This is a genomic window from Ignavibacteriota bacterium (genome assembly GCA_019637995.1).
Classification (GTDB): domain Bacteria; phylum Bacteroidota; class Ignavibacteria; order Kapaibacteriales; family UBA2268; genus JANJTB01.
Window position 1 is genome coordinate 1,153,429 of the sequence record JAHBUQ010000001.1, and the last position, 57,671, is coordinate 1,211,099.

The 57,671-nt window shown below is 33.9% G+C and carries 42 protein-coding genes (2 of these 42 only partly in view); 23 read left to right on the plus strand and 19 right to left on the minus strand.

Features of this window, described 5'->3' with window-relative positions; all coding sequences use genetic code 11:
• Positions 1-1,354 carry the 3' portion of a choice-of-anchor D domain-containing protein gene (locus tag KF896_04515; GenBank protein MBX3042962.1) on the plus strand. It extends 833 nt beyond the left edge of the window, so only the last 1,354 of its 2,187 coding nucleotides appear in the window; its start codon lies beyond the left edge, outside the window; the stop codon is at positions 1,352-1,354.
• A gap of 58 nt (positions 1,355-1,412) precedes the next feature.
• Here KF896_04515 and KF896_04520 read toward each other — a convergent pair whose 3' ends face one another.
• Both KF896_04520 and KF896_04525 read right to left on the minus strand, forming a co-directional pair.
• On the minus strand, positions 1,413-2,135 hold the full coding sequence (locus KF896_04520; GenBank protein MBX3042963.1) for an inorganic pyrophosphatase: 723 nt from the start codon (positions 2,133-2,135) through the stop codon (positions 1,413-1,415).
• 223 nt (positions 2,136-2,358) lie between these two features.
• Positions 2,359-2,850, minus strand: a complete 492-nt coding sequence (locus KF896_04525) for a hypothetical protein (GenBank protein MBX3042964.1) — start codon at positions 2,848-2,850, stop codon at positions 2,359-2,361.
• Between the two features lie 268 nt (positions 2,851-3,118).
• On the opposite strand from KF896_04525, the gene pruA reads away from it, so the two are divergent.
• From pruA to KF896_04560, 7 genes are all read left to right on the plus strand, one after another.
• Complete coding sequence (gene pruA, locus KF896_04530; GenBank protein MBX3042965.1) at positions 3,119-4,663, plus strand: L-glutamate gamma-semialdehyde dehydrogenase; 1,545 nt, start codon at positions 3,119-3,121, stop codon at positions 4,661-4,663.
• Positions 4,664-4,955: 292 nt separating this feature from the next.
• A complete protein-coding gene (locus KF896_04535) occupies positions 4,956-5,261 on the plus strand; it encodes a hypothetical protein (GenBank protein MBX3042966.1) in 306 nt (101 codons plus the stop codon).
• 371 nt (positions 5,262-5,632) lie between these two features.
• Positions 5,633-6,079 (plus strand): LysM peptidoglycan-binding domain-containing protein, encoded by a 447-nt coding sequence (locus KF896_04540; GenBank protein ID MBX3042967.1) that lies wholly within the window; start codon positions 5,633-5,635, stop codon positions 6,077-6,079.
• An 84-nt stretch (positions 6,080-6,163) separates the two neighbouring features.
• Positions 6,164-7,174, plus strand: a complete 1,011-nt coding sequence (locus tag KF896_04545; GenBank protein MBX3042968.1) for a PhoH family protein — start codon at positions 6,164-6,166, stop codon at positions 7,172-7,174.
• Positions 7,175-7,180: 6 nt separating this feature from the next.
• Positions 7,181-7,945 (plus strand): diadenylate cyclase CdaA, encoded by a 765-nt coding sequence (cdaA, locus tag KF896_04550; protein MBX3042969.1) that lies wholly within the window; start codon positions 7,181-7,183, stop codon positions 7,943-7,945.
• Positions 7,938-8,603, plus strand: a complete 666-nt coding sequence (locus KF896_04555; GenBank protein MBX3042970.1) for a protein-L-isoaspartate(D-aspartate) O-methyltransferase — start codon at positions 7,938-7,940, stop codon at positions 8,601-8,603. Before cdaA ends, KF896_04555 begins: the two co-directional genes overlap by 8 nt.
• 19 nt (positions 8,604-8,622) lie before the next feature.
• Positions 8,623-9,552: a phosphatase PAP2 family protein gene (locus tag KF896_04560; protein MBX3042971.1), complete on the plus strand. Its 930-nt coding sequence runs from the start codon at positions 8,623-8,625 to the stop codon at positions 9,550-9,552.
• Positions 9,553-9,560: 8 nt separating this feature from the next.
• Here the strand turns inward: KF896_04560 and KF896_04565 are convergent, their stop codons facing one another.
• The 5 genes from KF896_04565 to KF896_04585 form a co-directional block, all read right to left on the minus strand.
• Entirely contained in the window at positions 9,561-10,082 is a 522-nt protein-coding gene (locus tag KF896_04565; GenBank protein ID MBX3042972.1) for an HNH endonuclease, read from the minus strand.
• Positions 10,083-10,443: 361 nt separating this feature from the next.
• Positions 10,444-10,773 carry a nucleotidyltransferase domain-containing protein gene (locus KF896_04570; protein MBX3042973.1) on the minus strand — a complete coding sequence of 110 codons (330 nt, stop codon included), beginning with the start codon at positions 10,771-10,773 and terminating at the stop codon, positions 10,444-10,446.
• An 83-nt stretch (positions 10,774-10,856) separates the two neighbouring features.
• Positions 10,857-15,989 carry a T9SS type A sorting domain-containing protein gene (locus KF896_04575; protein ID MBX3042974.1) on the minus strand — a complete coding sequence of 1,711 codons (5,133 nt, stop codon included), beginning with the start codon at positions 15,987-15,989 and terminating at the stop codon, positions 10,857-10,859.
• 87 nt (positions 15,990-16,076) lie between these two features.
• Complete coding sequence (locus KF896_04580) at positions 16,077-19,556, minus strand: T9SS type A sorting domain-containing protein (protein ID MBX3042975.1); 3,480 nt, start codon at positions 19,554-19,556, stop codon at positions 16,077-16,079.
• Positions 19,557-19,804: 248 nt separating this feature from the next.
• Entirely contained in the window at positions 19,805-21,256 is a 1,452-nt protein-coding gene (locus KF896_04585; GenBank protein ID MBX3042976.1) for a TolC family protein, read from the minus strand.
• A gap of 237 nt (positions 21,257-21,493) precedes the next feature.
• Here KF896_04585 and KF896_04590 point away from each other — a divergent pair, with 237 nt between their 5' ends.
• Together KF896_04590 and KF896_04595 are read left to right on the plus strand one after the other, a co-directional pair.
• Complete coding sequence (locus tag KF896_04590; GenBank protein MBX3042977.1) at positions 21,494-26,476, plus strand: choice-of-anchor D domain-containing protein; 4,983 nt, start codon at positions 21,494-21,496, stop codon at positions 26,474-26,476.
• Complete coding sequence (locus KF896_04595; protein MBX3042978.1) at positions 26,473-27,273, plus strand: RNA methyltransferase; 801 nt, start codon at positions 26,473-26,475, stop codon at positions 27,271-27,273. Before KF896_04590 ends, KF896_04595 begins: the two co-directional genes overlap by 4 nt.
• Here KF896_04595 and KF896_04600 read toward each other — a convergent pair.
• Genes KF896_04600 through KF896_04620 form a run of 5 tightly spaced genes read right to left on the minus strand, consistent with a single transcriptional unit; the run spans position 27,257 to position 33,705 of the window.
• On the minus strand, positions 27,257-30,106 hold the full coding sequence (locus KF896_04600) for an SMC family ATPase (protein ID MBX3042979.1): 2,850 nt from the start codon (positions 30,104-30,106) through the stop codon (positions 27,257-27,259). The genes KF896_04595 and KF896_04600 overlap by 17 nt on opposite strands.
• Complete coding sequence (locus tag KF896_04605) at positions 30,096-31,298, minus strand: metallophosphoesterase (protein ID MBX3042980.1); 1,203 nt, start codon at positions 31,296-31,298, stop codon at positions 30,096-30,098. Before KF896_04605 ends, KF896_04600 begins: the two co-directional genes overlap by 11 nt.
• Entirely contained in the window at positions 31,276-32,373 is a 1,098-nt protein-coding gene (gene holA, locus KF896_04610; GenBank protein ID MBX3042981.1) for a DNA polymerase III subunit delta, read from the minus strand. Before holA ends, KF896_04605 begins: the two co-directional genes overlap by 23 nt.
• Positions 32,366-32,797: a response regulator gene (locus tag KF896_04615; GenBank protein MBX3042982.1), complete on the minus strand. Its 432-nt coding sequence runs from the start codon at positions 32,795-32,797 to the stop codon at positions 32,366-32,368. Before KF896_04615 ends, holA begins: the two co-directional genes overlap by 8 nt.
• 14 nt (positions 32,798-32,811) lie before the next feature.
• Positions 32,812-33,705, minus strand: a complete 894-nt coding sequence (locus KF896_04620) for an HD domain-containing protein (GenBank protein ID MBX3042983.1) — start codon at positions 33,703-33,705, stop codon at positions 32,812-32,814.
• 207 nt (positions 33,706-33,912) lie between these two features.
• Here KF896_04620 and KF896_04625 point away from each other — a divergent pair, with 207 nt between their 5' ends.
• The 6 genes from KF896_04625 to KF896_04650 are packed head-to-tail and all read left to right on the plus strand — an operon-like array spanning position 33,913 to position 41,809.
• Positions 33,913-34,899, plus strand: a complete 987-nt coding sequence (locus tag KF896_04625; GenBank protein MBX3042984.1) for an AAA family ATPase — start codon at positions 33,913-33,915, stop codon at positions 34,897-34,899.
• 30 nt (positions 34,900-34,929) lie between these two features.
• Entirely contained in the window at positions 34,930-35,805 is an 876-nt protein-coding gene (locus KF896_04630; GenBank protein MBX3042985.1) for a DUF58 domain-containing protein, read from the plus strand.
• A 23-nt stretch (positions 35,806-35,828) separates the two neighbouring features.
• Positions 35,829-39,200, plus strand: coding sequence for a T9SS type A sorting domain-containing protein (locus KF896_04635; GenBank protein MBX3042986.1), 3,372 nt, complete (start codon positions 35,829-35,831; stop codon positions 39,198-39,200).
• Between the two features lie 15 nt (positions 39,201-39,215).
• Entirely contained in the window at positions 39,216-40,181 is a 966-nt protein-coding gene (locus KF896_04640; protein MBX3042987.1) for a hypothetical protein, read from the plus strand.
• 17 nt (positions 40,182-40,198) lie between these two features.
• A complete protein-coding gene (locus tag KF896_04645) occupies positions 40,199-41,182 on the plus strand; it encodes a VWA domain-containing protein (GenBank protein ID MBX3042988.1) in 984 nt (327 codons plus the stop codon).
• A 6-nt stretch (positions 41,183-41,188) separates the two neighbouring features.
• Entirely contained in the window at positions 41,189-41,809 is a 621-nt protein-coding gene (locus KF896_04650; GenBank protein ID MBX3042989.1) for an N-glycosylase/DNA lyase, read from the plus strand.
• Here KF896_04650 and KF896_04655 read toward each other — a convergent pair.
• Both KF896_04655 and recJ read right to left on the minus strand, forming a co-directional pair.
• Entirely contained in the window at positions 41,802-45,146 is a 3,345-nt protein-coding gene (locus KF896_04655) for an AAA family ATPase (GenBank protein MBX3042990.1), read from the minus strand. The two genes, KF896_04650 and KF896_04655, sit on opposite strands and share 8 nt — an antisense overlap.
• Complete coding sequence (gene recJ, locus KF896_04660; protein ID MBX3042991.1) at positions 45,146-46,852, minus strand: single-stranded-DNA-specific exonuclease RecJ; 1,707 nt, start codon at positions 46,850-46,852, stop codon at positions 45,146-45,148. The genes KF896_04655 and recJ overlap by 1 nt, the downstream gene beginning before the upstream one ends.
• A 107-nt stretch (positions 46,853-46,959) precedes the next feature.
• On the opposite strand from recJ, the gene rsgA reads away from it, so the two are divergent.
• Positions 46,960-47,994 carry a ribosome small subunit-dependent GTPase A gene (gene rsgA, locus KF896_04665; protein MBX3042992.1) on the plus strand — a complete coding sequence of 345 codons (1,035 nt, stop codon included), beginning with the start codon at positions 46,960-46,962 and terminating at the stop codon, positions 47,992-47,994.
• On the opposite strand, the gene KF896_04670 is transcribed toward rsgA, so the two are convergent.
• Complete coding sequence (locus KF896_04670) at positions 47,991-48,650, minus strand: ion transporter (protein MBX3042993.1); 660 nt, start codon at positions 48,648-48,650, stop codon at positions 47,991-47,993. The two genes, rsgA and KF896_04670, sit on opposite strands and share 4 nt — an antisense overlap.
• A 203-nt stretch (positions 48,651-48,853) precedes the next feature.
• On the opposite strand from KF896_04670, the gene KF896_04675 reads away from it, so the two are divergent.
• Together KF896_04675 and KF896_04680 are read left to right on the plus strand one after the other, a co-directional pair.
• Complete coding sequence (locus KF896_04675) at positions 48,854-49,816, plus strand: NAD-dependent epimerase/dehydratase family protein (protein MBX3042994.1); 963 nt, start codon at positions 48,854-48,856, stop codon at positions 49,814-49,816.
• Positions 49,817-49,821: 5 nt separating this feature from the next.
• A complete protein-coding gene (locus KF896_04680; protein ID MBX3042995.1) occupies positions 49,822-51,270 on the plus strand; it encodes a hypothetical protein in 1,449 nt (482 codons plus the stop codon).
• Positions 51,271-51,385: 115 nt separating this feature from the next.
• Here KF896_04680 and KF896_04685 read toward each other — a convergent pair whose 3' ends face one another.
• Both KF896_04685 and KF896_04690 read right to left on the minus strand, forming a co-directional pair.
• The gene (locus KF896_04685) at positions 51,386-51,919 is read right to left on the minus strand and encodes a PH domain-containing protein (protein ID MBX3042996.1); all 534 of its coding nucleotides are present in this window, start codon (positions 51,917-51,919) and stop codon (positions 51,386-51,388) included.
• A 108-nt stretch (positions 51,920-52,027) separates the two neighbouring features.
• Entirely contained in the window at positions 52,028-52,999 is a 972-nt protein-coding gene (locus KF896_04690; GenBank protein ID MBX3042997.1) for a hypothetical protein, read from the minus strand.
• Positions 53,000-53,132: 133 nt separating this feature from the next.
• On the opposite strand from KF896_04690, the gene KF896_04695 reads away from it, so the two are divergent.
• The 4 genes from KF896_04695 (at position 53,133) to rpsP (ending at position 56,342) form a co-directional block, all read left to right on the plus strand.
• On the plus strand, positions 53,133-53,657 hold the full coding sequence (locus tag KF896_04695) for a CMP deaminase (GenBank protein MBX3042998.1): 525 nt from the start codon (positions 53,133-53,135) through the stop codon (positions 53,655-53,657).
• A 28-nt stretch (positions 53,658-53,685) separates the two neighbouring features.
• The gene (locus KF896_04700) at positions 53,686-54,366 is read left to right on the plus strand and encodes a hypothetical protein (protein ID MBX3042999.1); all 681 of its coding nucleotides are present in this window, start codon (positions 53,686-53,688) and stop codon (positions 54,364-54,366) included.
• 109 nt (positions 54,367-54,475) lie between these two features.
• A complete protein-coding gene (gene ffh / locus KF896_04705) occupies positions 54,476-55,804 on the plus strand; it encodes a signal recognition particle protein (protein ID MBX3043000.1) in 1,329 nt (442 codons plus the stop codon).
• A 103-nt stretch (positions 55,805-55,907) separates the two neighbouring features.
• The gene (gene rpsP / locus KF896_04710) at positions 55,908-56,342 is read left to right on the plus strand and encodes a 30S ribosomal protein S16 (protein ID MBX3043001.1); all 435 of its coding nucleotides are present in this window, start codon (positions 55,908-55,910) and stop codon (positions 56,340-56,342) included.
• Positions 56,343-56,409: 67 nt separating this feature from the next.
• On the opposite strand, the gene KF896_04715 is transcribed toward rpsP, so the two are convergent.
• On the minus strand, positions 56,410-57,312 hold the full coding sequence (locus tag KF896_04715) for a TIGR01777 family oxidoreductase (GenBank protein ID MBX3043002.1): 903 nt from the start codon (positions 57,310-57,312) through the stop codon (positions 56,410-56,412).
• Positions 57,309-57,671: the final stretch of a gamma-glutamyl-gamma-aminobutyrate hydrolase family protein gene (locus tag KF896_04720; GenBank protein MBX3043003.1), read on the minus strand. The gene runs 417 nt beyond the window's last position; 363 of the gene's 780 nt are visible here — the last part of the coding sequence; its start codon lies beyond the right edge, outside the window — the gene reads right to left on this strand; its stop codon occupies positions 57,309-57,311. The genes KF896_04715 and KF896_04720 overlap by 4 nt, the downstream gene beginning before the upstream one ends.

A 57,671-nucleotide genomic window follows, 5' to 3' on the forward strand; every position in this document is an offset into this window, starting at 1 on the left:
TTGGATGGTTAGCGACGTACCTCATCCGGAAGGTTTCCTGACTATAGAAGATGAAACTGTTGATTTCGGTATTGTAGAGCCTAATCAGTCCGGCTATATGCAGGCAGTCTTCATGAATACCGGTCGCCAGAAACTTACTGTTTCAAAATTTGAAATTGCAGGCGACGAGCCTGATGGCAGCTTCAGAATTACCGAAGGCGGTGAAGGGATTACTATGAATCCTGGTGACGTACATATCGTTAATTTGCAGTTCTCCCCAAAAGAACAGAGACTATACGAAGATTATTTGATTATTGAATCTGATGCTTATAACGGCACAATCGAAGCTAAATTAATCGGACAGGGCGGCGAGCAGGTATTCAATGGACCAAGACTTCAGCTATCTTCACTTCCCATTGATTTCGGAACAGTTCCTTTTGGGCAGTATTCCGATAAGAATATTGCCATTTCAAATATCGGAAATGTAGCAATGGTTGTCGAAACTGTAACATTCGAAGAAGACGCAGGCAAAAGATTTACTTTCGCAGAAATAGTAAAAACTCCAATGACTGTACCTCCGGGTGAAACTCAATATGTAAAAATCAGATTTACATCAGCTGATGAAGAATCCGGAAATTACGCAGGTAAAATCAATGTTACTTCAAATGCATTGAATAATTTAGGAAAAGGTTCACTTGAATTGAAAGCACGTGCTGCTGGATTATCAACTAACTCAGGATTATCATTGTCTTCAACATCAATTGATTTTGGTGAAGTCGAAGTAACTGATGATGATGTTCAAACATTGAAAATTTCGAATATCGGTTCAAATGTACTTAGAATTTTCAGCATTACATGGGACTCAAAGTCAGGTGGTGAAAATTTAGCTCAGTTCTCATTTATAGATAATACAAATGTAACTAAACCTACAATTGAAGTTCAACCCGGTGAATCTCATGATTTAAAAATTAAGTTTGCTCCTCAGGCAGGCAAAGACTATGCAGCAATTATTCAAATGCTTACAAACGACCCTGTAGATGAAGGGCTTGTCGAAGTACCTGTTGCCGGAAAAGGCAAAATTCCTGCAAGTGTAAAAGATGGTATAGCAAAAATTCAGGGATTAAATGTAAAAATCAGTCCAAATCCTGTGACTGACAATAGCTCTGTAGAATATACACTTGATGTTTCAGGAAATCTTGAAATGTCAATTATTGACCAAACCGGTAGAAAAGTATCTGACATTTATAATCAATTCACAAATGAAGGATTATATATGAAAGAACTTTCAGCAGGAAATCTTGCAAATGGTGTATATTTCCTATCAGTTAAATTTAATGGACAAACTGTTCAGATGCCATTTGTTATAAGCAAATAATACTATATTCATCTTAAGAAAATGGCTGTTAATTTTCACATTAACAGCCATTTTTATTTTAGTTTTTCTTTCTTGACTTTGTCATTTCCTGCCCTTTATTGATTGCTTCCATTGCGGCAATTGCAAGGCGATTTTCGAGCTTCCCGAATTTCTTACGGTAGTCTTCTCGACTTCTGTTAATGACATCTAAAGCCACATCTTTTCCATAAGTATGGGTTATGATGCATTTTTGATTGATTTGTCCGGGCATATCCTTGTAAGTTAGGAAATAATGTTTCAGACGGGTAATAAGAGCAGTAGGAACGTCATCAATATTTTTCCAATCAGCATATACTTCATCTTGCCTCAGAACAGCAATGATTTTATCATCAGCTTCATCGCCGTCAATCATCCTGAATCCACCAATTGGACGGCATTGAAGCAGCAAATTACTATGAACGATATTTCTTTCGGTAAGAACACAAATATCAAGTGGGTCACCATCGCCTAAAATATCAGTACGGTTATTGCTCTGATTGCAAAGCTCAGCAACCTTCCTGCCGCAATATGTCTGAGGCACAAAGCCGTAAGGAGCCGGGATTATACTTGAAAATTTCTGTGGGCGGTCAAGTTTAAGGTAACCTGTCTCTTTGTCAATCTCGTATTTTAAAGTATCTGATGGCAGTACTTCAATAAATGCGGTAATTATTTCAGGTGCATCCGGTCCGATATTTATACCGTGCCAAGGGTGCGACTTGAATCTAAGTGCGGCTAATTGCCAAAATTCATGTAATGATTCCAACTTTTTTTCTCAGTTAACATTTTTAAAAAAGCAAATTTACAAAATTTTCTTATCATTACATAGATATTTTTGAGTTTATAATGCTAAATTGAATTTTTGTTAAGTTTTAAATGATACAATACATTAAAATGAATAATGTATCGAAACTTCTTTTTCAAACATTATTACAATTTTCAAGCAGAAATATCTTAATATAAAAAATCAATAAACAATAAAACCAAAATTACTTAGTAATATCTGTTAAGCGGTCTGCACTGAATTTTCCTGCTGTTACGGTTATCACTTCACCTGTTTTATCATTTGAAAATGTTCCTGAAAATGTTCCTTTAACTTTTGATTTGACCTGACCATAATCAGTAATTTTTAGGATTCCGGAGCCATTGTCAGACCTAAAATCCTGGTCACCAAATATCAACCTTATATATGTTTCATCAGTAAGTTGATAATCGCCCGGAGTATTTCCATTAATAACAATCGCTATCGCACTACCTATGTGTGGTTCTTTTATTGCTGTCAGCGATATGGTTGTAGTATTATTATAGGTGTGATTCCTGGCTTGAGTATACTGGTATAAGACTTCACCTCTGGAAGAATTAATAGAATTTACATTATCAGTTGCCGGATTTGCAGCAGTTGGAGTCTGACTGCTACCACTGCATGATGTAATAAAAAAGAATATAGAAATTGTCAAAAAAGTTGTGATTATTCTCAACATAATTGTTCCAATTAATTTGTAAATAAAAATTATAGTAAAAACAAAATTGTAAAAAAATAAAATTTAAAATAAAACAATTTTATTATTGCTAATTATTTTTTAAATACGTATTGAATTATTATTTAGTTTTGTTTTATATTTGATGATTGATTAAATCTCAAATAAAATAAATATTTTAGAATAAAATCCGACATTTTTTGTTAAATTAGAAATTTTTAATTATTTTTGCATTTACTAATTGTCCTATTTTAAAAAAAGTTGGTGATTTATGACAGCATTTGAAAATATGGTTCCTCTCAGTTTCCAAAACCCTGAGGAAATTCAAAAACAAAAAGAAGCTCTGGCTTTTGTCAGAGAGCAACTCGGAAAGGAATATCCAAACATAATCGGCGGCGAAGAAATTTATACTGATAAGAAAACTGTATCTTACAATCCCGCAAGAAAAACCGAAGTGGTCGGTACTTTCCAAAAAGGAGTAATGAACCACGCTGAAGATGCAATCCAAGCTGCAGCAAAAGCATTTGAAACTTGGAAATACACTCCTGCTGAAGAACGTGCTTCCTATTTATTCAAAGCAGCAGAAATTATGCGTCAGCGTCGTTTTGAAATCAACGCATGGATGATAACCGAAGCCGGCAAGAATTTTGCTGAAGCTGATGCCGATACTTGCGAAGCAATTGATTTTATGGAATTTTATGCCCGCGAAGCAATACGCTACGGACAGATGCAGCCACTTACCCCATATCCGGGCGAAAAGAATGAATATTTCTATATTCCACTTGGTGTAGGTGTATGTATTCCACCTTGGAATTTCCCGTTTGCAATTATGGCTGGTATTAGCTCAGCAGGATTTGTAGCTGGCAATACAGTAGTATTGAAACCATCATCTGAAACTCCTATGATGGCATGGCTCTTTGCAGATATTATGCGTCAGACAGGTCTTCCGTCGGGCGTTCTAAACTTCTTTGTAGCCAGTGGTGCTGAAGCAGGCGACCACCTTGTTGACCACCATTTGACAAGATTCATCTCTTTTACCGGCTCAATGGAAGTTGGTTTAAGAATTATTGAACGTGCTGCTAAAACTAATCCGGGTCAAATATGGATTAAACGTGTAATTGCTGAAATGGGTGGCAAAGATGCTATCGTTGTTGATTCAGAAGCTGATGTTGATTCTGCTGTAGCCGGAACAGTAGCTTCTGCGTTCGGTTTTCAGGGACAGAAATGCTCAGCATGCTCACGCGTAATAGTTGATACAGCAATCTATGATGAATTTGTTGAAAAAGTTCAGAAAGAAGTTGAAAAAATTCAGGTTGGTGAACCGGCAGATAACTACCGTATGGGTCCGGTTATCAGCCCTAAAGCTGAAAAAACTATCCTCGAATACATCGAAATTGGTAAAGGCGAAGGCAGATTAATAAACGGTGGCTCAAAAATAGCAGAAATGGACGGATATTTCATTCAGCCGACAGTATTTGCAGACATTGATGAAAATGCCCGTATTGCTCAGGAAGAAATTTTCGGTCCGGTTCTTGCGATTGTTAAAGCTCGTGATTATGACCACGCTCTTGATATTGCAAACGGTACAATTTATGGTTTAACCGGTGCAGTTTATACTAATAATGAGGCAAAAATCGAACGCGCTAAACGTGAATTCCATTGCGGTAATTTATATATCAACCGTAAGTGTACGGGCGCTCTCGTGGACGTACATCCATTTGGTGGATTTAACATGAGCGGTACAGATTCAAAAGCAGGTAGCCGTGATTATTTAATGCTCTTCTTACAGGGTAAATCTGTAGCTACAAAAATATAAAAAAATATAATATTTTTTAATACAAGTCCGTCATTCACAATGTCGGGCTTTTTTTTAAAAATAAATTAAATTATAGTGTAACTTTTTATTCATGTAACTAAATTTATTCTGAATTTAATTGATTTGAATATAGTTTGATTTAAAAATATGCTTAAAATTATGTCTTGTTGATAAAAAAAAGTAGTTTTATATAATTTTTTTTCACATATTTGTATTTGTATTTTAGTACAATTGCAAAATTGTTTTTAATTTAGACAAGAATTTTTATAAACTTAAATTTTACGGAGACTCTATGAAGTTATCAAAAGTTGCAACTGCAATCGGAATGAGCTCTATTATGATGTTTTCAGCGATGTCTTTTACAGGTTGTACACCTAAGATTACTGATGACCAGCTTGCTCGTTTGCAGGAACTACGTAAACAGGAACGCCAGATAAGTGCAGATATTTCCACCAGACAAAGCGAAATATCTAAAATTGAAGGCGAAATAAAGGCACGCCAAGCAGAACTTAACGACTGCAGCAAAGATAAGGATTTTATCATCCAGAAATTAGCTCAGTGGCCTAATGTTTGGCCTGATTATACTCCATCTAAATAACACTATGTGAAACAAATCAATTAAAATGAGGAATCATGAAAAATCTATTTAATATCCTATTGTTATCGCTGTTAGTGCTTGGAGTTGCGTGTCAGCAACCTGTATTGCCACCTGACAGTAAACCTGATACTGAACTTACTAAAGGTGAAGCTGATTTAAGAATTCAAAAATTCGAAGCAAGCGTTAAAGCTCTTCAAGCAAGACTTGATGAATTAAATAAAAAATCTGCAGATACAAAAAACAATCTTGATGATGTCAATAAACAACTTGTTGATTGTCAGGCTGAAATTTTAAGACTTATTGGTGCCACTCAGGCTGATGTTGACGCTTACCGCCAAAGACTTGGTGTTCTTGAAGGTAAAGTACGTGCAATGCAGAAACTATCCGAAGCAGTTCTATTAGAAAGACAAGCTGATGTAGTTGCACTTGAAAATGAATTAAATGAACTTCGTGCTAGTAAAATCTCTTTAATTCCGGAATTCTACAATAAAATTATTGCTCTTGCAAAAGATATTCGTGGTCTGTACAGAGAAAAGAAAATCACAACTTACACAGTTGGTACTTGGGCTGAAAACCGTGACTGTTTGTGGAATATTGCAGGTAAGATTGATATCTATTCAGATCCATTTATGTGGCCAAAGATTTGGCAGGGTAATACTGACCAGATTCGCAATCCTGACATAATTTTCCCTGGTCAGGTTCTTCAGATTCCTGCTAAAGGACCTAAATCCAGTGACGAGCTCAAAGCAGAACGTAAATACTGGAGAATGAAGAAAGAAGCACAAGCTGAAAACGCTCAAGCAGGCGGAGTTCAGTAATCTTCCTGAACCTGAGATAGTATATTTGAAGCCCTGCTCCATATTTGGAAGTAGGGCTTTTTATTTATAAATATAAAATAATCTATGGAATTATTAGAAAAGAAAATTGCATTTGATAATGTGGAGCTGTTAACACTTTTCGGCTCTAATGACACACATCTGAATCTTATAGAAAATCGTTTCAAAGCTGGTATCATAGTCAGAGGTAATATCATAACACTCAAAGGACCTCAGGAAGATATCCTCAAAATTGAAAAAATTTTCGAGGAAATGCTTTATATGATTAAACGCAATAAGAACATTTCTGAAGATGATGTTAAGACTGTAATAGAACTAATTGACGGTAATCATAGTAAATTAGATCCAAAGAAAGACAACAAATCAATCAATCAAATCATTTTTCAGGGCGTCAAAGATTCAATAAGAATTCGCAATCCTAAACAGCTTGATTATTTAAATAAAGTTGAGGAGAATGACTTGGTATTTGCGATTGGTCCTGCCGGAACCGGTAAGACCTTTCTTGCAGTAGCAATGGCTTTGGCAGCCCTTAGAAATAACGAGGTCTCAAGGATTATTTTATCCAGACCGGCTGTAGAAGCCGGAGAATCTTTAGGTTTTTTGCCGGGAGATTTACAGGAAAAAATTGACCCTTATCTCCGCCCTCTTACAGATGCTATGCACTATATGATTTCTCCTGAAAAAGTAAAGACTCTTATGGAGAGAAATATCATAGAAATCACTCCTCTTGCATATATGAGGGGAAGAACTCTCAGTAATTCATTTATCATTTTGGACGAAGCACAAAATGCTACGACAATGCAGATGAAAATGTTTTTAACCAGATTGGGTGTTAACTCCAAAGCAATTATAACAGGAGATATTACACAGATAGATTTACCTCTGAAAAAACTCTCCGGACTGATAGATGCAAACAGAATTCTTCAAAATATTAAAGGCATAGAATTTGTATATTTTGATAACAAAGATGTTGTTCGTCATCGTTTGGTAGCAGATATTGTCAAAGCTTATGAGAAAGATGACTCAAGCACTAAAGAAGTTACAAAACAAAAAATAAAAGATAATAATAAACAATAGTTACATATGGAACTGTTTAAGATAGGATTTCTAACCATAACGATGTTTGATTTGCTCGATATTTTTATCGTAGCAACTCTGTTTTATTATCTTTACAGAGCATTAAAAAATACTGTTGCTGTTCAGATTTTATTTGGTATGGTCATAATTATCGCTTTACAGTTTATAACAGAGGCATCTAATTTTCGCTCATTAAATTGGATTTTGCGTACAATATCAGATGTTTGGCTTCTTGCATTTGTAATACTTTTTCAACCGGAATTACGAAAATTACTTCTTATAATTACAAGAAGTCCAATTTTCAAATTATTCGTTAAACCAAAAATTTCTGAATCCTTAGATGAAATTGTAGATACAATCAAGGAACTGTCAGCTAAGCATATTGGTGCATTGTTAGTCTTTACACGCTCACAGAATGTACAGATGACAGTTGATACCGGAGTTCCTATGCAGGCTGCAATTTCAAAAGAATTACTAATGTCAATTTTTAATACAAAATCACCTCTTCATGACGGAGCTGTAATAATCAATAACGACATAATTCTTGCTGCTCGTTGTGTTTTGCCTTTGACCTCGGTCACAAAATACGGCTCAAAAAATTTAGGTACCAGACACAGAGCCGGACTAGGATTGTCAGAACAAGTTGATACTTTAGTAATTATTGTTTCTGAAGAAACAGGTGGTGTAACAGTGGCTGATGGCGGCGAACTTATAATCAATATCCCTGATGACCAACTTTTCAGTATAATTAGCTCCAGATTATATGACTAATGAAATTATAAATAATTTTCTAAAACTAAATCCGCAGAAAAGAGAATTTTTGGTTAGCAGTTTGCGAAACAAAGGCATCTCAGAACTTACTTTATCTGCCCTAAATTCAATACCAAGAGAGTATTTCTTAAAAAAGTCTCTTTGGGATGAGGCTTATGATGACAAAGCTTTGCCAATTGATTTCAATCAAACAATATCTCAACCAGCAACTGTTGGTTTAATGACTGACTTGCTTGAAATTGAAGAAGGCTCCAAAGTTCTTGAAATTGGTACTGGAAGCTGCTATCAGGCGCTGATATTATCCTATTTAGGTGCAGAAGTATTTACTGTTGAAAGAATAGAAAATTTAAAAATCAATATTGAACAAACCTTTAAAGATTTTCCTTATAAATTCAACTATTTCTTTGGCGATGGAACATCTGGACTTGTTGAATACGCTCCTTACGATAGAATAATTGTTACAGCCGGCTCGCCGGAAATACCGACAACATTACTTAATCAGCTTAAAATCGAAGGTATAATAGTGATTCCTGTCGGTGATAAAAATGGACAAACCATGAAAAAAGTCATCAAATTATCGAAAGATCAATATGATGTCAGCCAACATGGCGAATTTCGTTTTGTTCCTTTATTGGGATTGCATGGCTGGAGTTATTAATCACAAATTTGAACAGAATATGAAAAGACTTATAGATTCTCTTACAATGTCGGATATTTACACTTTGTCAATGCTGCTTCTCTATACACTCTTGGCAGTTATCTTCTTCAACAATATAGGACATTCACTTTATCTTATTATTGGAAATATTGCTATTATTTCATTTGTTGTTTATATTTCTTTAATCACAAAAAGATTCAGCAATAATGAGAAGTTTATGCTCTTCCGACGGGTATATATAGCACCGGTAGTTTTTGTAATTTATTCCCAGATTCATAATTACATACCGATTATCAATCCTGAATTGTACGATTTGACGTTGATTGAATGGGACAAGTTTTTATTCGGTGTTAATCCTACAGAATGGATATATGCAATTGCATATCCTCCACTTACTGAATATCTTCAATTCAGCTATATGCTTTATTTTGTTATGCCGATAGTTCATGGTGTCGAACTTCACTTCAGGAAAGAAAATGCAAGTTTAGGAATTTTTGCTCGCAATATATTATTTGCTTTTTATCTTTCTTATTTGCTGTATTTCTTTATGCCTGCAATAGGACCGAGATTTTTTATTCACGATTTTGCCACATTAAGCCTTGAGCTGCCCGGACTATTGCTTACTGAATTTTTCCGAAGCATAGTAAATAATGGTGGTGGAATTCCAATAGGTGCTGTTAATCCGGCTGATTTTGTAAATAGAGACTGCATGCCAAGTGGTCATACAATGATAACACTGGTAAACGTATATTTTGTTTTTAAGAATAAATCAAAATTTCGAATCCCAATATTCATTTTTTCAATGAGTTTGATTTTTGCAACAATCTATTTGAGATATCATTATGTTGTCGATATTATAGCAGGAGTTATTTTTGCGTATATTTCAATTAAAATTGAGCCCATTATAAGAAAATTCGTTAAGGAAATACTTGGTTTTAAGAGCGCTTAACCTTAATATCACTCCATAAATAGAAACGGTTTCCATGATTCTTCAAGTTTACCTATGTGCTGTTTAAGAAAAACAATATGATTTGGCTTTCTTGGCTTTGATAATAAAGGCATCCCTGCTTCTTCAGGAGTTCGGTTGCCTTTTTTATTATTACAACGTACACAAGCAGTTATAAGATTTTCCCATGACTCAACACCACCTCTTGACCTTGGAATAATATGGTCAATAGTCATTTCGATACTATTCTTATTGCAATACTGGCAGCGATTACCATCACGTTTAATAACATTTTTACGGGACAGTTCCACATTTTTTAATGGAATTTTTACATAAGTCATTAGTTTAATGACACTTGGATATGGAAAATAATTATTGATTGTCCTGATAGTTCTGTTTTTTCTTTCTACAACCATCTCCGCTTTGAAAAGAAGCAAAAGCACAATTGCTTTTCTGACCGAACAAAGACTTACAGGCTCATAACTTTGATTTAATACCAAAACCTTACCACCTAACCCCGTTGATTCTTTGATTAACGGTTCACTTCGAGGCTCTAAGTACTCATATTCACTTCTTAAAAAACTGAAAACTGGCTCCTTTATTTTAACTGTAATTAAGTCGTTACAAATGCTTAATTTATTTTATCTAAAATAATATTTAAATAAAAATTTTTGATGTATTATCAATTAATTTCAAGTTAAGCAATAATTATTTATGAAGTTTTCATATATGATATGTTTTAATCAGCTATCAACCTGATAGCTAATTATAGCTATCAGGTGGGTGAAATTATTATCAGGAGATTTGGAAGAATATAATATTTATCCTACCTCACCACCACTACCTGCTCCCTAAGCAGTGTCCAGGGTGTTACCTTGCCGCAATTAAGACACACTAATTATTTTTTATTGAGATTTCAATGCCATTTTGTTTTACATTTTGAATAACAGGCGATATTTTATCATTAATAAATCTTTTTAATCCTACGGGATATGGTTCGATTTTATAATTTGATTTTGCTGTTAATTTCCAAATTATACCAAGATATTTATCTCTATCCTCATCAAATTCCGGAGCTACAAGCATTAAATCTATGTCACTATCTGCATTTTCAGTTCCATTTGCATAACTTCCATAAAGTAATACTTTAGAAAGATTTATACTATTGTTATTCAAATCAGATATATACTCTTGAATCATTTTTATAATAGACTCTTTAACCATTGTAGTAATTCCTCTGTTTCTTATTAGCAATCAGTTACTCATATTTTTAAACGAATAAGTTCCATATTATTATACAACATCTCCTACCTCACCACAACCACCTGCTCTCTAAGCAACGTCCAGGGGGCTGTTAAGTGGATTGTATAAATGCCATTGCCCAGATTTTGTGTGTTAATGTTGTAGTCTTTTTGCTCGAATGTTTTGTCGGATTTTGTAAATTCTGTGCGATACACTTCACGACCCTGAACATCAAATATTACAAGGCGGAAGCTGCCATCCTCCTGCGTACCGATGTTGACTTTCAACTCTCCGCCAGAAGGATTAGGTGAAACAGACATGCGTGTTGGGGCGAACTGCTGTATCCCACGAATTGGCACCTGACATAAGGAATCCAGTGTCAGTGAGCCGTCGCGGGTAGTAATAGAAAGCGATGCTTCACTTTCGATAAATTCAATATGAATTGGGGTGGTCATTCTTGGTGAAAATAATACATCACCTTTCAGATGGAAAAGTACAGTTTCTGTGCTTGTAATTTCTGGGAAAGTATTCTCAATGACCATACTTTCATAATTACCATCAGGGGTTTTACTTAGAATTTGAGCGTCAGGACTTGATACGTTGTAGTATAATTCAGGTAAATATCGTAAATTGAGTTTATATTTCTTGCCACTTATTTGTGCTCCAATATCTGTATCTGCAAATATTGGAATTTCATAACCTTTTATTCCAACTTCAGAAGTGTGATGATTTGCCCAAATTGTCATTAATCGGCTGACATCTGCTTTAAGCGCAATTTTGATTGAATCTTCACAATCACCAAGTCTAAAATATACAGTCATTTCATCGGCATATTCGCCTATTATTTCAGATGAAAATGATATATTAATCAATCCTTTTTCATTTTTGGAGATTGCTTTAGTAAATGATAAAATGCTGAAATTTGATGTAAGAGTTTTTACTTCTGAAATTTCAATTTCTTCACTTCTATTCAAAATTTCAAAATTAATATTCTTGATTTCCCCCGGTTTTAATTTGCCAAAATCTATTACCGTTAAGTATTCAAGTTCGGGGATTACCCTTTCACCTATTATTTCGACATCAAAATTTCTTTCAGAGCCATCAATCATCAGTTTAGCCCGGACTTTTGCGAAATTCTGAGATTTCACTTTGTCTTGTGGTAAATACCGCACTGCAACAGCTATATATTTCCCTGACACCAATTCAATAGGTAATGTTAAAACATCCACGAATTCAAAACTACCATCATTTTCTATAAACGAAAAACCAGTTACCTGAACAGGCGAATTTCCTGTATTATAGATGCGGAGACTATCAATAAGTTCTTCGCACCAAGGCACTTTTCCAAAGTCTATTCCGGTTATTTCAGCTTTTGAGGAATCAAACTTGCAAACCAAATTACTTGTTAAATCCGGTGAACATCTGCCACTGAAAATAAACTCTATATCAGTATTGATTTCACCTGTTATTGATGATGATAACTCTAATTCAATTTCTATTTCCTGCATTGAGGGAATTTCAATCGGAAGTGCTGTTGCTAATGTTACTCTGTTATCACCAATTATAATATTATTTAGTGTGAAATTATCTCTTGTATTATTTCTGATTGTAAGCACAGTATCGTATAATACGTTCAGATTTCTGATACCCATAACAATATCATTTACTGAAATATCAATCTCTGCATATTCGCCTTTGAGAGGACAGTTTAGTGTCTTTTCAGATGTAATAATTTCTAATATTGCAGATTTATTACCATAAGGAGCAAGCGGTTTGTACTCTATAACAAATTTTGCGGGGTTACCTCTGATAAGAATTTCACCATCATTTGGCTTTTCAAGAATAGTGAAGTTATCTGCATTTAAACCGATTATTTGAGATGAATTATATGTCAAAGGCAAGTTGGTTACATTTTCAATCGTTATAGTATCTGTTTTATTCTCACAAAAATACAAATAGCCGTAGTCAAGTGAATCTGCATTAATTACTATACTTTCTGTTACACCCTTACCTTTGATGATTACCTCAAGTGTGTCAGGACAGCCCGTTCCGGCATAAATTTTATATTTGTACTCAAATGTTCCGGCAACTGTTGGAGTAAACTCTATCGTATAATCAAGGTATTCACCGCCTTTTATGAAATTGCTCGTTTGTTCAGGTGAAATCTGTTTGAATGGTGCTGGTAAATCTTTTATTGCTTGTATCCATGAAGCAACATCACCGTTATTGTAAATTCTGAATATACCGGATGCTGTATTATTAATCAGTATTGTTCCCAAATCCCAGACCAAATCTGTTTCAATTATCACGGCTTTGGTTACTCCGCTAAACTCTACAGTATGGCTGAAATCTGAAATACTATTCTGCTTAAATACTACACTACCTGTATGAGTTTTATGCTGCTTGGGTGCGAAGATAATAGTAAATTCCTTCTTTTCACCCGCCTGAAGTGTGAATGCTTCATTTGGTACTATTCTGTATCCTTCTCCTGTCAAGTGCGGTGGCTCAAATTCCATTTGTGAGTGCCATTCGTTGCTAACTTCTACCTTGAACAATGTCTCGTGGTTTACGCATATTGTATCACTGATTTGTATTTTGGTTGGTGTTACACTCACAAGTTTGCTGTCGTCAAGCTTAAAACGGAACGTAATCAGGTCATAAAGTGCATTTGTACTCAATTTCGGATCTATGGTATTCCAATCAGGAAGAATATGTGTATATGATTCTATTGGATAAAAATCATCAAGAGCATATTTACTGCTGTCCTGCATATAGGTCATTTCATCCACATTTGAAACAAAGTAGTCTAAGTAAAGTTCATGATTGAATATGCGAGAACTCTTAATTTCAAATAGTTGAAATTTTCTTGTTTTTTCATGGAGATTATCATATTTTATATAAAGAGCCGCTGTATCCTGCCAGATGACATCACCATCCGGTGACATTTTTGTTACCACAAGCCGCCTGGATGTGGGGTGTGAGCGGTACTCCATTGAATCTATAAATCTCTGTATAAATATATTACCTATGCTGTCTAAACTCATTATCAGCTCCGTACCGGTATTCATTGTTGTATTAAAGTGAACTGTTGTGTTATGATGTATATTATCATTCATTTCTAAATAAGGATATTGAATCTGCTCCCTTAGGAATAAGTCAAAATAAGATTCCAATTCACCGTTTTCATTAAAACGTGTATAACTACTACCAGAGGTTGCCCTCAAATTACTAATTGTATAATTATCAGGAAATTTAAGGAACTGACTTAGCCATAAAAGTTTTCCTGTGCTATCGAATTTCATAAGACAGGGTTGCCCCTTATCAGGATTCGGATTATATGGATTAACCTTAATTCTGTCTTTGTACTTTTTCCATAAAATATCATTCTTACCTAAGTTTTTTGTTAGATATATGTTTTTACTACTGTCTATATGATATATTGTGTAGGGATGGTACCAACCATAACCTTCTCTTAGAGAATCTCTACCCCCGTATTTCTCAAAAAGAAATCTGAAATCATTATCCTGTTCGGATGTAAAAATAAGTTTCCCGTCTGAATCATATATGTTGTAATATACGTCATAGAAACTTTGGTTTTGTTTAAATTTTTCCTTATTTTTTATTTCCTGATTCATTGTTAAAAACGAACCATCATTTAAAAAACACACAGTTTTATAATCCATGGTTATACTGCTACATCCAAAGTCGCTTTTTGAAAAGTCAACCTGCCGTCTGTTTGCGACAAGATAGATTTTGTTACGTTTGATTTCATGGTTATAAATAAGCTCACCACTCAGATTATATTTCTGAAGAAACAAGCCGTAATCATAAACTGTGTCGTTATTGCCCTGATACTGTCCTAAAGCTATAAGTGAAATTGTACTATCTTTCAGATAGAGAACTTTTTCGTATGACTTGTTAATATTCCATTCAAATTGATTATTACGTAATATAAACTCATTATAATTATTGTTAACGTCAGAAACCATGTTGAAGAATAATTCGCCATCCATGTAAGTATGTTTGAATTGCTTAATTCCGTCGGGTTTTTCGAGTTCAAAACGGTTAAGAAGCAATCCGCTTTTCATATCGAACATACTAACAAATACTGCCTCTCTATCATAAAAAAATGATGTACTATCGTAATATGTGTAAGATTGTGAATAGATTGCAGCTATACTGTCCGTCGCATCCCATGATATGACAAAATTATATTTCTCATAAATGTATGTACTCCATTCCTTTTCGCCTTCCGGATTGTACTTGTAAATTACAGCCGGTAAAAAATCAGTATATCGTGCAGAATGTCGAATATGTTTTTTTGTACGAAATTTTGCATCTTCAATAAACTCACTGTCCCTGACATCATTTGTAACAAGAAACATGGAGTTATCGCTTAGTCTTTTTACATTGTTATAATTAAGTGAAAAGCTGTAATAAATTGGGTCATAAGGAAATCTGTCAAATCTGTATAATGATTTAATTCTGTTTAGTTTGGCACTCACGAGAGTAACGGGGTCAATTATAAGTTCTTTAGAGTTGTCATAATCGCCTGTTTCAAAACTTAGAATATTGCCGTTTAATACGTAATTACTGTTTATTTCTTCTTTCCTGTTGTCAATAATTTGGTATGTAAAAGGAGCTTCCTTGTTAATATCTCCAAGTAAAGTAGGGATAATGAGTTTCATATCATCATTAAGTTTCGGATTATCAGAATGAATTATCTCCATACTGATTTTCTTGGGGTCTGCTTCCGGATGAACGATATAGTCATACCGCAAACTGCCTTCATCATAATAAAACCTCAAATCTATACCTTCATAAATACCCTCATACACAACTTCCTGATAGCTATATACATTTGAAATGAACTCGCTTCCACTCATAATAAAATTATCATAACCGGGAAGTCTGTATTTTGTCTCAGTTTTGAAAGATACTTTGCTATTCTGTAATTCCACATCAACCCTCACGGCTTCGAATCCTGTACTGTCATAAGATTTGATTACATAGCTCCAGCCACTTTTACGGAGATAAATCGTATAATTGTTCGCCTCACCTGTAAACAAAACTTCGCTACGGATTTTTCCATCTTTGTCTCTAATCTGCCCTTTGTTTTCCAGAAAAGAGTAGGAAGCAAATAAATAACTGTTGCTCATTAATAGCGATACAATTACAGAAAGTAGCAATCTTTTCATGATATAACTCCAAAATATTTTTTTATTCTATTTAAAAACAACTTCATAATGTCTATAACAACTAAAAAACGATTTTGTTACAATTATCTACCTCACCACCACTACCTGCTCCCTAAGCAGTGTCCAGGGGGCTGTTAAGTGGATTGTATAAATGCCATTGCCCAGATTTTGCGTGTTGATGTTGTAGTCTTTTTGCTCGAATGTTTTGTCGGATTTTGTAAATTCTGTGCGATACACTTCACGACCCTGAACATCAAATATTACAAGGCGGAAGCTGCCATCCTCCTGCGTACCGATGTTGACTTTCAACTCTCCGCCAGAAGGATTAGGTGAAACAGACATGCGTGTTGGGGCGAACATCTGGATTGTCGCAATGTCATTTACACAGCCGTCCACACTTAGCCAGCCGTTTGTAAACAGTGCTTCGTAGCGGCTTTTCGCAAGTTTCACATCTTCAATTATGATTGGAGTCGGCTCTGACCTGCCCAAAAGTGCTTTGCCATATATTACATTAATTTCAGATTTTATTTGCCGGAAATCTCCGTTTGATGCAATTTTGAGAACCCGCTCATTGCCGATGATTTCATTCTGAATTATACTGCCTAATTTCACGCTTTCCGGTGCAAAATATTCCTTATCAATTGCGATTTCAATTTCATAATCTGTAGTCAGATTTTGCGGTGCCGGGCATTTGATTTGTCCGTAAAGCGGGATTTCAATTGACTCACCGGCTTCTGAATAAATTTCATCAAACGAAAATTCAATGATTTGCTTAGCAGATGCAGAAATTGGGATTGATTTAGAATATTCACAAGGCGTATTTGAATAAAGCACTAATTCATCGTCAAATATACCTGCATCTTGTGGATTGAATCTAATTTCAATATTTACAATTTCACCGTTCTTATATGTTTTTAGAAGCGAATTATAATTGACAATTTCAAATAAATTGTTAGATGTTGTAATACTGGAAATTGTAAATTCTGTTTCCGTTTCAATTTTAAATTGTAAATTTTCAATTTTTGAATTCCCGACGCAAAGTTCATCAAAAATTAATTTTTCTTTATCAAATTGTATTTCGGCATCATATTTGAAAATTTCTATTTCTGCAGTATCGGCACAGCCAAACTCATTTTTCACAATCAACTCATAAATTCCGGCATCTTTCACGGTAATTGCAGGCGTAGTTTCACCTGATGACCACAAGTATTCGGCGTAAGTGCTTGCGGGGTATATGCTTGTGCTGTCATGGAAGCATAATTTTGTATTATCTGCCAATAATTCAAGTGCTAAATCAGGATGAATTTTCACTTCAATTTCAGTACTATCAGAGCATACATTATCATTTGTAGCAAATAGTTTGTAAACTCCTGATTCTGTTACAGTTATGCTCTCAGTTGTTTCACCCGTTGACCACAAATATTCAAATTCAGGGTTGAAATATTCCGAAGTTAATACAATTTTTTCGCCAAAGCATACTTCGGTTTTGTCTGCAAGTATTGATGCGACCGGATTCTCAAGAAATTCAACTTTTATATGTGCAGTATCGGCGCAGTTATTTTCGGCAATAGCAATCAGATATAGTTCGCTATTTTGTGTGAAAGTACGCTCCGGTTCAGTGTTTCCGTCAGACCATATATAATTGTAAGCAGAGTTGATTTCAAGTGGTTTAATTGTCAGACTTTCACCTTCGCATAGCCGGTAATGCGACTTTTCAAAAGCTACATCCGGCTTCTCAAATTCCTGAATTGTAATTGAGTCAATACCTTCACAGCCCGCTTCAGTTCTCACTTTAAGGATATATTTCCCACCTTTTGTAACTAATATTGACGGCGAAGTTTCACCTGTTGACCATTCGTAAAGCACATCATCACCTGTTAAATCTGTGCTTAAAAATAATGTATCGCCTGTACAAATTCTGTCTTCACCAATGAAATTATATCTCAAATCTTCGCTATATGTTACATAAACAGTATCATAAGATTTGCAGCCAAATTCATTTTCGACAGTCAGGTGGTACTCACCTTCATTACGTATAATTATGGAAAATGTCGTATCACCTGTTGACCATTTATAATTGTAAGCAGAACTCCGGTAAGCACTTAGAGTAGTAGAGCCGTTTTTGCAGAAGGATAAATTTCCTGAAATTTTAACAAAAGAAGGTTGGTGCACTTCAATATAAATAGAATCATATAACACACTACCTTTAATATTAACTTTAATCTTATATAGTCCTGAGTGTGTCAAATTTGCATTTGATATTTCAATCACTTTACCTTCAAATTCTGAACCTTCCGGCAATGTCCATGTATATTTATTGCTTGTATAATCCGGAAGTGGATTAGCAGTTAAAATTAAATCATCACCTACGCATACAGTGTTAGTCGTTATTTTAATTGAAAAGTCGGTAATTTCAGCAAGAATATTTGGAAGACCGACATGCAGTTTATTTGAAGTAAATTTCTCATGTGTAAATGATAAATCACATGAATCACCTTTTATATTTGGATTATTAATTACATAAAGTTTATTTAAGCGTGATGATATATAGATTTTTCCATTTGGAGCAATTTGTAGAGCAGCATAACTTGATTTTATATTATCAAGAATATGAATATTATTCTTTATATATTCAATATTCAAATCGGTGATATCCATTTGTATAATAAATCCAAGGTGAAAACAACCTAAATATAGTTTTGTATTATCATTAGAAAATTCAACACCGTATAGGTTATAAATTTTTTTATTAATTATTTGTTCGAGATTAATGTTTAATAATAAGCTGATTTTACCTGTCAGATTGTCAAATGTTAATATTTCCAGATTACCAGAATTTAAACCAGCATTTGCTAACAAATTTCCTTGTAAATTAGATTTTAAATATCCAATACCATCATAAGTTGAATATTTTGTTCCAGCAAAACTTGAAACAACGTTTTGCGTATCAACACCATCTTTGGTCAAAAGAAAAACATCGAAAATATTTGATTCCTCCCTATGTGTTATTATCCAAATATCTGTACCGTTACCATGTCTAACAGCAGTAAGTTGCTCTGTAGAAGGTGCATAAAGCAAATTATTTAATTCAACTATTTCTCCTTTTCCTTCATTTTTACGTAAATCAACAATTGAATAATTATAACCTAATTCAGAACATACTGCCGGCGTGGTTTTACTTCCAGCAGTAAAAATATAATATATAGAGTCAGATTCCGGTTTTTTTACGATAATTGAAGATTGAGTGGCTGATATACCGCCGTTCATTTGTTCAGTAATTGGGTCATAAACACCGTCATTGAATTTCATAATTGTTTGATTATCAATATAATTAAATACCCAAAGTCCATTAGAAGAAAACAAAAACTTACCGGTTGAATCTGAAATTGAAGTGCACCCTTCCCAAGTTGTTAAAATGCTATTTGTAAGAATTTCAGGTTCTCTGTCGGGTGTATTAAAGGTAATAACATTGTCGCCACCATAATCCCAGTTATATGCTTCCTTTTGGGAGTATGTGCTAAAAACATTAAGCACTAAACCAATTAAAATCAAATAAAATGTTTTCATAATTAAACCCCATAAATATTTTCAATACTGTACAAATTCAAATGACAAATTAACAAAAATAATTATAATCTCCAAATATTATTTTTCATATCTATAAAATCATAGTATCATTTTATTACTTAGAGATACTTGTTTGTTAATGTGGAAATGGCGATAAAAAAATGCAAAATATCTATTGATAATTATTCAATAATACGCAAAAAACATCTTTTTTGAATTCGACATTTCTACTAATAAAAAAGTTATATTTAATTAATAGAATGAGAAATAATTCTTGATCTTTCAAAATCATAAAGAGTAAGACGTCTTAGATTATAATATGCAGTCCAGAAAGATTTGAGAAGCTGAATATATGATTGAAAAGCTAAATCCTTTTCACTCTGAGCAATAAAGAAAGAATTCAGGTCAATTTTGCCTATATAGTATCTGTTTTTTGCTACTTCAAATCTCCGTGCTGCAATTGTATCAGCTTTAGCGGCTATTTCAACTTGTTGAATTAGCTGCTTCAGTCTAAGTGCCTGATATCGGACATTAATCTCAAGATTTGTTTTTGCAAGTTCAGTGTTAATTTCTGTTCTTCTCTTATCTTCAAGAGCAGCTTCTAACTCAGCCTCTCCCCTGCCAAATCTGAAGATCGGTATTTGAAGTGAAATATCAAATCGTTGCTGCTGAAGCAATTCCTGATATGCATCTCTCAGCATCTCATTGCTGTTATTCAGACCGAATGAAGCAACCAGATTTGCATTAATTCGGTTATTACTTTCGGCATTCAATAAATTCATCTCGGCACGAAGCTTATCCACTTCGAAATTGTAAAAATCAGGATTATTCTGTTTTGCCTGGCTAACTGCAAATTCTTCATCAATGTTTAGTTTCGGTACAAATAATGGCGGCTGAACCTGCAAATCAACTTTATTCTGCAAGCCAAGCTCAACGGCAAACTCCTCCATAACCTGGCGATAATCAAGCAGAGCCCGCTCATAGGAATTTCTGGCATTCAGAAAAGCGAGTTCGCTCTGCAGCAAGTCGTTTTCAGCAATTCTACCAACATCAAATCTACCTTTGGAAATTGTATATAGTGTATCATTAACACCGACATTTTGCTCTGCATTTTGCAAGTTCATACGAGCAATATATAAATCAAAAAATTTTTGTGTAGTATTCATCGAAATTCTCTCAATTTCAGCAGAATATTCAAAGTCATTTGTTTGCTGAGCAATATCCTGTATTTTATTTTCCCATTTCATTTGATTGTATGCAAAAATTGGTTGGCGATATGAAAGCATTACCGGAGTAGTTCGCCAAATTGAATAATCCCTTGTTCCAAATGCATCAATCCTTGAAAGCCCGGACATAAGTGTAACTTCAGAACCAAGTGCCGCAATTCTTTGCGACAAAGATATACCACCGGAGCCGAAATACTGACTCTGCGGCTGGAAAAACTCAGAACCATCAGGTTGAAGAACGGGAATAATTTCACGTGATAATCCGGGAATGGAAACACTCAAATTTATCTGCGGTAAAAATCCGGCTTTGAATGCATTGATTCTGCCTGTTCTTGCTTTGTATGACGATTTTGCTGAATTAGCACCAGGACTGTTTTTGATTGCATAATTTATACATCTATCCAAATCAAAAATTACTTTTTCCTGAGAAAAAGCTATACCAGTGCTTATCAATAAAAAAAATATGTATTTCATGGCAATCTAACTTGAATACTGAAAATATACTTTAATTTGCATTTTTCTGCATTTCAAAAATATGAAAAATAATTTATCTTTTTCAAATATTTTATTTAAATATTAGCAAAAGTTGGTATATTCTTGCATTATTGTTGTTTTTTTATGTGGATTGTGCTAATTTTGTAACAATTTAATGATGTAATTGTCTATATTATAATTTTGTGATTCGTTTATTAAATTTAAAAAGTGAAACTGTTGTTGGAAAAGATATATCTAAAATCACCTTTGTTGATTTTTGTAATTTTGATATTGTCAAATTATTCAATATCAATTGCTTATGATTTTTATCATTTCAAAACAGACTACAGTAAATATCCTTCTGTTGAAATTAACGGCATATTAATTAATAACAATCTACCTCAGAACTTTGGCACCAACAATCTAATAATCAGCGAAAATGCTAAACAATCAGAAATCATTTCAAGTAACTGCAATTTCATCTCAAATTCCGATGAGCAGGTAAATATATTAATTCTAATTGATTACTCCGCTTCAATGCTAAATAGAAATGCAAATTTAGTGAGAAATACGTTAATTGAGATATTTCAGGATGTTGAATTAAATAATCTCAAAATTGGAATTATGGGTTTTAACCATCAGAATTATTTCATTTCAGATTTCAACTCAAATTTTGATGAAATATTTTTTCCTGATGATATTCCGAATTCAGGTTTTAATGATATTACTAACGCCCTTGCAAATGCAACAACAGGTGCTATAGAAATTCTAAAAAAGTTAAATGGCAGAAAAGAAATTCTATTGATAAGCAATGGTTCAGAATCCGGCAATCTGAATACTTTAAGGAATCAACTTATTCAAAATAATATTCGTTTAAATGCTATTGCACTTGATTTTAATCCATCACAAATCATAAAACAACTTTCTGAATCAACATCAGGCTTCAGTTTAGGAAAAATTATTAATAATGACGCCTTAAATTCAGCTGTTAAGGGATTTTTATATCTTGCCGAATTTCAAGATGCTTGTACAATTTCATATAAATCATTCACTTGTCAAAAAGATAATATTTTAAATCTAAATTTTACTGAATATGGTATTAGCAGAAATCTGCAAATTGAAATTCCTGAATATAATCACCCAAGACTTTTAATTGAACCAAAATATCATTATTTCGGGCTTCGTCTCCCACCAGCCAAACCTACTGTAAATATAAGTCTTACAGCATTGAATGGCGATATTCAAATTGATGAATTTATTGATAATGAATATTTTAGAGTTACAACTCAACCAAAAAATTTTCTTCTCAGAAATGGGGAATCTAAAACAATTACAATTGAGTTCCTACCAAAAGATTCATCATATATTTTCAGAGATATTGAGATACACGGTAGCTTTTGCAATGCCGGAAGAGTCAGTTTGGCAGGAGGCTCGGACAGACTACTTGAAATTGATAAAACAATAAGAGTGACAGCTCCGAACGGTGGGGAGTCACTGCCTGCAGGCTCATACTATACAATCACTTGGGAAGGAACTTTGCCAAGCGATACAGTGAAAATCGAATACAGTACAAACGGAGGCAGTACTTGGAATAAAATAACAAATTCTGCATTCGGTAATAGTTTTGTATGGAGAAATATTCCGAATACAATAAGCAATAATTGCCTTTTAAATGTTAGTCAACTTTCAAAATATGATTTGAGCCGTAATATCATATCATTGAATGGTATTCTTGGGAATGTTGTCGAATTAGTTTGGCGGAATGACCTCAATGAAATCTATACTGGTAGCACTGATGGTTTTATAAGGTTGTGGAATGCCTCAACCGGAGAGCCGATAAGGACAGTAATAGGTGGAATTAGTGAATTAAAAGATTTTGATGTAAGTTCACTGAATAATTATTACTGTTTTATAACAGCAAACAGCAACAAAATTAGCTTTAGAAATATTGATAATGAATTCGAGGAATCATCTATCACAGTTGATGGAGAGATAATATCTTCTGTTGACTGGAATCCGGAAAATAATTTCATTGCAGCTGCAACAGAATCCGGCAAAGTATTTTTGTTTGATTTTCCATCTGCTACTGCTTCAAAAATATATTCCTATTCAAATCAAATAACATCTGTTGAATGGGACAAAAGCGGTAGTAAATTATCAGTTGGATTTGATGATGGATTTGTCAGAGTAATAGACCTGACGACAGACCAAGTGACCCATATTAAAGCAAGTGACCAAAGAATAAATTCAGTCCGGTTTAATCCTTTAGGTTCAGTTATAGTAACATCGTCAATGAATGAAATCATAAGAGTTTGGGATGTCTCATCAGGAAATAATTTAACAAGTTTTGTAAATAACAGAAAGCCTGTAAACGCACTAGCCTGGGACCCAGCTGCAAAATTTATCGCATCATCATCTGCTGACTCTGCTGTTTCATTGTGGCAACCCGGTACCGGAAATAAGTTTTATACTTTTACCGGACACAATAATATGGTAAATAATATTAAATGGCGGCACGATGGAGGCAGAATTGCAAGTTCGACAATTCAGGGCGAAGTATTCATCTGGACTCCTGACGATATTCCATTTAGCCGTCCTACTCTTCAGGAAGATGTCTCCGACAGTGTTTGGTCAATTGTTAATCCAACACTAACAAGCAAAAATGTGAATTTTCCGATTTTGAGGGTTGGCGATGCAATTGATTCCAACATAACAGCGATTATTAAAAACCCCAATTCATACCCCATTTATATTGATACAATTATCATAAGGGGTGCAAGCCGCTCATTTAGCATATCATCAGAAATGCCGCTTTTTCCTGTTAGCCTTAATTCCGGTGATTCAATTAACCTCATGATCAGGTTCAATCCCGAATCAAGTGGCTCGAAGTTGGATACATTATTATTTCTAAGTGGTTTAAGGGAGTACAGGTCATTTCTGTTTGGTTATGCTGAAGATAAATTGATTGAAATTTCACCTGCAGTACATGACTTTGGAATTGTGAAAATTGGATTTGATTCAGATATCTTTAGATTTAATATTATAAATTTAGGCACAAGTGACATTTACATTGAAAGTATCTCCCCAATCCTTAATCCTGACAATCAGTACCAAACTGTTGGATTTTCACCCGGATTTATTCCTTCCGGAAATCAAAAGTCGGTTGAAATGGTATTCAATCCAAGTTCATTTGCAATGTCAGGTGCTGTTTTTGATGTAGTTTATGATGGAAAAATTGGGAATGATTTCGTCACACTAAGTGGTGCCGGAGCTGCTCCTCAAATTAACTACCTTTCTGAAATTAGTCTGAGTGATATTGTTTGCGAAAATACAGCAAGTCAGGAAATATGGATTAAAAATATTGGAAATGAAGTACTTAGAATCAATTCCATTGAATTATCCGAATCAGGTAATGACTCATTTGAAATTGATTTGAGTAATACAAATTTTGAAATTATTGAAAAAGATTCTACCAGTATTTTGCTCAATTTTTCAAATTCGCTTGCGGGAAATTTTGAAACAGAAATTATAATAAATTCTGATATAAATGCTGATAAATCTACAATAAATAACATTAGAATCAATATTCGCAAAGAAATTAGTAATTATAAACTTCATCCATCAAATTTATCTTTTTATGTATTTGAGACATCAACCGAAGATTTTTCTACTTTAAAACTGATTAATGATGGAACTATCTCCGGATTATTTGAGATTCCTGATCCTTCTGAGCATTTTTCCATTGAAAGTATAGAGCCTCAATTTACAAATCCTGGTGACACAGCATCAGTCTTAGTAAGATTTTCAGGGACTGTATCAGAGGGACTTTATTCGGAAAATATTTCTTTTATTGATACTTGCGGAAATGTGAAAACTCTCATTCTCGCTGCCTATGTCGGTCCAAGCGATGCAAGAATTGAAGCCGGGAGCGAAATCAACTTCCCGGATATTCTTTGCTGGACCGATACAATATATCAAAACTTAAAAATCAAAAATGCAGGAACAACCCCCCTAATCATATCTTCATTTGAATTTATTGATGAAAATACTTCGTTTTTTATTGAAGATGATATTTTATTAAACAAAATTGATGCCGACAGTGAAATTTTAGTAAAGTTTGGTTTTAGACCATTAAAATCTGGAAATTATACAGATAAATTCAGACTAAAAACAAATGATGGAAATTTGAATGATGGTATATTTGATGTTGTATTAAATGGTTTTTTCGGGATTGCGGATTTCAAATTATCAGATGATAGACTTGAAATTGATGAGCTGCTTGAGAATGAAACTCATCAGTACATTTTTGAGATTATAAACACAGGAAATATTGAATTAAGGTGGGAATTACCTGAAATTAGGGGTAATTTCAGTATAGATTCGATAGTTCCTCCAATTACATTGCCTCAGGAGAAGTCTTTTGTCTTTGCAACTTTTAATGGAGGTGCTTCTGGTTTTCAATATGCTGAAATTGCTGAATTTAAGAATGTATGTAACACAAACCGAACTATTCTCCTTTCTGCTATTACTGACGGTCAGCCCAGAGTTGGAATTCGTGCTGGTGAAGTTTCAGCTAAGCCTGGTGATACAATTACTGTACCCATTGAAATATTTTCGATTAACGGAACTAATTTACCTGATGTTGAGGGATACAAATTTACCTTAGCTTTTAATCCAACTCTGATTGTACCATTAGATGATGAATTCGAGGGATATATCAAGTCTGACGGCAAAAGACATTTAACATATACAGCAGTAAATGTTAACGGTAATGAAAATTCTTATACTTTAAATTTGAATTTTTTAGCTACTTTAGGCAATGCTGAAAGTACAGAACTAATATTAACAAATCCAAAAGCAATTGGCAACAGCAATATGAAAATTCAGACATATGATGGAGCATTTTATCTCGATAGCCTGTGCTATGAAAATGGTGTCAGACTTATTGGGAATTACGGGCGGTTAAGATTAGGTCAAAACTTCCCTAACCCTGTTTCAACTGAAACAACTGTCAAATTTTCTGTTATTGAAACCGGAAGGCATAGTATATCAATTTTTAATATGCTGGGTAATGAAGTTAGAACTATTTTTGATGATATTATCATACCCGGCGAATATCAGGTACAATTCAATATTCATAATCTTCCAATTGGAAATTATATATACAAATTATCAACTCCAACAACCCGCCTGACACGAAAAATGACTGTCAACAGATGATGCAAATTATTCAAATAGAAAATATAAATGACAGCAGGATAACATCATATAAATCTATGAGGGATAATCTTGCAGATAATCATGGTAATTCCCTCTTTGTTGCTGAGAGTGAAAAAGTTGTAATGAAATTACTGCAATCTTCACTCAAAATACATTCAATACTGGCTCGAAAGGAATTTATTTATGAACATAATAGTATAATCTCAGAAAGAAAAGGTATTTATATTTTCACTGCAAACAACGAAATTCTTAATGAAATAATTGGTTTCAGAATGCATACCGGTGTGATGGCATTAGCTGAGAAACCTGAAAATCATGATTTAGATAAGCTTGGAGATAGAATTATATTTTTAAATAATATTGTTGACTCTGAAAATGTAGGCTCTATTGTAAGAAATATAGCAGCGTTTGGATTTGAATCAATAATTACGGATAAATCAACAAGTTCACCATATATAAGAAGGGCGGTAAGAGTTTCAATGGGAACAATTTTCAGCCTCAGACATCGCTTCACCGAATACACAGTTAATACTCTAAAATACTTAAAAAATGAAGGCTATCAAATAATTTCAGCAGAAATCAACGAAAAATCAATAAATTTCTCTGAATTGATGTTTCCCAAAAAATTTGTACTTGTATTTGGAAATGAAGCTAAAGGTATTGATAGATATATTATTGATATTTCCGATACAATTATAAAAATCCCAATAAGCAATAAAATAGAATCACTGAATGTAGCGGCAAGTTCCGGAATACTTCTTTATGAAATCAGTCGTCAAATCAACTCAGTTCAATGATATTATTTGCTGTTTCTGCAAAAGTATCATCGTGAGTTACAATAATTGCCTGGTCGAGTTTTTGTAGGATATAGCCTAGTGATTCAGATAAAGCACGCCTCTTTTCCACATCAAGATTTACTGTCGGCTCATCAAAAATTACAAATTTAGAATTTGAAAGCATAGAATTCATGGCAGAGCGTAATGAAATTGCAACCATCATTTGCTCACCACCTGATAGAAGTTCAAAATTTCTCAGTAAACCATTTTTCAACTTCAATGCGACCTGATAAGTATCTACTTCATCAGATTTCCATATAATTTCTTCAATTCTACCGCTGATCATTTGATAATTTTCTGTAGCAGATGCTTGAATCCGCTCAATTATTTTGTTTGCTATTATTTGCCCCATTGACTTGAGGTTATCTCTCAAAATCTCCGTAAGATATTTCTTTTTGTTTAGTTGATTAATTAAATTAATAAATTCATCACGGGATTTGATATTATTTTCATTAATTTCAATTTGAGAATTAATGCGACTTAATTCAACCACAGAATTTGTAAAAATTATTTCAAATTCATCAATTTCAGTTTTCAATTTTTCAATTAAATCTGATTTAGAAGCCAATTTATCTTTATTAAAATGTGATTTTAAACTCTCTATTTGTATTATAAGTTTTTCATTTTCAGACTGTAGATTAACAAGCTTACCTTCAAATTCTCTGATTTCATCCTCAAATCTATTGATTTGATTTGAAGAATTTAAATTGGAAACATAGTCTTCAAAATCATTTCTGAGCACTTCCTGCTCTGATTTCAACTCGGCTAATTTGACTTTATAAACTGAAATTGGCTCAGTAACTACTCTATTAATTTCAATTTTATTTGATAAACTTTCCTGATTTGTTGTAATATTATCAATTTCTGAATCAATCACAGAAATTCTTCGTTCAATATCATTTATTAAATTTAATTTTATTTTATATTCACTTTCTTTTGTTTGATAGTCAATTTTATTGGAATCAATATTATTCTGAATTCTATCAATTTCAATATGAATTTTACTTAATAAATCTTTTATTTCAATAGAGTTATTATTACTTATTTGAAAATTATTAATTTTGAAGAAATTTTGATTTTCAGAAAAAGTAAGTAATAGTTCAAGATTATACTTCTCAATATTTTTCTCAATCAACAACATCTCAAATTTCAGTTTTTCAATTTGATTCTGAAAAGTGACATTATCCTGAATTGATTTTTCAATCTGAGATTGCTCTTTCCTAAAATTTTTATCTTTATTTTCGATATCAACCAGCTTAATTAATTCAATTTCAAGTAGTTCTAAATCACTTTGCAGTTGATTATTTTTAATGTCAAAATATTCAGCTGATGAGCTTCCGCCACTTATGTTAAGGCATTTTTCCTTCAGATAGGGGCATGACCCTCCTGCTAATTCTTTGCGGGCTTCTTCATTATCATTTATACGTGTAAGAATTTCTGATTTTTTTGATTTCAAGCCTTCTTTTTCAATAATTTTAATCTTGAGTTTTTCTATTTCAATTTGTATTTCGGTGGATTTGATTGATAATTTCTCTGAGTCAGTAATATTTTTTTCGTTGACTTCGATTCTATTTTTTATAACTTCAATATCCTGATAGTATTTATTAATAGTATTTTCGGTTGATTCGATATAGTTGAAAAGAAATTTTAATTGATTAAAAACAGATGTTTTAATTTCTAAATTTTCATTTAGTTGCAAAGCTTCATTTTGATTTTTATCAATCAACTTAGAAATATGTTCATGTTCAAATTTTAATTCACCTAATCTTTCGCTCTTTGATAATAATTCAGTTTTTAGATTACTAATCACCTTTTCGTTTTCTGAAAATTGCTTATCTAATATATCAGTTTGGCTGCTTACTTTCTCAAGTTTAACTATTTCATTATCTAAATTTTTAATTTCATTATTAAGCAAAATATACTTATCATAACCCATTTTAGATTTATCAACGACTATTTTTGCCTGTTTAGAATTTTCCAGTTCAGCAATTGATTTAAGTAAATTATTTTGTAAATCTGAAATCCTGAGTTTATTATTTTCAAACAACTTACCATTATTCTCAATCTGATTTTCAGTATATTTCAGCTCCTCAATCTCTTTTTCTAACATTTCTCGATTATGAGATAATTCTAACTTTTTTTCTACCAGTACTTTGTTTTTCTTAGCCTCTTCATCTCTTGCATTTTCAAGCAACTTAGGTTCAACAATTAATAAATTCAACTCCAATATTCTTTCTGTTTTGACTTTAATTTGGTTGTCCAAATTACTTATATATGCCTTAATCATTCCGTCAGCAATCTGGCGATAAATCTCAGTATCAAATAATTTATCGAACCTTTTCCGCCTATCTGATGGTGTCCCTGTAAAAAGGTCGGTAATCTTGTTTTGAGAAGCCACGATTATATTTGTGAAAAAATCTTTAGAATTTAACTTCAAACCCATAAGTTCAAGCAATTTTTGCTGAATTTCATTTGTGCTATTAATTTTTAAAAGAGTATTATCAAGTGAAATGAGTTTCCCTGATCCGGAAGGAAGTGACTTTTCAATTGCAAAATTATCATCATCTATTGAAAATTCGACATAAATTTTAGCTTTCTTTTCTCCTTCAGTTATAGAATCTGCAAGATTGTCGCTACGAATTTTCCCTCCAAAAAGTGCATAACCTATAGCTTCAAGAATTGATGTTTTTCCTGAGCCGTTTGGTCCATAAAGCAAATTAACTCCCCGTGAGAAATCCTTTTCCAACAATTTGTGATTTCGGAAATTCTGCAAAATAATTTTTTTAATTACCATTTGGGCTTCCTTCAATCATTCTTTCGAGGAAACCATCTATAAAATCATTGAAATCATCTGACAGACCTTCGTTTTGACAAGATTTCATCTTGTCTAAAAGCTTTTCGGTTTCATGTGGAATCTTGCCAAACTTGTCCCATTTTGAGATTATTTCTGATTCTATCTCAGCAATAGTGCTATCAAACCCTGAGAAATCTTTGTAACTCGATAATTTCTGACCAACAATTTTTGTTACAACTTTGACAGCTCCCTTTTTTATTAGTTGATTCTCAATTTCAGGAATATCGAGTTCAAGCTGATGCTTTATGTCTAATATCAAGTAACATATTGGGTTATCAGTAACTTCGATACTTTCAATCAACTTTAATATTTGCTGTCTTGCTCCAACTAAATCAGGTTCGGTAATTTTAATTTCAATTTTAAGTTTTTTTCGATTTTTCGATTCAAAAAAGATTTTTTCATTTGTTTCGGTATCAAAAATGATGAATCCCTTTTGTTGATTGTACTCGTTCAAATCCCACATTTCAGGTGAACCAGGTACAAAGAAAATCGGGTTATCCTTAGGAAATGCAGAATATCCATGAAAATGACCACCTGCAATGTAATCAACTTTCCCTATAAGGTTTCTGATTGATTCTGCTTTAATTGTACCTAATATAAAATCAGGATTCGCAAGCGCTGTGTGAATTATTAAATAATTAAGGTAACCCTCTGACCTATTAACTTTTTGGGCAAACATTTCAAGTAGTGAATCAGCAAAAAACCCCGGATAACCTAATCCGTAGAATTTAACATTACCTATAATAATGGGATTAATTTCAATACCATCATCTTTTTCATTATAAAAAGGTCTGACAATTAAATTTTTATCTTCCAAAAACTTAATCCACGATTCTTTTTCCTTGCCTGACTTGATATTGTCGTGATTTCCTTCAATTACAAGGGTTTTAATTCCTGCAACTTTTAGCTTTTCGAATAGTGTTTCGGTTCTGGCTAAAATTTCCGGAGAAATTTCCTTTTTGTCAAAAAGGTCTCCTGCAACAACAAAAACATCAATGCACAGTTCGATAGCCTGTTCGACAATATAAGCAAAGGCAACAAAATAATCATTGTATCTTAGCTCTGAAAACTCGCCTGTAGCCCCTACAATCCTCCTTCCGAGATGAATATCAGAGCAATGAAGGATTTTCATATTTCTTTTCCATAATTTCGAAAAGCATATTTTGCATTACCATCAAACCGTCAGAGTTAGAAGACTTCATTTTCAAATCGGTTTCGCAAATTGCAAGTAAAGCAAATTCTATTTCATCAGGGGAATATTTTTTTAGTGCTAATGAATAATCATTAAACTGATATGGAGAAATTCCAAGCTTAGATGACATTGAGTTTGGTGGCATTCCGACTCTGAAATCATCGCAAATTTTAAGTAAATTAGTAAAAAACTTTGAATAAATTGCAATCATGAGCATTTCCTGCCTGTCAACAGCCAAAATTTTGTTCATAATCATAACAGCTTTAGCTATATTTCTTTCTGCGATTGCTTTTTGAAGCTCAAATACAGTATATTCTCTCGTTGAGCCTGTGAGGAAGCTTACATCCTTCAAAGAAATATTGCTTACACCTTCAGTTGCAAGAACGAGTTTGTCAACTTCATTGCTTAAATCACGAAGAGTTTGTTTTGTGCGAGAGACAAGAATTTCAAGGGCATTGTGATCAATTGTTTTGCCGAATGATTTCAACCTGGATTCTACCCATTTTGGATATTCCGATTCATATACACGTGGAAATTCCATCCAGCAATATTTTGATATAATTTTATTATATGGGAATTTAATTGAGCCGACTTTTTTTTGATAAGCATCCTTTGAAGATGAATTAAACGTTTTGAAAACATCTTTAACACCGTCAATTGAGGCTGTCAGAATTAAAACTGTAGTCTCAGAAGGTGACTCCAGATAATTAGCAACAGGTGATGATGTCTCAATTTTTTTTGACGTTCTGCCTAAAAAAAGCTTGTCAAATCTTTTTACTAAAACAACTCTTCTTTCAGTCATCATTGGATAACTACGACATAAATCAATAATTTGATTTAATTTCGCATCTTCCCCGTCGAAAATATCGAAGTTGAACTTATCATCTTCTGTAGCAACAAATTTCTTTATCAGTAAATTTTGAGCTTCCTCTCTGGCAAACTCATCCTCTCCGAACAGCAATATTATGTTATGTGATTCGCTGTTTTTAAGTAAATCATTAATATTTTTATACATTAGAATTATGAGAATTTTGATTCAATACGTGAATAATTTTTTTTATGATAACTTGTGCGTCTGCCGGTTTAACAATAAAATCTGCGACATTATACAAAGTCATTGATTTCAAAACGGACTCAAATCCAAGTGCAGAGCAAATAATAATTGGTATTTTTGATGTTCTTTCAGCAGCTCTTATATACTTAACGGCAGTAAGACCATCCATAACAGGCATTTGTAAATCCATAATAATCAAATCAGGAATTTTCTTACTTAATTGTTCAAATGCTACTTTTGGATTAGGACATTCAATAACACTTGCTCCAAGATATTTTTCGACTATTTTTGAAATTAGTTTTCTGAATGGTTCTTCATCCTCAACAATCATAATTGTTACATGCTCAAAACCCGGGATACGCATATTATTACTTAAATTCGGCATTTCTATAGATTAAATTATTTGACAACCAATATTTTAGAAGGTAATTCTTCAGCCTCAAAAAACCTTTTGATAGCGATCATAGATTCGTGAGTAATGACCTCACCCTTTGCTGCAATAAGCATTCCATAAGAAGTAAGATAGTCATCGGCAAAAACCATACCCGGCTCAATGCCGTTTACCGGAATTCTCATAACTGACCTGAATCCAAGTGACTGTCTTTCATCTTCCATCAACTGAATAAATGTGTCAACAATCTTTTGGTCATATAAAATATTTGATTTTCTTGACATAAAATTTAATGCTGCTGTATACCTTTCCCTTGATGTATCAAGATATGAAGAAGTGCTCGAGTACTGAACAGCACCATTGAAATTTTCACCCTTTGCCCTCTGACGTTTATTCATTTGATTATGAAAATAATCAACTACAGCAATTATTTTCGCTACCGGATGTATAGCTTCTCTATGTAGCTGCTTCGGAAAGCCGCTACCGTCCAACCTTTCGTGGTGCTGATAAATTATCTCCGAAATATTTGACAGCAAATGATAAGGCTCAAGGATATGGTATCCCAACTCTGGATGCTGCTTATATTTAGTATATTCATTTTCCGTCATCTCTGATGTAAATTTATACAAACAGGATTCTGGAAAATTCAGCTTTCCAATATCATGTAAAAGCCCTGCGATTCTGGCTTCCATTACATCTTCGTCATTCATGTCGAGTAGTTGAGCTACCTGAGCAGATTTTTCGGAAACAAATCTCGAATGACTACCATCATAAAATTTTTCAGTTGTTTCTACTGCTCTTGCCAAGACTTTAACAACTTGAAAATAACTCTCAGCAAGTTGATTACCTAAATCTTCAACCATCTCCTCGAGTTCATTTATCCTGCTTTCAACTGCATCCATAATTAAAAATTCTTTTTTGGGATATACATTACAAAATATACTCTAAATTAATAAAAAAAATCATCTAAAACAAGTTAAAAAGTATTCTTTACTCATAACGGGTAAATATATTCAGGTTTTTTTTATTTTCATTCAATTTTAATTGTAAAAATTCGTTTTATTTGAATTGATAGTAAAAATTTTAATAACAATCTTTCGGGAATCGTTATGACTGATATAAAGGAACTCAATGAAAAAATTCAAAATGAGAGCGCCTTTGTTGATATTTTGATGATGGAAATCGGTAAAGTCATCGTAGGTCAAAAATATATGGTTGAAAGACTTTTAATAGGTCTTTTGTCCAATGGACATGTTCTATTGGAAGGTGTTCCGGGACTTGCTAAGACATTATCAATCAAGACACTTGCTTCGGCTATTGATGCCAAATTCAGCCGTATTCAGTTTACACCTGACTTACTTCCGGCAGACCTCACGGGTACAATGATTTATAATCAAAAAAAGGAAGAATTTACTGTACGTAAAGGTCCTGTTTTTGCAAATTTGATTCTTGCCGATGAAATTAACAGAGCACCTGCAAAAGTTCAGTCTGCTCTTCTTGAAGCAATGCAGGAACGGCAGATTACAATCGGAGATTATACGTATAATCTTGAAGAGCCATTTCTTGTACTTGCAACTCAAAATCCAATTGAACAAGAAGGAACGTATCCTTTACCTGAAGCTCAGGTTGACAGGTTTATGCTCAAATTAAAAGTTGGTTATCCTACACGTGATGAAGAAAAAAGTATTCTAAGGCAAAACACAGCCCAGGAATTTCCAAAGTGTAATGTTGTGATCAGCCCTGAAACTATTTTAAAAGCAAGACATATCATCAAAGATGTATATATGGATGAAAAAATCGAACAATACATTCTTGATATTGTCTTTGCTACAAGGTTCCCACAGGATTACGGTCTTGGCAAATTAACAGAACTCATCAGTTTCGGTGCATCTCCACGTGGTTCGATAAATCTTGCTATGGCAGCCAAGGCTTATGCTTTCATCAAACGACGCGGCTACGTAATTCCTGAGGATATTCGTGCTGTTTGTCATGATGTTATTCGTCACAGAATAGGTATTACTTACGAAGCTGAAGCCGAGAATATCTCAAGTGAAGATATTATCAGCGAAATCCTCAATTCTGTGGAAGTTCCTTAATGGTATTTTAAATTAAAGCGAAATTTGTCAATGGAAACTTCAGAACTAATAAAAAAAGTACGAAAAATTGAAATCAAAACCCGCGGGATTACAAAACAACTGTTTTCCGGTGAATACCATAGTGCATTCAAAGGTCGAGGAATGGCTTTCAGTGAAGTTCGCGAATATTTTCCGGGTGATGACATCAGGTCTATTGACTGGAACGTTACAGCGAGATATGCAGAGCCTTATGTGAAGGTTTTCGAAGAAGAAAGAGAGCTTACGGTTGTATTGCTTGTTGATATTTCTGCTTCTCAAAGTTTTGGTACTCAGCTTCAGTATAAAAAGGATTTAGTAACGGAACTATGTGCAGTTCTTGCTTTTTCAGCTATACAAAATAATGATAAAATCGGTTTAATTTTATTTAGTGATATAATTGAAAAATTCATACCTCCCAAAAAAGGCAAAACGCATGCTCTGAGAATTATCAGAGAGCTTCTTGAATTTAAGCCAAGCGGACTTAAAACCGATATCAATCTGGCACTTCGATACCTTACTAATGTGCTCAAGAAGAGAAGTATTGTCTTTGTTGTTTCTGACTTTTTAACTGAAAATTATGAAGCATCTCTTAAAATTGCCGCTAAAAAGCATGATACCGTTGCTATTCAAATATATGACAAGTCTGAAGCCGAACTTCCGAAAGTTGGTTTGATTAGAGTTTTTGATGCCGAAACAGGTAAACATCAATGGGTTGATACAGCCTCTAAAAAATACAGAGAAAATTATAATGATTGGTGGGATACAAATCAAAAATCTCTTAACATAATATTAAATCGAAATAAGGTTGATTTGATAAAAATCAGAACTGATGAGTCTTACATTGCACCTTTGCAAAATTTCTTCAAGAAACGTGAAAATAAAAGATAATATATTCATTTTCGGAGCAAATTATGAAAAATTCTACAATTACACCTTTATTCATATTGAGCAGTATGTTGCTCATTATTATCATAGGACTTACTGTTCCGAATGAAAAATTTCGACATTCTGACCCGGAAGAGTCAGGACCGACTTTCACGAAAGAAAGGCACAGATATTTCTGGGAAAGATATCAGGACCCTGCTACCGGACTTATTCCAGCAAATGCAAGGTCACGGGAACTTGAATTTGTCAAAAACAGATGGTTGAAAAATTATAAAAGTAATAATGCATTGTTACTATCAAACGATACTTGGAGCAGGCGAGGACCTTTTGAAGTTGGCGGCAGAACCCGTGGATTGGATATAGATGTCAGAAATGAAAATATCATAATCGCAGGAGGAGTTTCCGGCGGTATGTGGAAATCCATTGACAATGGTTTGACATGGGACAGAACATCATTGCCACATCAGTTGCAATCTGTGACATGCCTGGTTCAGGATAAAAGACCCGGAAAAGAGGATAATTGGTATTATGGTACAGGTGAATATTGGGGCAATTCAGCAGGCATATTTGGTGATGGTGTCTATAAATCAACCAATAATGGTGATTCATGGGAAGTCCTTCCATCCACATCAACCAGCAGAGTTCACTCATGGGACCAGCCATTTGACTTCTGCTGGAATATTGTCACTAATCCCGCTGCACCGGACAGCATAGATGAAGTCGTCGTTGCTACCGCTTCAATGGGTGTATTGAGGTCTTTTGATGGAGGTACAACATGGAACAATGTATTGGGCAGCAATGCCAGAGCTCTTTTTTCCGATGTTGCAGTTACAAGCGAAGGAGTTTATTACGCTACTTTAAGCTCTGATGGAGCTGTTAATACCAAAGGAATATTCAGGTCTGAAGACGGAGTTCGCTGGACAAATATTACTCCACCCAACTTCCCTTTGAATTTCCGTAGAATTGTTATTGGTATTGCACCATCTGATGAATCTCAAGTATATTTTCTCGGTGAAACTCCGGGTTATGGTAAACTGACTTTCAACTCAAGAGGTGATAGTTTGTGGCACAGTTTGTGGAAATATGATTTTCAGGGTAGTTCAGGGTCGGTTGTATTAGGAGAGTGGGAAGACCGCTCATTAAATCTCCCAAAACCTGAACCAACGCGTGGTCAGATGAATTCTCAGCAAGGTTATAATCTTGTAATAAAAGTTAAACCTGATAATCCTGATGTGCTCTTCATAGGTGCAGTTGCGATGTACAGGTCTGACAGTGGTTTCAAAGGTACTGACTGGGCTTGGATTGGTGGCACATGTCCTGACGAAAGCTGCGACTATTTTTTCAGATATACTAATCATCATGCAGATGTTCATGAAATAGTATTTTCAAATTCGAATCCTGATATTTTATACACTGGCTCAGATGGTGGTGTTCATAAAACACTCGATAATATGTCTGAAAATGTAGAATGGATTTCACTTAATAACGGTTATTTTACAACTCAATTCTATACAGTTGCAATTGACCACGGCGAGAAATTATCAAGAGAAATTATCGGTGGACTTCAGGACAATGGAACACTTCTTTCGAGAAATACTGATATGGTTAATAACGAATGGTCAAATCCACTTCGCGCTGACGGCTTTTATTGTAAAATTCCCGATGGTGCACCTTATTATTATGCTTCACAAAATGGTACGTGGCAGCCTAAAATTAAAATTTACAGAATCGTACATGATGAAAATGGCAATAATGTTACAAGCACAAGAATTGACCCAATAGGCGGTGAAGACTTTATATGGAATACACCTTTCATATTAGACCCAAATGATAATAATATCATGTATTTGGCAGGTGGCAAAATGCTTTGGAGAAATAATGATTTGTCCGGCATTCCTTTTGAGAATAATACTGTTGACTCTATTTCAATAAATTGGGACAGTCTTTCCCATACAAGAATAGATTATATAAATACAGCTCCGCTTGGAGAAAGAATAACAGCTGTCTCTGTCTCAAAAAATCCCGCAAATATTGTCTATTACGGCACAAGCAGAGGCAAACTTTATAAGTTACTTAATGCTAATGAAGGTAATCCTGAACCGATAAATGTAACAGGCAGTAATTTCCCTATTGGTAATATTAGTTCGATAGCATTTGACCCTGATAATGCGGACAACGTAGTTATTTCATTTTCAAATTACAACATATTAAGCATATTTATGACAGCAGATGGCGGACAAAACTGGACTTCCATTTCAGGAAATCTTGAAGAAAACAGAAATGGTACAGGAGCCGGTCCCGGTGTCAATTGGGTTAATATTCTAAAAGTTAATGGAGTTGATGTATATTTTGCAGGTACTACTGCTGGATTATTCACGACTGCTTTCTTAAATGGTGATGCAACAGCCTGGCAAATGGAAGGACCTGATGTCATTGGAAATATGGTTGTACACATGATTGATGCACGCCAGCAAGACGGTTATGTTGCTATAGGAACTCACGGGACAGGAGTATTTGAAGGTTTTTACAAGAATCTTCCGGGTAAGCCTTTGCCGGTAAAACTTTCAGAACCTCTTGATGAAACAATGCATGTGAAATCAAATGTTGAACTGTCATGGCAACCAATTAGTGAAACAGGATTTTACGAACTCGAAATTGCTAAAGATCCAAACTTTATTGATGTTGTCTATTCGGTTTCAGGTATTGCTGATACAAAACATAACTGGATAAATGTAGAACAAGGTAGAATTGATTATTATTGGAGAGTTAGAAATTCAGGACCAGGTGGTTTGAGTGATTTTTCAGAAGTATGGAAATTCACTTCTGCTTTGAAACCTCCTAAGATTTTATTCCCAAATGCCGGTACAGATCAGGTTATGACGGGGTTTACATTTGAATGGGAGAACGTTGAATATGCTGACCAGTACAGAATTCAGGTAGCTCAGGGGTTTGGAATTATGAATCCTTTTATTGATACTGTTGTTAGTCATCCTTACTTGGAAGTTGATAATTTTGAAAGAAACAAACGATACGTATGGCGTTTAGCTTCTATTGAGGATGATAATCAGGGCGAATTTGGAGATGAGTATCATTTCATTACAAGGCATCCGGCTTCTGTTAATGATTTTGATATCACAGGTGGAATTAATATTAGTATTGAGCCTAATCCAGTCACAGATTTTGCCTATATTAATTTAACGATAGAAACGACTGTCACCGGCAAACTTATGATTTACGATATCAATGGCAGGATATTAGAAATTTTCGCCGAGCAGTCGTTTATGCCTGGCAATATGAGTATTCCTATTGATGCATCGAAACTAAATTCCGGATTATACAATATTGTATTCATTACAAATAAACAAAAAATTTACAAAAAAATTCAGGTTATAAAATAGTAAATGAATGATATTATGTCTAAAGTATTATTTCTAATCTTAATTTTTATAAGTTCAATTTCTGCAGTAATATCCAGCGATATTACTGCGGTAATTGAATCAGATACTAACAATGTACTGATTGGAGAGCCTGTTAATCTTGAGATAAAAATTATCTCGGGTAAAAATTATAAATTCAATTTTCCGGTTTTTACCGATACTTTAGGAAAGCTGGAAATTTTGGATTTATTTCCTACAGACTCGATACATGCAGATAGTAAATTTGGAATATCAAAAAGACTAACCGTTACATCATTTGAAGCTGGTTATATCAATATCGAACCTATTGTAATCACTTATACCCTCAACGATGTTGACGATTTCCGAATTATAACTACAAATTCATTATCTCTTGAATTTGCTACTGTTGAAGTAGATACTGCGAGCTCAGAAATCAGGGATATTAAACCGCCCTTGCAGGCTCCGCTGACACTTGAAGAAATGCTACCTTATATTGGCTTGATTTTAGGTCTGTTAGTAATATATTATCTGATAATTTATATATTTGGAAGAAAGCCAAATCTCAAAGAAAAGCAAATACCAAAATACGACCCGAAAATTCCGGCAGATTTGGAAGCACTTGAAGCCCTGCAGCGGCTTGAACGCGAAAATCTTTGGCAAAGTGGAAAATTTAAGCTTTATCACTCAAAATTAACTGACATTTTGAGAGTTTACATTCATAGAAGATACCACTTGAATGCTCTTGAAATGACAAGCGGAGAATTAGTTCATGATGTTTCAATGTATGAATCAAACATAAATTCACTTGACATACTTAAAACAATCCTGGAAATTGCAGATTTAGCAAAATTTGCAAAATACGAACCTTTATCAGACGAGAATGTCAGCTCTATGACAAATGCCATAAAATTTGTTAATAATACAAAAGTAGTAGATATTACAAAAGATGATGATATTGAAATTCAGGAGGATAATAAATGATATTCCTTCCCGATGAAATTAAATTTGCTAATCCCGAATATTTTTATCTGTTTATTCTCGTGCCATTATACTTATTCTGGTATATTTATAAAGAGTTAAGGCAGAATGTTGCTATGAAAATGTCAACACTTGCCGGTTTTAATGGTACAGGAAAAAGTATTAAAATTTACCTCAGACATATTTTAATATTACTTAGAATTTTTGCAATATCAGCTTTAATTCTTGCTCTAGCAAGGCCACAGACAAGTTCAAAGATGGAATCAATTTCTTCTGAAGGTGTTGATATAGTAATTTCTCTTGACGTATCAACATCAATGCTTGCAGAAGATTTCAAGCCAAACAGGATAGAAGCCGCCAAAAAGCAGGCTATTGATTTTGTTGACAAACGGCAAAATGACAGAATGGGTTTTGTAGTTTTTGCTGCTGAAAGTTTTACTCAGTGTCCTATAACAGTTGACCATAATGTATTGAAAAATTTAATACTTGATGTCAAAAGTGGTATGGTTGAAGACGGAACAGCAATCGGTATGGGAATTGCAACTGCCGTATCACGTTTAAAAGAAAGTAAAGCAAAAAGCAAGGTTCTTATCCTACTCACAGACGGTGTTAATAATACCGGAATTGTCGCTCCATTAACAGCAGCTGAGATAGCAAAAACATTTGATATAAGGATTTATACAATTGGTGTCGGAACCAGAGGAATGGCTCCATATCCCGTCAAAACTCCATTTGGCACACAGTATAGAAATGTTGAAGTTGAAATTGATGATGACTTGCTTAAGAAAATTGCTGAAATGACAGGTGGCAAGTACTTTAGAGCTACAAATAATAAAGGCTTAAGCAAAATTTATGAAGAAATTGATTCGTTGGAAAAGACGAAAATTGATGTGGCTGTATTTTCAAAAAAGCATGAGGAATATCATTCTCTTGTTATATTAGCATTAGTACTTTTGCTTTCGGAAGTATTTGGAAGATATATGATTTTCAAAACCTTACCTTAATTCGATATGCAATTAACCGAAGAACTGAAACAATTCTACGAAATAAAGAAATGTGAAATAAAGCAAAGACTTTATGAATTCAAAAATGTTTCTCCTGAAGATTACTTTTACGAATTGTGCTTTTGTATTTGTACGCCGCAGTCAAAGGCATCTTCTGCCCTACAAGTTCAGCAAATATTAATGTCTGAAAATTTTTTTTATAAGGAGTTTGACCCTACACCAATTCTCAGAGAGTCAAAAAGATACATTCGTTTTCATAATACCAAAGCTGCAAGACTTTTGTCTGCAAGGAAATTTTATCCCAAAATTCAGGAAGTTCTTAATACCGGCTTATCGAATATTGAAAAAAGAAACTGGCTTGCTGATAATTTTAATGGTTTCGGGTATAAAGAATCTGCACATTTTTTAAGGAATATTGGATATGAAAATTTGGGAATATTGGATAGGCATATTTTGAGGCATCTTGTAAGTTGTGGTGTTTTTGAAGAAATTCCAAAAATTGGAACTAAAAACGGATATCTTAAAGTTGAAAAGGAATTTTTAAATTTTGCTGATTTCATTGGTATTCCGATGGATGAATTAGACCTTCTTTTTTGGGCATTTTCAACCGGTGAGATAATTAAGTAATTTCATATGATTTGTAATATCCACCTTTAATTTTTATGTATTCAATTAAATCATTATAATGAATTGATTGTGATAGCAGAAAAGAATTACCAACCAGTATAAAATGTGATTTAGCTCTTGTCATGGCTACATTGAGTTTACGGTCTGTTGTGCCTGAAATATCCTGAGAAATCACTCTATCAAGAAGATTTTTGCTGTTGACAGACATTGATAATATGATATAATCTCTCTGGCTACCCTGAAATCTTTCAACTGTATCAACTGTTATCAATTCTTTCTGCTCTAAACTCAGTCTTTTATATACTTCGAAGCACTGAAGTCTGAAAGGTGCAATCACTCCTATTGTATCAGGTTCTATTTCGACTTTAGATGATATCGTTTCAATGAATTTTAAGGCAATTTCAGCTTCGTTTTCATTGATTTTACCTTTTTCCTGCTCACAATCAATAAACACAATACGATTGGTTGCTAATATTTTTTCAAATAGATTATTCGAATTCATGTCGAAAGGTATTTGTGGTTGAAACTGTTTCTCACAAGCTGGTTTCAGTAAGTTATTATAAAATCTTGTTGCCGGAAAATCCTGAATTTCATTATGCATTCGTGCTTGATAGGTCAGAGTGCTGTATGCAAAATCCCAATTCTTATCGGAGCATTGCTTGATTAACCTTTCAAATAATGATATTGAATAATCGAAAATTCCAATGTCATTAAGTAATTTGTTTTCACATTTCCTGCTTTGCAAATTCTGAACTACTACTGGTGGAAGCTGTTTTTCATCTCCAATTAAAAGAAAACGCTTTGTATTTGCAATCAATCCTAATATCTGTGGTTCGAGTATTTGACTTGCCTCATCAACTATTAGCGTATCGAAGTCTTTTATATCAAATATTTCTTGATTTGTAAGCACAGATGCCACAGTCGAGACTACAATTCTTGCGGCTCTGAGCCTCTCATAAGCAGTCTTCATATCATATTTTTCTACTATCAGAGGAAGATGCCGTTCATAATCATTACACGCTTCTTTTGAACCGAGTCTAATGAAGTCGGAACAAAGTTCAAGACTGCTCAAGGCTGAAGATATTTCGTCCACAGCTCTGTTTGTATATGCTGTAATCAAAATATTCTCATTAGTATTTTTTAATATTTGAGATGCGATATTTTTTAAAATTACATTAGTTTTACCGGTTCCGGGTGGTCCCTGAATCAAAAAATAATCGTTGGAATTTACAGCACGGTTGACTATTTCATTTTGGTTAAAATTCAGACCTTCGATATCTTCCGTAACATTTTCATTGAACTTTGGTGCTGTTCTACCAAGAATTAAATCACGTTTACTTTTTTCAGACCTCAAAAAAGTAAACAACGAAGAATATGAAATTTTATCAATAGTATCAATTGAATCAGGCTCTAATCTCCATTTTGAGTCTAACTTAAGAAGGGATTTGGATATGAGTTTATTTCTAAGGCTAACCGTAACCTTTGTTGCAGAAATGCTTTTTACTGTACATTTCAAGAGTTGATTATTTATTTCATTTGCTTTAATAATATTATCATAAGCAAAAAGAATAGCGATATCACCTTTTCGAAATGAAGTAAAAGTATTATCAGACGGGATATCAAATGTCAAGTGTAAGTTATTGAAATCACTTTCATTTGTATTAATCTCTAAATTAATCAGAATATTATTATCTTCAATTTTTTCTTCGATTGAATCGTTCCATAATGCTGAGTATCCCTTTGCATTATTGCTAAGTGAAGCTCCTGTTTTTACAGCATAACTTTCTCTTAGTATGAAAGATGAAAATTCATATAAAAAATTTCGTTCTGTCTCATCCAAATTATTAATAACACTATAAAACAAATCAATTTTCTCTGATATATAAGATGGTAAACCATTGTAATTTATATTGCTTCTGCTTTCAAATATTTTGAAAGACATATTTCGGATTGCATATTCAAGAAGAATGATATTATTTCTGTGAATAATAAGTTTTTCGACAACATTCTTAAGTCCTGCAACATCTCTAAGTGGCTTATCTTCAGTCTTAATATATAAGATTGAAGAATTGCCTTTCCTTCCCGAAAAAGTAGATTCCAGAAGAAGATTATAAGCCAATACCTGTGCAAGATGATTATACCAAACTCCGATTGGAATTTTTCTATCTCCAATATTTATAGCATAGCTTGTTGCAGGACTACTACCTGATTTTAGCTCTATGATATCTTTTCTATCCTTGTCATTGCTGTATTCAGCTAATAAATCAAGTCTACCCTGTATACCGTAAAGTGGAGAGATGAAAGAAGCTTCTACCGAAAAAGACGCACTTTGAAAATTCACTGCCAATATTTCATTAACAAATTTCCTGATTTGATTGAAATAAAAATGAAGTTCTGTATTAAGTACACTATTTTTTAATTTCCCTTTTTCATAAATTGCAAATACAGAAAGTGGCCTGTTTTTCAATGCGTTATTTTTTGCAGTTTCAAAATTTGTATCAGGTTTGAGCAAGATTTCATCAAAAAGTGAATTGATTAGATTACCTAAAACAAGCGGATAGGTAACTGATGTTTTGAAATATCTCTTCAAAAAATTAATTTTAAAAGCATCATTGAAGTTGTAACTTTCAGCAAGTTCAGTAGCATCAATGAGATAATCCGGTTCAAAAATCATAATTCCCGGGCTATGGATTGACAAAGTCAACGGCTCGTACCTTATTATTTCTGAATCTATTAAGTTAATGCAAATCTCGGGATAAATCATATTAGCATTTTCGAGGTAAGGGTAACCAACTTTAAGAAGGAAATCTCCTGTCTCTTCGTGTTTGCATTTTAATTCAATATAGTGTGAGTTTATTTTCCTTTTGTAAAAAGGATTATCAACAACAATTGCGCCCCGAATCTCAATTTTATCTCGATTTACTGAATACTTATTAACAAGATTCAGCTCAGGAATTAATTTAATTAACTGTTCAAATTCGAAAGGCAGTTCAAAACCGGATAATTTCTTTACAATTTCAATCGAATATTTAATCGTGTAATTCAACTCATCTGTTGAAGCAGTTAATTTTGGATTTTTTGATAATGCCCTGAACAGTCCGGAAATGCCATAATATTTTTTTTCTAAAACCTCCCCTAACTCGTATTTATCATTTATAAACGCAGTTGCCGCAAGCATTGTAGAAAAATGTCTTGATTCTTTGCTGACTAATTGTCCATAAACAGACTTAATCAATCTGTAAATTTGGATAATCTTTTTACTATTATCAGATTTCAAATCATTTATGGTATCAGAAATTTTATCAAAAAAGTCAGCACTAACATCAGCTAAATCCATCAGTTTGAATCCGGTTTAATATCCTTAATTATAAGTTGAGGAGTTTTAGCACCATTCAGACTTGTAAGCTCAAGGTTGTAAACCATAGAAAACTTCTTGCCATTGTTGCAAAGATTCACTTTTGATGCAAGGTTCTGACCGATTGCATCTATCACAAAATTATTCTGAATTGCTCTAAAACGAATATTATTATTCCCGACCACTTTAATTCCATTAACAGATTTAACACCTTTTGAAACAAATATTGGCTTATAATTAGCATAACCGTAAGGTGCAAATCTACTTAAATTATGGAGAAAATGAGGAGAAAGCTCATTAAATTGAAGCTCAGAATCAACGACAATCTCCGGAAGTAGCATCTCAATAGTGATAGCTTTTTTAGCAAGCTCATCTAATCTATGACGAAACTCGTCAATGTGTTCAATTTTGAGAGATAAGCCCGCAGCATGTTTATGCCCTCCATATTCTAAAAGAATATCATCGCACTGCTTAAGGGCAGAGTGAATATCAAAATCATTTATACTTCGAGCAGACCCTTTCGCTACTCCTTCAATATTTGTAAGAAGTACAGATGGTAAATTAAACTTGTCAACCAATCTGGAAGCAACAATACCTATCACTCCTGCATGCCAGTTTTCACCATACACAACCAAAGAGTGGGGTGAATTGGTTTCAATCATTTTTTTTGCCATAGGAATTGCTTCTTCGAATGCTTTCTGGTCAAAGAGCCGGCGCTTTCTATTTTCATCTTCAAGCACTTGAGCAATTCTAAAGGCGGCATTTTCATCGTTCTGCATCATCATCTCTACAGAACGCTTTGCATCACCTAATCTGCCGGCAGCATTGATAAGGGGAGCTACTGCATAAACTATGTTTGAAGCTGTGATATTTCCAAGTCTTAACCCTGTGCAGTGAATCAGCCCATTAATTCCTGGTCTTGGATTTTTGTTTAGCTGTTTTAAACCATAATGTACTAATATTCTATTCTCACCCTTTAGAGGAACCATATCAGCAGCAGATGAAATTGCAACATAATCAAGATATTGATATGATTTTTCTAACATACCAAGCCTCATACAAACAGCCTGCACGAGTTTGAAAGCAACTCCGCAAGCGGCGAGTGATTTGAATGGATAAGGGCACCCCGGTTTTAATGGGTCGAGAATGGCATAAGCTAAAGGCTCCTGTTCACCTGGCTCGTGATGGTCACAAATGATTGTTACTAATCCTTTTTCATTTGCATAAATAAGCTGCTCATATGATGTAATACCAACATCAACAGTAAGAAGGATTTTGGCATTACGTGCAAGAGCAAGATCAATGGACTTGTTGGATAAGCCATAGCCATCCTCAAATCGGTCAGGAATATAATAATCTACTCTCCCACCAATGGAGGAGATAAACTGACAAACCATAGCTGTGCTGGCAGTACCATCAACATCATAATCACCATGTACCCAAATTAGTTCCTGCTTCTTAACAGCTTCAAGGATTCTTTCTACGGCTTTTTCCATATCTTCCATAATATATGGATCGTGTAGACTTTCCAAAAGAGGTTTGAAAAACGTTTCGGCATCGTTTTTGCTTATATGACCTCTTGAAGCCAGTACTTGTGCAAGGCTTTTTGGTATATTCAGTGTTTTCGCTAAGTTTTGTACAGTTTCTTCATCATTATATGGTCTAATTGTCCAGCGGTAATTCAACATATACTCAAGTTAATTATTCAATTGTTACAAAATTAAGCATTTTTTTTAACATAGTCAAAAAAAAAGTGTGAATAATAATTGACACTTGTATATTTTATTCAACAATTATGAAATTTACAAAAGAGAAACATTTATCTAAGCATTCACCAATCAGGCAAAGCAAGGCAAATAAAGGAAAACTTGTTACAAATGAGGGTAAAATTCCTGATAATGCCATGAATGGAACTGCTGTATCAGTAATTGGAAATACTGTTATTGCAGAAATAAATTTGGGTGGCAAAATGGATTTTGTTGAATGCAGCGTCTCAGGTAAAATTAAGTCTCCTTATCAAAATTCAACCCTTGTAGCAGTTGGTGACAATGTAATATTCATTCCTGAAGAATCAGATTCAGGGGAAATCAAGAAAGGAAGAGTTATTGCAATTGGTGATAGATTATCAAAAATCAGCCGCAGAGCAGTTGGTAAAGCAACAAACGAACATGTAATTGCATCCAATTTTGACATTTTGCTTCTCCTAGCCTCTGCTTTTCAACCATCATACAATAAGAGATTTATTGATAGACTTTTAATTGCCGCAGAAATTGGTAGTGTCAGACCTGTCATCGGATTGAACAAGATTGATCTAACTGATGATGTTAATGTATTTCTGGAAGATTTAGAAATCTATAATAAAATGGGAATTCAAATTCTGACATTTTCTGCAAGCAAAGGAATTGGAATAGATTCAGTAATTGAATTGACAAAAGATAAAACCACACTTTTTTTCGGTCCATCCGGAATCGGAAAGTCAACTCTTGTCAACAAGCTGATTGGTAATTCAGTTCAAAAGATTACTGAAATCAGCGAAAGAACAAATAAAGGGCAACATACTACAACATTTGTCAAAATGCTTGATTTACCTTATGGTGGGAGGATAATTGACTCTCCCGGTGTCAGGGAATTTGCTATGTGGGATGTTGATAAGCTAAATCTTGCTATGCACTTTCATGATTTTGATGATTATTATCTCAATTGCAAATATTTGCCATGTACCCATACGCACGAACCCGAATGTGCTGTACTTGAAGCTCTCGATAATGAACAAATTGACTACGAAAGATACGAAAGCTATCTTAATATTTTGGAAAGTCTCGAAAACTAATTCGTTTCTTTCTTAATATCAGCTTCTTCTTCTTTATCCTTAACAAACCATGATGATACATAAGCTGTAAAAGTACCGAACATACCAACACCAGCTGTTATCAAAATCACTGCTAATAATCTGCCTTCAGTAGTGACGGGGTATTTATCACCATAGCCAACGGTTGTAACAGTAACATAAGACCACCATATAGCGTCTTCAGCAGTTTTTATGTTACTTTCAGGTGAAGTTTCAAGCTGAAGTATAGCAATTGCAGAAAAAATAATAAGCAAGATAACAAATACAGACAATGATGTAAAAGTACCTTGTACCTTATTTGCAAAAATATAATTCAAAATATTGTGTACAGACCTGAATGCTTTAATTATTCGGAAAATTCTAACAAGCCTGAAGAGCCTGCCAGCTCTAAAAATGTCAAGTGCAGGAAGACTTGCTATTAAATCTATCCAACCCCACTTCATAAATTTCAATTTGTTCTCAGCACGATAGAATTGAACGAAGAAATCAATAAGGAAGATAAAACATATTCCAAAATCAATTATATATAAAAGCCTTGAGGTTTCAGGATGAATCTGAAAAAAAGTGTCTAATAATAATGCACCGAGAATATAAATCGAAAGAAAGAAAATTATTATATCAAGATAGCCTAATTTCATTGTTTTATTTGTTGATTTATTAAAAATGTAAATATTGACATTGCAAAATTAAAAAAAATGATTAAACTATACAACAACTCTATAATTTAATTTAATTTTTTTATTACAAAAAATTATATTTTAAATTTTATGATTATCTTTGTAAATTATTTAATTGCAGTTTATCAAGTTTGATTTAAATAGGTAATCTTATGAAAAAAGATATGAAGAAAATACTTGTTACCGGGGCTCTTGGGCAGATCGGTACTGAACTTGTTGTAGCCTTACGTACAAAATATGGTGCAGAAAATGTAATAGCGTCAGATATCAGGCAAATACCGAACCATATTTTGTCTGAAGGTGGTCCATTTGTAGTTTTGGACGTCACTAAACCGGATGATATCAGAAGAATTATCATCAAATACGATATTGATACAATATTCCATTTAGCAGCAATATTGTCGGCAGTTGGTGAGCGTGACCCGAACCTTTGCTGGAATGTAAATATGAACGGCACAATTAACATTCTCGATATGAGTGTACGATATGAACTTTCACGGATAATTGTTCCAAGCTCGATTGCTGTATGGGGCAAGGGAGTTCCAAAATATGATGTCCCACAGGAAAGTGTTTTAAAACCGACTTCGATGTATGGTGTGACCAAGGTAGCAGGCGAATTGTTATGTGACTATTATGTATCTAAATACGGGCTCGATTGCAGAGGATTAAGATATCCGGGTATTATATCTTCTGAAACATTACCGGGTGGTGGAACTACAGATTATGCAGTTGAAATTTTCTACGAAGCAGTAAAAAATAATTATTACAACTGCTTTTTGAGAGAAGATACCGAGCTACCGATGATGTATATGCCGGACTGCATCAAAGCAACAATAGATTTAGCTGAAGCAGAATATTCAAAACTTGTTCATCACAGCGATTTCAATGTTGCCTCTATGACATTTGACCCAAAAATACTTGCTGATGAAATTCGCAAACATCAACCTGACTTCAAAATAGATTATAATCCTGATTATCGCCAGGCAATTGCGGATTCCTGGCCCGCTTCAATTGACGACTCATCTGCACGAGATGAGTGGGGCTGGTCACCATCTTATGATTTAGCTTCAATGACAAAAGATATGCTTGAGAAGCTTCATATCAAGCATAAGGATGGATTAATCTGAAATCAATGAACATACTGCTCGTATTTTTGGCAATTACTGTCAATTTTGAAGTATATGCATGGTTCAATCTTAGTACCAGTGGCATAACAACAAACGACTTTATTACATTGTTTTTGATTATACTGTTTGTAAAAACACTTTTATGGGATGGCAGAGAGATAAAATTAGCAAAAAATCCTGCCATCCTTCTTTATTTTACATTCCTTGCAGCTACATTTATTTCAGGGATTTATCCGCTTGTCAGCGGTGAAGGCGAGCTTATAAGTCAGTATATGAAAACTATGATACATTTTCATTTTACTGCGATGCTGACAATAATTATAATATTTCACAAATTTGAGAATGATGTTTGGAACAAATTCATACAAGTCTGGCTTATACTATCAATTTTTATAAACATCTTCGGTGTTTATCAGATTATAGCCAGAGCTTTCGACCTGCCGTTTGCATGGATTGACCTTACAAATGCAGCTTTTTTTAGCCGGAATCAAAATGAAGTGGACGATTTTACTCAATTAAGTCTTCGTTTCGAAGGTTTTTTCAGAGCTACATCATTTTTCTCAGAGCCTTCGGCTTTAGGGGCTTTCAACGGCATCACACTGGCTTTCGCAATTATTCCAAGAATCAAAAATTTCAAGATGTTTCTGCGTTCAAAATTGCTTAATAACGTCATTATAATTCTTTCGCTAATTGGCTTGATGCTTGCATTTTCATTAACTGGGGTTGCTATAGTTTTATTAATGCTTTTAACTGTATTCATAACAGAACGGTTAAATTTATTTCTATCCATTCTAAAATATTTGCCCCTGATTATTATATTCGTATTTCTTGTTGATTTTGGAGTTGAATCTTATTCCGGCATAAGCCTTCTTGAATTATTCGGAAAAAGATTTGGCACTTTAGCTAATCTCTTGACCGGCTCAAGTGGCTTTGGTAGCGGTATTGATGGCGAATCTGTTACTATGCGAGGGAAAAATTTTACTGCGATGATGGATATATGGCAATCATCACCCTTGTTTGGAATCGGTTTAGGTCTGACCTATTACAGCCCATACTCACAAGGGTGGGCATTTAGTGATAGTTCGATTATGGCTGTTTTGGCAGAACTTGGGCTTGTAGGAGCCATACCATACATTTTATTATTTGCAACACTTTACATTGTGTCATTTAAGATTTTGAGAGTCAAACAAATAAGTTCAAAACTTGACCACGATTCAGGGAGACTTATTTCAATCAGTATTTATATTATGTCATATTTAATCGTTACTAATTTCGTCAGTGCAAATAATTTGATTAGTGCAGTATCAGCAATATTTATTGGCTTCGTAATATCGGTTCAGAATAATTACTACATTGATATTAAGAAAGATTTTTACTCTATCAAAATTTTTAACAGCCCTCTCAAAGAATATTATTATTTGCCTGAAGCAAAAAAACGCAATATCTTAATTTAGTTGTTTGAACATACCAAATCTTTATAAATATTGGCTTTGCTTAACGGAAGTGTGTTATTGATTTCACAGCCCTTTATTATTTTACACGGTCAAAACGGTCGCAATATAATGATTTTTAATTTTTATCCCGTATTTCCATTAGTAAGTCTCTGATTTCAATCAGGATTTCATTTGAACTTTTGCCCATATTATGAAATTCCGGATTTGCAGAATTACGATTTTGCAAACTGTCTCTCTGATTCAATACCCTTGTTTTGAATTCATAAGTATCAATTATGCCAATTAATTTCATATCACTGCCTGCCGGATTGCTCTGTCCGGCTGTTTCAATTTTCAGAATACGCAAATCAAATATTTTTAGCAATGGATTTTCGATAAAGGTCAAATCCTGGATATTATCTAAAGGAATGGTTTTCTCTACTCTGAATAAGTATCCTTTGCGAAACTCAAGATGACGCTCTGTCAGATTGCAAGTTAAATTTTCATAATATCTTTGGCATACATACTGCCCAAATCCCAAAAACCATATTAATAACAGCGGAATACCAATGATTGTTGAGAATAAGATTAGTCCAACATACAGCAAAAGGTATGTCTTAATATTAGGATTAAATTTTGCTGTTTCAATTGCATGATCTATATGTCCCATAATTCACCATTTAATAATTTTTAACGTAACTTAAATTGACATCTGATATTTTATTATAAAATTTAGGATTCTATAGAATTTGACTATTTCATATCTTAAACTACTTATCTAAAATCTATATCCGAAATTTATGAAATATGCTGCATGATTCCATGCATTACGTCCCACAATTCGGACTCTGTAACTAAAATCACCAATATAATGATCTTCAACTACAAATTTAAAGCCGAAACCTGCATCCAGATACTCATCCTGCCAAGGCATTCTTCTAATATCAAAAATATCTTCAATTACATCATGTCCCTTCATATTGACATTCAAGGCACCTTCAATAAGACCGTAAAATCTTGTTCCCGGAACTGTATGCAAAGCAAAGTTTAAATTTCCAATGACACGATCTGTCATATCTTCACCGCGATAGTTATATTTAGCTCCTATCTCAAATGTCAGTTTTTCTGTTGATGTACCAACAATAAATCCCGGAGTAATTTCGAGAGCGCCGTCACTCCAAAACTCCATCGGATCATTTTTGACACCGTCATGAGTTCCTGTTGGGATTCTGATTTCGGCAGAATAACGATTAATATATTTTGAATCAAACAAATTGTATATTGCCGAAAGCCCTATATAATCAATTCTTGTATGGCTGAAATCAGCTCTGAGCCCTCGTGGATAGGATATTAATGTATTTGGGTCAAAATATTCAATATAAATTTCATCAAGAGTGTAATGTGTAATTGGAGCTTTGGCAATAAGTGTCAACTTTTCAGTAGCAAAATACTTGAAATCCAGGTCAAATGTATGCCTTCTCAAATCAAACGTGTATCTTAGGGGAACACCCGGAAAACTCGTTGAATCCGGTAGGTCGGTGATAAGCTTACCATCTTTATCAAAAAATCCGGAATTTGTGTGGTATGAATATGAAAACATAAACTCAAAGTCAGGAACAAAAACTTTCTGTTCTTTAATCTCTTTTTTCTGTCTCGAAGGTACATTATAACCCTGATTTTGGGTCCATAGATTACCTGAAAATATAATCACAATCAAAATTATAAGTATGCTATATTTTGTCAATTTCATAAAATTTTTGAATTATTCAATAAATAATTTACAAATATGATAACAAATTCTGAAATTTCCGAAAAAAGATTTGATTATTTCAAAAAAAAATGCAAAATTATATTTTTTTGATGAACTAATTTGAAAATAGTATATGAAAAATCGTCCTGATTGGGATCAGCTTTATATAACGATGTGTTATTTAATAGGAATGAGGAGCAAAGACCCGGCTACTCATGTAGGCTCTGTCATTGTAGATTCGGATAATGTCTTGGTTTCGACCGGATATAATTCTCTTCCACGTGGAATTGAATCGGATACCGACCAAAAAAGACTTTCACGCGAAGGCGGTGAGAAGTATTTCTGGATTGAACACGCGGAAAGAAATGCCATATATAATGCTGCAAGAAGAGGAACCATTCTCAAAGGCTGTAAGCTATATGTACCTTGGACACCTTGCACAGACTGCGCCCGCGCTATAATTCAAACAGGTATTTCTGATGTAATCATTCACCAAAACGGACAAGATTTCTATGATTTGCATACTAACGGGAAATGGATAGAATCTTATAAGAAAACTCAGACAATGTTCTTGGAAGCAGGTGTGAGAGCCAGATATGTAGATTGCAAAATTGTCAATCCGGAAATATATATGAACGGTCAGTTTTTTGACAATTAATCAATTTGAATCAATGAATACAATTTTTATGTATAAATCAATTCTGATTTCATTTTTACTCTTGGCAGTATCCTGCTCGACAGACCCGCCTGGGCACCGGTTCTATTATTATCCGGTTGAGGAGCTTGCAAATCCCAAAGTTTACTATTATGAAAATGTTCGCGATGAGAATGACGATATTTTCTATGCATTGAAATCATTCAATGATAAAGGAAATAAATATATACATATTGATATTTATAATTCAAATTTAGATATTACTAAAACTGAACGGAATATTATCTCAGGTAAAGGTGCTTTTGCAACTGAACTTTCTGTTATGATTGACTCAATATTAACCCCTTTGAAAGTTTATTCAGATACAGTTTTTCTTTGGGATATGAAAAGTATTAATAAATTCAAACTGGAAGCATCAACGAACAGACCCGAAACCAGAGCACAGTTTGTAATAAAAAAAATCTCAGGTCTAACAGATAATACAGGGAATTTTACTTTCAAAAATGTAAGATATAATACAATTGAAATCGTGCAGGATAATTTTCAGAATGATGGTACCGATAATATTGATTCCGAGAAAATTATTTACAATTATGCTTCCGGACTGGGATTGGTCAGTTTTGAAATAAATAGGACAGGCAGTCCAGGAAAATCCTATATTTTGAAAGAAATTTTAACATTCAATGAGTGGAAAAGAGCTTATAATCCCTGATGAATAAATAAAATATTAGTAAATCCATCAAATATCAAAATATAATTTTGTAAGCCTGATAAAATTCATTATTTTTGTAGTTCTGTAATTTTTACAAAATCAAAAAATTATGTTTGAGAATCTACAAGAAAAACTTGAACTTGCACTGAAGAAATTCAGAGGACAAGCAGTAATAAGCGATGAGAACATCAATGAAGCTATGCGTGAGATACGCAGAGCTTTACTTGAAGCTGATGTTAATATAAATGTAGCTAAAAAGTTAGTTGATGAAGTCTCCAAAAAAGCAGTAGGTCGTGAAGTTCGCGGCAAACTTCTTCCTGAGCAGCTCATAGTAAAAATTGTACATGATGAATTAGTAGAAATCATGGGCAAGAAGATGACAGAGCTAACGTTCTCATCTCAATCGCCTACTGTGGTGCTTGTTGCCGGCTTACAAGGTTCTGGTAAAACTACTTTCTGCGGAAAACTTGCAAAGAGTCTGAAGAAAAAAGGCAAACAGCCACTTCTAGTTGCTTGTGATATTTACAGACCTGCAGCGATATTGCAACTCCAACAGCTTGCCGCTGATGTAAAGGTTCCTGTTTATAAGGAAGATTCTCTTGATGCTGTTCAGATTGCTAAAAATGCAATAGCATACGCCAGAAAATTTGGACGTGATACTGTAATTGTAGATACCGCAGGACGTCTGACTATTGATGAACAGATGATGGCTGAAGTTCGTAATATTTCTGATGCTGTTAAACCTACTGAAACGTTATTTGTCTTAGACTCAATGATTGGTCAGGATGCTGTAAATACTGCTAAAGCATTCCATGATAGTTTGACACTCACAGGTGTTGTACTTACCAAAATGGATGGCGATACACGTGGTGGTGCTGCATTATCAGTTTTGGAAGTAGTCGGAAAACCGATTAAATTCGTAAGTATGGGTGAAAAACTTGACTCTCTCGAACCCTTTCACCCTGAGCGTATTGCTTCACGTATTTTAGGTATGGGTGATGTTCTGACTCTTGTTGAAAAAGCAGAGCAACAATTCGACCAAAAGCAAGCAGAAGCGCTGGAAGAAAAAATCCGAAAAAATCAATTTACTTTTGATGATTTTCTCGAACAGCTAAAAATGATACAAAAAATGGGCTCCATCAAGGATTTATTAGGCATGATTCCCGGAATGGACAAACAAATGAAAAATGTACAGATTGATGATTCTGCTTTTAAAAGAGTTGAAGCAATCATTTACTCAATGACAAAAGAAGAGCGTCGTGCTCCAAAAATTATAAACGGTTCACGCAGAATGAGAATTGCAAAAGGCAGCGGGACAAAAGTTCAGGATGTTAATAAGCTTCTCAAGCAATTTGAAGAAATGCAAAAGATAATGAAAAGTATGGCTCAAGGCAAAAAATCACGATTTATGCCTAAAATACCTGGATTTGGAATGTAATTTAATGAGATTTGGGCATCTGCATCCTCTTCATAGCAGGATATGACTAAAAGATGACAAATTGATATATATTTTTTCTCTATTATTTATAAAGGTTTTTAAAATGGTTAAGTTAAGATTAAGAAGAAAAGGTAGAATTCACCATCCGGTGTATGATATCATCGCAGTTGATTCACGTTCGAGACGTGATGGTGCGTTTCTTGACAAAGTTGGTTTCTATGACCCTAACACTAATCCTAATACTATCAGGATTGACAATGAAAAGGCTTTGCATTGGCTGAATGTCGGTGCACAGCCAACCGATACTGTTGGTTTACTTTTAAGTTATGAAGGCGTTCTGCTTCGCAGACATTTGACTTTCAAAGGTAAAACTCAGGAAGAAATTGAAGCTGAAGTTGAAAAGCATAAAAAAGTAGTAACTGCACGTTACGAAAGACGCAGTAAGCTTCGTAAAGAACGTGTAATAGCCAAAGCGAAAGCAGAGGCTGCCGCTAAAATTAAAGCCGCTGAAGAAGCTGCCGCTCCTTCCGGCGAATAATTTTTTTTACATATTGATTGATTTATTGGTTTTAAAAAGGGTTGATTTTAAATAATCAACCCTTTTATTATACTAATGAGGCAAGAGCTGAATCAAGAATTGAATATTTGTAATTATATCCGGTGGAGATAGCTGATTCAGGCAAGACTTTCTGACTTGAAAGTACTACAGCAGCAGATTCACCAAGTATTAATTTCAAAATAAATTCCGGGACTTTAAATAATGAAGGGCGACTAACAGACTTGCCGAGACTTCCGGCAAAATCGTTCATTGTAACAGGATTCGGAGCTGTAAAATTATAGACTCCAACAACATCTGGATTTTCAATACACCACATAAACATACCACAGATATCATCAATATGTATCCACGATAGCCACTGTTTGCCGCTTCCAATCGGACCACCTACAAAAAACTTGAATGGAGTAATCATCTGCGGATAAGCTCCGCCTTCTTTTGCTAAGACAACTCCAATTCTTGCTTTAACTAAACGAACTAAATCTGAGCATTTATCGGATTCTTTCTCCCAGTCAACACAAACTTTGGCTAAGAATGTGTTCGCAGCAGCAGAGCTCTCGGTTAGAGTCTCCTCTCCCCTGTCTCCGTAAATACCAATTGCAGAAGCTGTGATAAACGACTTAGGCTTTTTCTCAGCTCTATTTATCGCTTCAGTAAGATGTGAAGTTATATTTATTCTGCTGTCGTAAATTTCTTTCTTGTATTCATCTGTCCATCTTTTATCGGCAACACCGGCTCCGGCAAGATTAATGACAGAATAGCTGCCGTTTATTAATCGGGCAGTATAATCAATATCATCTAAATCAAGCTTATCATATCTGATTTTTTCAGTTGAATTATACCTTTTTGGACTTCTTGTTAAAATTACTACTTCATAACCGGAATTAACCAATCTCTCAGTCAAATGCCTTCCTATCATACCGGTTCCACCCGAAATTATCACTTTTTTCATTTTCTCAGTATTTTTAATTTTGAATTCTTTACTTCTGATATAAACTTAATTAAAATAGGTCCGGAGAATCTGCTTTCAATCTCCATCCTCTCTGGATGCCACTGCACGCCGAGAAAAAACGATATGTCGGTATCAATATTTTCAAAAGCTTCAACAATTCCGTCAGCAGTTGTAGCTGTCACAATAAAACCATCTGCAAGTCTGTCAACTGATTGGTGGTGATTAGAATTAACAGTTCCAAAAAGTGACTCAGTTATGCTATGCAGCAGTGAATTTTCTTCAACCGAAATATTATGATATACATCTCCTTCCGATGTTTGATGTGGTATTTCAGACTCAGTATCATCGGGAATATCTAT

Coding starts and splice junctions, on each gene's coding strand:
- holA (MBX3042981.1), bottom strand. CDS start 32,373: ATGTATAAAAATATTAATGATTTACTTAAAAACAGCGAATCACATAAC.
- KF896_04620 (MBX3042983.1), bottom strand. CDS start 33,705: ATGGATGCAGTTGAAAGCAGGATAAATGAACTCGAGGAGATGGTTGAA.
- KF896_04600 (MBX3042979.1), bottom strand. CDS start 30,106: ATGGTAATTAAAAAAATTATTTTGCAGAATTTCCGAAATCACAAATTG.
- KF896_04580 (MBX3042975.1), bottom strand. CDS start 19,556: ATGAAAACATTTTATTTGATTTTAATTGGTTTAGTGCTTAATGTTTTT.
- KF896_04650 (MBX3042989.1), top strand. CDS start 41,189: ATGCAATTAACCGAAGAACTGAAACAATTCTACGAAATAAAGAAATGT.
- rpsP (MBX3043001.1), top strand. CDS start 55,908: ATGGTTAAGTTAAGATTAAGAAGAAAAGGTAGAATTCACCATCCGGTG.
- KF896_04690 (MBX3042997.1), bottom strand. CDS start 52,999: ATGAAATTGACAAAATATAGCATACTTATAATTTTGATTGTGATTATA.
- KF896_04545 (MBX3042968.1), top strand. CDS start 6,164: ATGGAATTATTAGAAAAGAAAATTGCATTTGATAATGTGGAGCTGTTA.
- KF896_04680 (MBX3042995.1), top strand. CDS start 49,822: ATGAACATACTGCTCGTATTTTTGGCAATTACTGTCAATTTTGAAGTA.
- KF896_04670 (MBX3042993.1), bottom strand. CDS start 48,650: ATGAAATTAGGCTATCTTGATATAATAATTTTCTTTCTTTCGATTTAT.
- KF896_04560 (MBX3042971.1), top strand. CDS start 8,623: ATGAAAAGACTTATAGATTCTCTTACAATGTCGGATATTTACACTTTG.
- KF896_04575 (MBX3042974.1), bottom strand. CDS start 15,989: ATGAAAAGATTGCTACTTTCTGTAATTGTATCGCTATTAATGAGCAAC.
- KF896_04695 (MBX3042998.1), top strand. CDS start 53,133: ATGAAAAATCGTCCTGATTGGGATCAGCTTTATATAACGATGTGTTAT.
- KF896_04525 (MBX3042964.1), bottom strand. CDS start 2,850: ATGTTGAGAATAATCACAACTTTTTTGACAATTTCTATATTCTTTTTT.
- KF896_04630 (MBX3042985.1), top strand. CDS start 34,930: ATGGAAACTTCAGAACTAATAAAAAAAGTACGAAAAATTGAAATCAAA.
- pruA (MBX3042965.1), top strand. CDS start 3,119: ATGACAGCATTTGAAAATATGGTTCCTCTCAGTTTCCAAAACCCTGAG.
- KF896_04555 (MBX3042970.1), top strand. CDS start 7,938: ATGACTAATGAAATTATAAATAATTTTCTAAAACTAAATCCGCAGAAA.
- rsgA (MBX3042992.1), top strand. CDS start 46,960: ATGAAATTTACAAAAGAGAAACATTTATCTAAGCATTCACCAATCAGG.
- recJ (MBX3042991.1), bottom strand. CDS start 46,852: ATGTTGAATTACCGCTGGACAATTAGACCATATAATGATGAAGAAACT.
- cdaA (MBX3042969.1), top strand. CDS start 7,181: ATGGAACTGTTTAAGATAGGATTTCTAACCATAACGATGTTTGATTTG.
- KF896_04595 (MBX3042978.1), top strand. CDS start 26,473: ATGATGCAAATTATTCAAATAGAAAATATAAATGACAGCAGGATAACA.
- KF896_04715 (MBX3043002.1), bottom strand. CDS start 57,312: ATGAAAAAAGTGATAATTTCGGGTGGAACCGGTATGATAGGAAGGCAT.
- KF896_04615 (MBX3042982.1), bottom strand. CDS start 32,797: ATGCCGAATTTAAGTAATAATATGCGTATCCCGGGTTTTGAGCATGTA.
- KF896_04605 (MBX3042980.1), bottom strand. CDS start 31,298: ATGAAAATCCTTCATTGCTCTGATATTCATCTCGGAAGGAGGATTGTA.
- KF896_04540 (MBX3042967.1), top strand. CDS start 5,633: ATGCAGAAACTATCCGAAGCAGTTCTATTAGAAAGACAAGCTGATGTA.
- KF896_04700 (MBX3042999.1), top strand. CDS start 53,686: ATGTATAAATCAATTCTGATTTCATTTTTACTCTTGGCAGTATCCTGC.
- KF896_04635 (MBX3042986.1), top strand. CDS start 35,829: ATGAAAAATTCTACAATTACACCTTTATTCATATTGAGCAGTATGTTG.
- KF896_04640 (MBX3042987.1), top strand. CDS start 39,216: ATGTCTAAAGTATTATTTCTAATCTTAATTTTTATAAGTTCAATTTCT.
- KF896_04535 (MBX3042966.1), top strand. CDS start 4,956: ATGAAGTTATCAAAAGTTGCAACTGCAATCGGAATGAGCTCTATTATG.
- KF896_04625 (MBX3042984.1), top strand. CDS start 33,913: ATGACTGATATAAAGGAACTCAATGAAAAAATTCAAAATGAGAGCGCC.
- KF896_04655 (MBX3042990.1), bottom strand. CDS start 45,146: ATGGATTTAGCTGATGTTAGTGCTGACTTTTTTGATAAAATTTCTGAT.
- KF896_04685 (MBX3042996.1), bottom strand. CDS start 51,919: ATGGGACATATAGATCATGCAATTGAAACAGCAAAATTTAATCCTAAT.
- KF896_04585 (MBX3042976.1), bottom strand. CDS start 21,256: ATGAAATACATATTTTTTTTATTGATAAGCACTGGTATAGCTTTTTCT.
- ffh (MBX3043000.1), top strand. CDS start 54,476: ATGTTTGAGAATCTACAAGAAAAACTTGAACTTGCACTGAAGAAATTC.
- KF896_04675 (MBX3042994.1), top strand. CDS start 48,854: ATGAAGAAAATACTTGTTACCGGGGCTCTTGGGCAGATCGGTACTGAA.
- KF896_04570 (MBX3042973.1), bottom strand. CDS start 10,773: ATGGTTAAAGAGTCTATTATAAAAATGATTCAAGAGTATATATCTGAT.